This window comes from Xenorhabdus lircayensis (genome assembly GCF_016306625.1).
Taxonomy (GTDB): domain Bacteria; phylum Pseudomonadota; class Gammaproteobacteria; order Enterobacterales; family Enterobacteriaceae; genus Xenorhabdus; species Xenorhabdus lircayensis.
Map to the genome: position 1 here is coordinate 115344 of NZ_JACOII010000006.1, position 40896 is coordinate 156239.

Consider the following 40896-nt stretch of genomic DNA (forward strand, 5'->3'; position numbering starts at 1 on the left):
AGTCTGGATGCCTCTTTTACACAAAAGATAAACCAATATAGACAACTATAACAGGGTAAAAGAACGCCAGATCAGCAAAATATAGTGATCTGGCTTAAAATTTAGATAACGTTAGGACACATTAGCGGGAGTTTTACCTGCCAATTGAGTCAACTTATCCATATCTTCGACTGCGATATACTTACCTTTGACCGCCAAAATGCCATTTTTCTGGAAACGGCCAAGTAGACGACTAATTGTCTCAACAGTCAAACCGAGGTAATTGCCGATATCGCCGCGGGTCATGGTCAGGCGGAATTCACGGGGTGAAAAGCCTCGTTGTGCAAAACGGCGTGACAAATTATAGATAAACGCAGCCAGCCTTTCTTCTGCGTTCTTTTTGGATAGCAACAGGATCATTTCCTGATCACCTTTAATTTCCCCACTCATCAAACGCATCATTTGCTGACGGAGATTAGGCATTTTCCCAGAAAGGTCATCCAGTGTTTCAAATGGAATTTCACATACCATTGACGTTTCCAAAGCCTGGGCAAAACTTGGATGCTCAGTGTTAATGATGGCATCAAATCCAACTAAATCACCAGCAAGGTGAAAACCGGTAATTTGTTCGTCGCCTTCCTCAGTAATAGTATAGCTTTTGATCGTCCCAGAACGGATAGCATAGAGTGATTTCAATACATCACCAGCCTTAAACAACGTTTGACCTTTCTGGATGGGTTTCTTACGCTCGATGATATTATCAAGCTGATCAAGCTCATGTTCATTTAAGGTGAAAGGAATGCAGAGCTGGCTAATGCTACAATCCTGACAATGGATTGCGCAACCACCAGATTGAATCCGACGAATAATACGTTTTTCCGGGATCATAGGGAATGCTCATTAGAAGTGATTGATATGCGTAAATTTAACATATTTAGGTAGCTCTGATAAGAGCTAGATACACCCATTAATCACGGTATTTATCATCATCACTAGCGAAAAAAAATGAAATTTTTTTGGGATTAACGACGAACTTGCGTAAAATTTTAGCCACTCAATATAACATCTCAATCAAACTGAAATTGAATTAATAATATATGGATTTAATACGCGTCGATGATGTAGTTTGGTTACAGATAAATGGAATAGGGTTGACATGAGTGAATGGTTGTTGATTGCATTTACAATGATAGTACAAAGCTCAGTGGGACTTGTACTGATGAGCGTACTTTATATTTACTGGTTTAAGCACGAATTAAACACATGGCAACATTCAGTGACTATTCTTGTGCAAAAAATCTTACTAAGAGCATTATTAGTAAGTAGCATGCTGGCCGGGATAGGGCTAGTCGCCTCTCTGAACATTTTGGAATATCCATTTAGTGTTTATCACTCATTGCGTAATGTTATGCAGGAATGGGTAAACATAGAAACGGCCTTTGCTGCTATCTACTTTGGGTTGCTTATCTTATATACACTTTTGTTTGTGATTACAAAGCGAGCGAATGTTTATATTATGATGGTGATTGGCGTCATTGGTTTAATCAACCTCCACTATATGGCAATTATTTACGTTAATAGTGCCATGATCACATGGACAAACATTAATACCTATTTTTTGTTCTATGGTGCGGTATTTACGTTAGGGCCTGCATTGGCGTTATTGTTTATCGGCTGTCCGTTAAGAAAATACATTCGAGGAAAATTACCTACCAAATTGGTGATGGCAGCTCTACTTGTGGTTTTTATTAGTGTAACAGTGCGGTTGATTGAACATCCTGCCTATATGGAGTGGTTAGCGGAAGCCACAATAGTTAATGACAATATTATTTTCCCACATCAAGCTGAACTGAATATCAAAAGTGCTTTTGGATTGAGAATGATCTCATGGTGTTTATATATTATTGCAATGGCAATCTGGACTTATGCCTTATGGAAAGCAAGGGATATCCTGTTGATTTATAATAATTATTCTATTCTTGTTGGTGTAATCCTCATGTTCATAGCAGAATTGATTAATCAATATACATTTTTTATTGTGTGCAACGTCTGATAGATAACTCATACTACCTCAGTTGATTATCCTGTTCTTTTCGTTTCACATATCCACATAACAGAAAACGTGACGTGGTCACGTTTTCTGTTATGTGCGAGCATGTTGTACGTGAATATCATTATTTTTATAGTTTCATATAGAAATATTCCCAATTCAGTATTATGAGATATTCTTCTCATTTCTTTGTGGTAGCGCACAAATTTAAAGTTAATTATTAATTTATTATTAATATTCTAGTAACTATGTTTTATATCTATAAAAATAGATTGTTCTAACATATGTTGCAGAATGTTTTTTATGCGCAGATCGAAAAATAAACAATTTATTTTCAATCGGTTATTGTGTGCTTTTTATCATCATCACAATGATTCTGTCGTTACATAGAAAATAAAAAAATATTATTAATAAGTTTATAAATTTCACTTTACTACAAAACACAAAAGATCCTTTAAAAGGTTGCGTGATATGACTAAGCCACTTCATCCGAATTTAAATGTAGATGCGTTGTTTTTAGGTCCAAAATCAGAGAATGCTGTTTTTTTTAGAGAAATGATGGACTATGCAGTTAGCGAACATATGCACTGGCGCTCAGGTTTTCATCCCGGAGATTCAGCCTTGATCACATCAGTTGATCGTTATGAACATAACTACAGAGAAACCCTTTATCGGACAGAAGGGATCTTAAATCAGCTATCAGCAAAACTGAAAAATACTTCAATTCCTTTTTTCTCCCCCCGTTATCTTGGCCACATTAACAGTGATACCTTGATGGTTTCTAATCTTGCCTACGTCATGGCCATGATGTACAACCCGAATAACTGTAGTTATGAAGCGTCTCCCACAACTACAGAGCTAGAACTTGAATCGGGATTGGATCTCTGCCGCATGTTTGGTTATGACCCTCAGCAATCTTGGGGACACATTACTTCTGGCGGAACAGTGGCTAACTATGAAGGATTATGGGTTGCCAGGAATTTAAAAACATTATCTTTTGCAATATCTCAGCACCCTAGAGCGAAAGATTTGGTCAGTCATAAAACGCCTAAGCAATTGATGAATATGCCAACGGCTGAAGTTCTGGATTTAATCAGTGAGCTACAACAACGCGGAATATTTGAAGAAATACGCGATATGACGTGCCGAGGCACTGGAGTTAAACCGGAAACATTAGGCAAACTACTGGTTCCACAATCCAAACATTACTCCTGGATGAAAGCGGCAGATATTTTCGGTATTGGTCAGGAAAACATCATTCCATTGCCTGTTAATGAAAACTATCAAACTGACGTTACCCAAATGCGCAAAATCACCTTTGACTTAATTGAACAAGGCGAATCAATTTTAGCGATGATTGCCGTGGTGGGAACGACTGAAGTTGGAGCGATTGATCGGATTGATGAAGTTATTGCATTGAGGCAGGAGTGTGAGGAGCGTTATGGCGAGTCATTCTATATCCATGTTGATGCTGCTTATGCGGGATACGCTTGTGCCATGCTCCTTAATGAGCAAGGAGAATTTGTAGAATATGATGAGCTGGCTAGTCATCATCGTTCGATGGGAATTATGTCGGAAAACATCAGCTGGCCAAAACCCGAAGTTTATAAAAGTTTCAAGGCATTGAAAGAAGTTGATTCGATTACCGTTGACCCACATAAAGTTGGCTTTATTCAATATACTGCTGGTGCCATCTGCATGAAAGACAAACGCATTCTCGATTTGATCTCTTCCCGTGCAGCTTATGTCTTTGAAGAACACAATGATCAAACGAATTCTGCTGCCAGAAATCGGGGAATGCTTGGTTCATCTATCATGGAAGGTTCAAAAGCGGGAGCAACGGCGGCAGCGCTTTGGGCGGCTCATCGCTTATTACCTCTAAATATCAGTGGCTATGGAAAAGTGATTGCTGCTGGTATCGTCACAGCACAACGATTGTTGAATAAGCTGGCAAACTTGCCGCCAATAGAAGTAGGTAAGCACCGATTTGAAGCGCATATCATGCCATCCCCTGATTTCCATATGATCAATTTTACATTCAAAGAAATCGGTAACGAAAATCTAAACAACCATAATGCCCTCAACAAGCGGCTCTATGAACTTTGCTCATATTCAACAGGACGTGCTTATACCAACGATTTTCTCACATCATCAACGACCCTGGATTACAAAGAGTATGGTGATACACCATGGCACTATGCGGAGAAATGTGGTTTTAGTCGTAGCGAATGGGAAAAAGTTCGTCGTATCTATGTATTACGAGCGGCGGTAATGACTTACTGTTTACGTAATGAAGAACACTTTGAAGAGTTCTGGCAGCAGCTTCAAACTATTTTTGTTAAGAAATTGAATCAGCTGGTTGATGAGGAAGAGAAAAAAGCATGGCTGATATCGGGTATTGATGTACCATTTATTGGTTAATAAATGGAAGTTTGCATATTAAGCGCTTGGATGTTAATTGATTAAAATATAGATACCAATTACTAAAAGGCTTGGGGTAATTCCCAAGCCTTTTTTGTTATCTTGTTGGGCTTCACGACCAGAATAGATATATCTGTTTTCTTTAGCATTAAAGTTGATTGGCATATGGATAACTTTATAGCTGTTTTTTCAATTAGCGATAGGGATCACACCCAAAGAAACGCCCAATCCCATCAAAATAACGCCAATGACTCGATTGAGCATGGTTTGTTTTTCTAACATTGCAGCTCTGAGTTTATGGTGAGAAAAAAAGATAGCAACACCAATAAACCAGAGCAGATGCATAAGGGACATAAAAATTCCATAACCAACTTGTAAACCGATGCTGGTTGATGATGAAATAATCTGAGTAAATGTACTGACAACAAAAAGCGTTGCTTTGGGATTTAAGACATTTGTCAGAAAACCTGTTCTAAACACGGTAATTGAGGCATTTTTTGTTGAGTTAATATCAACATCAATTTCCGTTTTTGATGTAATTGTCTTGTAGCCAATGTAGATAAGATAAATCGCTCCCGCAATTTTTATGGTGAGCAATATATTGGGGGAATGTGCAATCAGAATACCAATGCCAAGAATAGTATAAGCAACATGCACCAATATACCTGATGCGATCCCAAAGGCTGCCAGTATGCCTGCCCGTCGGCCATAAAGATAACTATTACGGGTGATCATCGCAAAGTCAGCCCCTGGGCTGATGACGGCAAGAATGGTAATAATGGCTACTGCGATTAATTCTGTCATTATGTCCTCTGATCATCGTTCGTCATATTTTGATAACTTATTCTCTTGATTTTTTTGACGAAAGAATAACGATTAATTTACGCTAGAATGATTGAGAAAAAATCAACGATAAAGGATTGTAATGAAAAATCTCCCTTCACTGAATTCATTGCGAGTGTTTGAAGCCGCAGCTCGTTACCAAAGTTTAGTCAAAGCAGCTGAAGAGTTATTTGTGACACAAGGAGCCGTGAGTCGTCAGATCCGACAGTTAGAAACTGCTTTGGACGTTGTATTGTTCGAACGCAGAAACCGAGGAATTTTTTTGACCCCGGCAGGCGAAAAACTCAAACAAGCCTGCCAACAAGCATTTGGGCTTCTAACATTAACAATTGATGAACTCCAGCAGACCTCGCAAATAACGCCGTTAATTGTTTCTTGTGAACCTACAATTATGATGAAATGGCTCATTCCCAAATTGATGATATTTAAAACAAATCATCCTGATATCGAAATCCATTTAGTCTCCGGTGGTGGTCATATCGATTTTTCACGAAATTCGGTGAACTTAGCCATTCGTCGCAATGATTTTATCTGGAATAATCGTTATGTTGCTGAACGATTGGGAAGAGAGTGGATAGGGCCGATTTGTTTACCGGATGCAGAAAATCGAGTCATCACGCATCAACCACTGGCTTTATTGCATACACATACTCGCCCTGATGCGTGGAATGATTGGATGTCAGGCAACAAGCAGATTATTCAAAAGCAGCATGAACACTGGTTTGAACACTTTTATATTTTATTGGAAGCGGTGATGGCCGGGCACGGTGTCGGGATAAGTTCCATATACATGATTGAGCAAGAGCTGCGTAATAAGCGAGTAAGTGCACCTTACGGTTTCATTCCAGATGGTTCAGCGTATTACCTGATATCACCTGATGTTTTTGCAGCCAATACACCGCAGACTATCTTTCTTGAATGGCTAAAAAAAGCATTCCATGAAACTCATTCACAACTCGCTGATCTTTGTCACCATCATTTTACCGGCCTTGGCTAAGTGACGGTGTCACCAAAAGGTCTTTTAGTGTCAGTCCGATTCCCATGATTAAACAGTTCCCCAGTATTATCATTGTTACTGCAACGCTATGTTGTGTCAGCAGCATGGTAGCGATAGGGAGTAAAAATAAGATTGTCAGATTGTTCAAACTTTCTGAAACTGCCAATATTTGTCCTTTATCCTGTTTCGCTCGATTTGCCAGAATAGAAGTGCTTATCGGGGCCGCAATGCCAAGTGCACATCCAAATAACATCAGGCAACTAAGGCTAAAGAGTAAGAACAGCGGCATTAACATAAATGCGGAACTAGTCGCTAAAAGTAATACTATCGCCAGCAAAATAATCCATTCATCTCTGATATACAGACGTTTCACGATACTCACGGAGAGATTACCCAGACCAAGGCCGATGCCAAATGCCGAAACGGAGATACCAACCGCGCCCGTTCCCAAGTCATAATGTTGTCTCAGAACTTCTCCGGCCAACATAACAGTAGATACTGCCGTGCCATTCCAAAATCCCTTCGCAATAAGGGGACGCATTAAGTTTCCCTGACGTATCCATTGAAAAGTTATTGTTTGATGTTCTACTTTTCGAACACTAACCTGGGCTAAAATACGTTTTTTGCTTAAGAAAAAAAGTAAAAGACATCCTATTGCACTCACCAGAAATGGTATTTGCCAGTGAAATAACTCCGTCAAAACACCAGCCAAGACGGGGCCACCTGCAATACCCGCCGTCATACCGAGCATAACGATCCCCATTGCTGATGCTTGTTTGTGAAGTGGAAAAACTTCCGCAATTAACGAAAAAACTGTAGGAATCAAGGCTGCGGAAGCAATGCCACCAAAAATACGCAATCCGAATGCAATCTCCAAATTGGGCGCAACTGTCAGTGCCAATCCATCAAGTGAAAGAATCAGCAAGGATGCCAGCAACAATTTGCGTCGATTTATCCGATCAGACAACCAGCCGAATATAGGTGCGGCCAATGCGTAGGCGAGGGCATAACTGGATATTAGCCAAGCTGTTTTGTCTGTTGTTGTTTTAAACGCTTCAGCCAATGGCTGAAGCATAGGCGATAACATAAATTCCATCGCCCCAACGAAAAATACAGCGAGTGACAAGATAGGCAAAATAATACGTGACGACATATTCAGCTTCCTTTAATAGAAATAGGATTAATGGGTATAAGTAGTTTTAACTGGTGGAATTTTCGGCAGTAATGTTTAATATTGATGAAATGATGGTATAGAGAAAAACAAGATATTCGGGAGAGATCTAAAATGATACTAAGGTTTATCAGACATGACAATTGATCGACTCTATCAGGATAGCAAATTAGCCCAATTTTATGATTTCGATAACGAATGGACGCCAGATTATGATTACTATATTGAGCTCGCAAAAAATGCACATGCCATTTTAGATCTTGGCTGTGGTACGGGAATGCTTACCAATAAAATTGCCCTAACTTATCCCGATAAAGTGATATTTGGCAGTGATCTTGCGGGCCCTATGCTTAATATTGCCCAATCCAAACCAGCGGGGTCACGAATTACGTGGATACAATCTGATGCTAAACAGTTGGCATTACCTCAGAAGTTTGACTTAATCATTCTATCCGGCCATGCCTTTCAAGTGTTTTTAACTCATCAAGATCGGGTCGCCGTACTGAAACGTATTCATGACCACTTGGCAGAAGGGGGAAAATGTATCTTTGATAGCCGTAACCCTTTAGTAAAGGAGTGGCTGACTTGGACAGCAACAGATTCTCAACGCGAGTTTTTCCACCCGACATTAGGCCCTATATTGGCATGGAATGATTTTCGAATCGACGATGATATCGTTACTTACGGCACTTATTACCAGATTTTAAATGATAAACAGGAGCATCAGGCATGTTCAGCAATTACATTTGCCAGCGTTGATGACATTCAGCAAGCACTCATTGAAGCAAACCTAATCGCGACAGATGTATTAGGCAACTGGCAAGGGGACGCCTATCATGATCAGGCAGAAGAAATGATTTTTATTGCCAGAAAAAATGAGTGAAAAGATAAGGAAAAACGGGATAGTGGTTTTCCACTATCCCACGTCTCAATTCATTGTTTATTTTGTAAGTATTTACTTAGTAGCAGCTGCTTCAATATCAAGTACATTAATCGGGCCGGCATTCCGTACCATATCTTCGCCATATGCACAAACACGCCATGGAGCTTCAGATTTAGCCAGAATTACGGGTCTCCAGTAAAAGTTGTAATTTGTTTTATCGTCGCAATTAGTTGTCGCTTTAGGACCATATTTGATATGCACACTCGACACTTCATATGGACTGGATTCCGTAGTTATATACCACTTATCACTTCCATGATCATTCTTGTTTAAAGTGGGTTTTATTGATGGTGGAGTATTATCAATTTCCCGCAATATGACTGAAGCGTCTTTTGTATTTTGCCATTGGCCATTGTTATTCTGATTAATAACACAGAGCTTATAGATTCCATCCTTCTCAGGAACTAGCAGGTTTTCCAGCGGGTTTTGGCTGGCAGGAACTGGAACACCATATCCAGCGTCATCTGCACAATCGACCTCACTGATTAACCCTGTTTTATATCGAATATTCTTGACGTTGGCCCCTTTTTTGATAATGACATCCCATTTTGCTTTCTCACCGTCAAAAGGATTAACACTTTGAGACACCCAAGATGCCCAAGGTGTACTTTTTTCCAAAATGTTACCACTATTATTCTCAAGTTTAGACAGATCTAGCTTATTATCCTTGGTTAGTGCATTAGCGATAGTATCTACAGGAATGAAATAACTAGCACCTTCTTCTGGAACACCTTTATTGTTCTCAACAGTACAAGGCCTGTTGCCACCACAGCCAGTCATTTCTGGTGTTGTTGTTGTATTGAGTACCCCAATAACGTTTGTTTTACCTTTCTCAAAAACAGGGGAACCAGACGTTCCGCCGACGACACCAGCACAGTTAACTGAGAAAACCGGAGACCAAATCCACGGAGCGCCACCTTCATACAATAATGGTGATTTTCCGGTGATATTACACTCAGACTTTCTGAGATAAGCGTAATTGTAATCAACGCCTATTACAGGAATATGAGTCAGCACAATGGGTTGATGTTTCATATCAAGATTTTTCTTCAGCTTCAAAGGATGATAGCCTTTTTTAGCTAAATCACCATAAGTCGCATCCAATTGTAAGACCGCGATATCTTCGTTTTTCATCGTTGAATATAAAATACGGTTGATTTTTATTGGTGAAAAACTGTCTTTTTTATCAATGAAATAATCCGGGGTGTATTCCCAATTTTCAGCCGCTGGCTGATCAATGATCACGTCATTTGTGCTCACACCACTATTTACACAATGTCCTGCGGTTAGTATCAATGCTGGCGTATCTTTACTCGATATATTTTCACCAGAAATCAAGGTCGCGGTACAGTGTGATCCTCCCATGAATTTACCTACGGTTCTGAATTTTTCAGCGCCGGGATCGGTTGATTTCATTAACGGAGCACCATTATCCTTTGCTGTCGCGAAAGGTAAAGCGTTTGAACCCGCTGAAATAGATAACAAACTGATTAATATAATTTTATTATAAGCCACGATTTTCCTCCTTTGGATATATTAATGACTTAAATTCATTATTATATTTAATTATTATTCAGTGCTACCGAAGTGATTTGTATTAAAGTAGATACAAACGCCCTAAAAAGAAAAACTCACCGCCAGCCATTGCCAGTAGTGAGTTTTTGTTATTGATAAAACCCTTTCATCTTTCAAATCTTTACTGTTCAGAATCGCCAATTGGCATTCAGGAACACACCGTTATCCTTATGGCTGCTTGACAGAACACCGTTATATCCCAGTGACAGTTTAGTGTTTTCATTGATACCTAATTCCGTACCTACTTTGATTACGGCGGCATCACGCGCTGCTGAAACACTGTTGACAGTAAATGTGGCATTACTATTGCTAAAACTCAATTTGGTGCCGCGATCTACATTGCCAAACTGATGTTGCCAACCCAATTCGCCATATACGCCCACAGTAAGTTCATTTTCAGTCTGCCATTTTTGGTCGACACGTAAACCTAATGTGGAGAAGGTCGCATTTTTCGATTGCTTGTTACCGTTCAGTGCAGCGGCACCACCGCGTTCATTGATACTATCGTTGCGGAAGTTAACATAAGACAAGTTGGCGAATGGTTCCAAATTCAGCCGAGAAGTATTAATGCCGTAAGCCGCTTCAGTAAACAATTGTCCAGTTTGTGCACCATATTTGGCTTTCAAGTTGTCGGATTGACTGCCAAAGGCAACTGAACGTTTTGTATCGAAACGATGCCAACTGTAGGCGGCACCAGCACGTAACGCCAGAGCATCAATCTGCTTGCTACCGTATAGAGCCAGATGAAAATTGTCACTACGTGCTGAAGTACTATAACCCCCGTTCAGAGAAGAGCGAGTATAGCCGGTGGCTACACCGAGCCGCCAATCATTACCCAGTTCTCCATCGGCACCCAGTAGCACGCCATAATTGGACACACGATAACCATTGACTTCATTGTTACCATTAGCACGTTGCCAGTTGCCCATGACCTGCACCCAAGCACCGTTCCCATCCGCTTTGATATCCTGCCCGGTGATTCCACCATCTGCCTGACGTAAGCGGGTATTCAATGTATCGCGCAGATAGCGGCTACTATTGATTTGTGCCGCAGCGATGTCAGCATGAATTTGCCCGGAAGAAAGTTGTTGGAATGCTTGACGGGCCTGTACAGCCGTATCAGACATTAAGATACTTTCATAAACGGGGTGGCCTAGACTCAGTTTATCAACCGCATTAGCGACAGCGCGTTCGTTAACCGTCGCACCCAAACTGGCAAATGTGGTGGAATTGCGTTTTATATCCAACATCACTCGGTCAGACTGGTAACTAAGCGTCGTGCCAACGAATAAATAGTTTGGTGCTACGGCAGAAAACTGACCGTTGATACCAAGATTTGCTTGCAGGATATTGTATTGCTGACCAAGCAGGCTACGAACTTCTTGCTTCGATAGCAGGTTACTGCTGTTTTCCAACGTGACCTGTACATCACCACCTTTCAGCGTTGCTAATCCATTGCTGCGAATGCGATCACTATGACCTTGGCTATTTGGTGCAACTTCTACCAGATAACGTGAACCGGCTTGGAAGATAACATCACGATCAACGTTCAGCGTACCGCTTGAGTTTAAGTTGCCCGGTGCAATATTAGCTCCAGTGTTGGCCATGATTGAACCGACAGAACCCGCACCTCCGAGAGTGGCGCCGTTTTGCACAGTAACATCCGAGGTTATGGAACCGCTAACCTGTAACAAACCTTGTTCTACCAACGTTGGCCCTTCATAGATGCTCTTCTTACCGGCAAGTTCAAGGATACCGCTACCGGTTTTCGTCAACCCACCGTGACCACGAATGTCATTGATCCAACTGTCATAGGCACACTCAATACTATTACATACTCGTTCTACAGTGGTGCCTCGTTCAACCAAGCCGCCGATACCCGGAATATTGGCGATAAACTGGGTTTCAGTATAGGAGCCGGGAATGTAATATTTATTGGGAATATCTTTCTCAGTGATGAACATTTTTGGGCCATCAATGGCGTCTTTCAGGTTCAACATTCCCCAACCATACATGTCATCCAAGCCGAGAGGACCCAAGTCGGTTGCCGTAGTTTTGAGAACATCGGAGATTTGGCCAGCGGTCATGTACGGGAAACGTTGCATCAAGACAGCGGCGGCGCCAACCACATGGGGTGATGCCATTGATGTGCCCGTGTAGGTGTCATAGGTCGGATCGATCGTCAGTTCACCATTCTCTAAAGCATTTTCGTCAATTTCGCCATTATTTTTTTTAGAAATGAAATCACCCGTGCTACTGTAAATTTTTGTACCTGGTGCGGACAAACAATAGCTGGCAGTATATCCGCAGCTAGTTGATGAGGCATTAATCTTATTTTCTCTGGTCAGGTTGGCCACGCTAAGGTAGTTTTTCAATGCATCAGGGAAGAAATACGGCATACCCGCATGTAACCAAGTGACGTTATAGTTATTTGCATTTCCCGCAGCAAAAACAACTAATTTCCCATGACGTGCCGCACGTAATAGGCCGGCAGTTCTGATGGTATAGTCATCGAGTTCTGGAATTGGGGAACGGCTTAATCGGTCCAAATCATCTTTAATCGGTGTGGCATAATTAATGACATCTTGCAGTGTGATCTCAACGTAATCGATCGTGCCATCTTCTCTCCGTTTAGGGTTACCGTATTTATCCCTATTAAACTTAGGGCGAACACCCCAACTGTTATTGATAACGCGGGCATTACTTTGGATCATGGCTTCTGTGCGGTTATGTGTATTTTGCAAATATTTCCCAGTAATTAAACCTGCATCAAATGCCACGCCGTGCATTTCTTTGCCATCTCGGTTTGCCGCAATAGTTCCTGCAACATGGTTACCATGGGCGCCGAAACTGATAACTCCAGTGTAGGGATTTTCATCGTAATTCCAAATGTCGTCTGGGCTCAGGATTTTCAGTTTGTTTGCAAACTCAGGATGGTTGGTAACAGCTTCGTCCAGAACACCAACATTAATGCCTTTCCCCGTGTAACCGCGGGCATAAGCATAGTGAGCACCAATAGCGGCCAATCCCCATTGATGATTAAATTCCTCTGATAGCCAACTATCAGGTGAATTTTTTTTACCCTGTTCCTGATATTCTGTAGCAGCCATTGACGCATTAACAGGTAATAGTCCAAAAAATAATGTCATCCACAAAAAGATCGGTCGTGCCGAATTGTTTTTTTTCATAAGAATATATCCATTTTTCATAAAGTGGCGGCTTTCAATTCGCTATCTGGTACATCGCTCCTTGAAAGGTCCTTATTAATAAAACCGATGATATAAATTGTAATAAGCAGGCAGTGGCGATCTCATCCCATATTCTTCGACTTCGTATAGGACAATTTCAACCATAATATTTTCTGCCAGCAAGGTGCTATAGCATAATAATTAAACCCAAAATGCAATAATGGATGTTAACTTTTTTATAACTCTTTTGTAACAAAAATAAAAAGGATCCGCATAGCAGGTTGATTTGTTATAGCCCAATAAATTTAGGGGGGTAGGAGATTAAGATGAATAATATTGTTATTATAATGTTATTTTTTGATGGGGTGTTTTTGGCAGCGCTCACTAAGGAGATTATTTATTCCACGGCCGTTTCTATCAAGATACTTAATAATTCTATCCACCTATTCATTATTTTTTACATTTAAATATATTTGAAAAAAATATTATTTGTAGGAATGTCCTGGGAATTACTGAAAAGGGAGGGGGAGACAAAATAACTTGATGCTTGATTAAATAGTGATTGCAATATTGAGAGGAACATTAGTTTTAATCGAACTGAATCGTTCAACTTATGGCATAAACAATCAATCGCAAATGCCTTTCCAAATCAATAATCATCGATGTGTAATCGAAAGAAATTACTTGTCCATTCATATTCAGCTCCCGTACACCGTTACAGGGTTCATAGATTTCATGTCTATGCCACATATCATAAAAATCAGGTGATGTTTGAAGCAGCTTATTAACGAGATCCTGAATATAACTGTCTTTAACTGCAAGGGCATAATCGCGCCTAAAGCTGGCCAGTAAACGATAAGCATCTTGTTCCCAGTGATACAATAGCTCACGATAATGCTCATTGGTGAACAATAACCACAAGAAATTGCGTTGTTCCCTTTCAACTTGGCTGAAATGAAAATACTCATCTGCTGGCTGATTAAAGGCCAGGACATCCCAATGCAAATTCAGCACATAAGTTACATGGGGAGATAAATCATTCATAAGCCGCTTGATAAGCGGAGAAACAACACACCATGTGTGTCCAGTTTCTACAGGCTCCCGCATATGCGCCAGCAGGTATAAATGCCTTCGTTCAGCAGTATTCAGTTTTAAGACTTTAGCAAGATTATCCAAAAAAGTGGCTGATACTCCGATTTCCCGACCTTGTTCCAGCCATGTATACCAAGTTACACCAACGCCTGCTAAAACTGCAATTTCCTCACGCCTTAGCCCTGGAGTGCGACGCCGACCAATATTGGGTAATCCAACAGATTCAGGGTTAAGGCTTTCTCTTTTAGCGCGTAAAAAATTAGCTAATTCGGTACGGGAACGCTTTAACTTTGTCATTTATTTCAACCCATTACTCTTAGTAATAGTATAATTTGTTAAATTGTAACAGGCTAATAGGGCTATTAGAATCCGTCTATCTCAAATATTGTGAGGATTCACATCATGACCAGGAAGGATTACTTAACCCTATCAGTTCTTTTAGCCGCGGATTTGTGACTATTTTTGATCTTTTTGTTGTCAACATTGCCATTGCCAATATTCAATCACACTTACAGGCGAGTTTATTCCAAATTACGCTGGTTATTGTGATCTATGAAATTGGATTTGGTTTGTTATTGATTACGGGAGGGCGCTTAGGTGATTTATTTGGTCGGCGACGATTGTTCAGGTTAGGGATATTGGCTTTCACTTTGACATCATTGCTTTGTGGCCTTGCCCCCACAGCGAATTTTTTGATTTTAGCCCGGTTTTTACAAGGATTATCCTCAGCGCTGTTATTTCCACAGGTTTATGCCAGTATTCGTGTCAGCTTTGACGGAGATAACAGCCGCAAAGCATTCGGGTTATTGGGAATGACTTTAGGTTTTGCCGCCATTGCTGGACAAACCTTAGGTGGTTGGATGATTTCTGCCAATTTATGGAACTTACAATGGCGTTCTATTTTTTTGATTAATGTCCCAATCGGCTTATTGGTCTTGCTCTTCTCAAGTTATATCAACGAAAGTATTGCACAAGAAAAATCGGGGTTAGATTTGGTTGGGGTGGCACTTTCCAGTATGGGTATTTTTGCCTTATTGCTGCCACTGTTGATTGGGCCAACATTAGGCTGGCCGATATGGTGCTGGGCGTTACTCTTTTTGGCTTGTTTAACGCTGCTACAATTCGCACGTTATGAAAAACGTTATGTTACCCGAGGAAAAACACCACTATTCAATTTTTATTTATTGAAAAACAAACAATTTAGCGTAGGTTGTTTATTGGTTTTATTTGTTTATTCCACATCCAGCTCATTTTTTCTTGTTTTCGCGTTATTTTTACAAAATGGCTTAGGATTCAATCCATTTGATGCCGGATTAATTTTTGCTCCCGCCAGCATAGGATTTGTTCTATCTTCACTCAATGCCCCTTATTGGGTTAAACATTTTGGCAGTAAAACCATTGTCATCGGCGCATTACTCTATGTGATGTCTTTCATTACTCTATGTGATGTCTTTCATTACTCTATGTGATGTCTTTCATTACCCTGATTGTTGCCATTACGATGCTATCCTCTGCAACTCCATCAATGACAATTCCGTTATTTTTTATCGTGCCAATATTAATACTCCTTGGATATGGGCAAGGCTTTGTCATGACACCATTGCTAAATATTGTTTTGGCTTTTGTTAACGTGCGATTTGCTGGTATGGCATCAGGTGTGATTGCAACCTTACAACAAGTTGGCGCGGCTTTTGGTGTTGCCGTGGTCAGCGTGTTAGTTCAGCGGCATTTTAACAATGTGGATACACTCTCTTTTATTACATATCAAAATGCCTTTGTTCACAGTATGCTCTACAATGTTTTTGCCGCTTTTGTTGTATTTTACTTGTTAAAAATATTACATCGAAATAGAACGCATCATGGGGTATCAAAAAGTGATTAGGTTATTTACAGAAGCAGATATGGATGCAGTTTTGTCTATTTGGTTAGAGGCTTCCATTAAAGCACATAATTTTGTGGCGGCAGAATTTTGGCAATCGCAAGTGGAAAATATGAGAAGTCTCTATATTCCTGCTTCAGAAGTACATGTCTATGTACAAGAAGCTAACGTTGTCGGTTTTTATGCACTTCACGGAGATAACCTGGCTGCTGTTTTTGTGTCACCGGATAAACAGGGGCAGGGAGTTGGCAAAGCGTTAGTTAATGATGCCAAAAGCCGAAGAACTGAACTCACGTTATCGGTCTATCAGAAAAATCAAGATAGTTATAAATTCTATCTATCTCAAGGGTTTTATGTTGTCAGTGAGGAGGTTGATGAAAACACGGGATGCCAAGAATATTTTATGAGTCTAAATAAATACCGTTTACAAAGGGGATGACTATGATAAATAAGATTGTTACTGATGTTACCACACTAGAACAAATATACGGAAAACCAGCGGGTGCATCTGTTTTTAAAGAGGTGAATTATATTCACCCTATATATCGTCCTTTTATCGAATTCTCACCTTTTGCCACATTATCAACTGTTGGGCCAGAGGGCATGGATGTTTCTCCCCGGGGCGATCAGGCCGGTTTCATTCATATTGAAGATGAGAAAACATTACTGTTACCCGACAGAAGAGGCAATAACCGTATAGACAGCCTACGTAATATTCTGCACGATAATCATGTCGCATTATTATTTCTTATTCCGGGGATTGGTGAAACATTACGTGTGAATGGCCGTGCGGAAATTGTTATTGATCCCGAAGTGTTGGAACGTTTCTCCCATCGCAATATGCTGCCTCGTTCTGTATTACGAATCACTGTGGATGCGGTCTTTTTCCAGTGTTCCAGAGCGTTTTTGCGCTCCGGTTTATGGGATGTTTCTACTCACCTTGAGCGCAGTGCTTTACCTAGTGCCGGTAATATTCTGAAAGAAATCAGCAAAGGCGATTTTGATGAAGATGACTTTGATGCGAAATTACCCCAGAGGTTAAAGGATGAGCTATATTAGCGCGTGACATACATTGCGGCTGGCATACCCGAACAGATTAAAAGCAAATTATGCTTTGTTATTAAACAAAAATGCCAAAAATACGGTATACTGTATTTTTATACAGTTCACAGCCATGGGGACTTAACACGATATTCTTCTGTATATTCTCGGCTCAAAAATTTGAGCCGAAGTTTGATCATCAATAGATAGATGTCGTTTATTTACATACCATACGGATAACTTTGGCTTTCTTCTCCAACATCCTCGCGAACTTGCTTCAATGCCTTAGTATAAGATTTGAGTAGTTTCAGCGTATAGTTCGCGCGCCCTTCGAATGCTGCATCGTTACAAATCAGATCTTTCGAAATCAAATTTTCACCCTGACGGAAAATTAAGTGGTCAGGCAAGAAACAAACATGGTTATTTTTAAAACCTGTCATGCGTAATTCGCAGAGGGGATAAACGCCATTAATGCCACCAGATACACTCGCCAATAACGCGGGTTTATGCCCCAGCTCTGTCACAGCACAATGTAATAGAAGGTTTTTCAATGCTGGCGTTACCATTCCATGCCATTCCGGGGTAACAAAGATGAATGCTTCACTCTCTCTTAAATGCCGTGCAATCGCCTGCCAAGGATGCGATTCCGCTGATATATCCGTCGTGAAACCATCGTGTAATGGTAATTCTACATTGGAGAGATCAAGGATCTCCATATCAGTAAAGCCATGTTCGCGACTTAATTTTTGCAAATAACAAGCCACACGTTGACTGCGAGAATCTGGGCGTTGACTGCCAGAGATTAGAGTAAGTTTCATAGATTTCCTGTTATTTTTTACTGGTTGATTAATTTATAGGGTTACCGGAATTTTCTATCTGATTTCGAGGAATAGAAAACCAAACAGAAATAATGATGGTGCAAGCTCCGAGCATTTGTAGCAAGGAAAATGTTTGTTTTAGAAAGCAATAACCCAAAATGCAAGCAGATAGTGCACTGAGAAATCCTAAAAAAGAGATTGTTACCACGGGTAGTTTTTCAATACCTCGAAACCAGATGATATAAGAGAAAACAGCGCCAATCATGCACAAATAACCGTAGCCGAGAATATTATTTACGGTGAGATGTTGCGGTAGACCTTCTGTCAAAATAGCGATGGGCAATAGAAGCCAATAGAGGCATATTGGGTGGCAATACTTCCGTCGTAATGATGTAGGTACTTCCCCAGACAATTTAAGTTATTCATTGCTTCATCCTGCGTACAGTCGTTCGGTACTTTTTAAGTTAAGATGAATATACCATCATTAAAAGTATCTTTATTTAAAGATAAATTAAAATAATAGCCTAACCGATTTTTATCAAGTATCTTTTTGTCGAAATAAAATAAATAGGATAAAAAAGCATGAAGTACGATCACGTTGACCGATTACTGATACAGTGGGAACAGCAGCGTCCAGACCTTGATCCATCGTCAATGGGCGTCATTGGACGACTATGTCGCATCAATAAAATTATTGAACAACGCTTGCAACATGCTTTCAGAGAACACGGCCTGAGTGCCATTGAGTTTGATATCCTTGCGACACTACGTCGCAATAATACGCCAATTACACCAACAGAAATGTATCAATCCGTTATGCTAACTTCTGGTGCAATGAGTACCCGTATTGAGCATATGGTACAGCGAGGATTGATTGAGCGTATCGCCAATGAAGAAGATCGACGTAGCTGTAAGGTTTTTCTGACGCAGGAAGGAAAAGCGCTGATAGACAAAGTGGTAGAAAGTCATTTTGAAAATCAAAAAGCCATTCTCGAACCACTGACAGAAGCTCAACAAGAGCAGCTTGCAACACTGTTGCGGCATTGGCTGCTGACCAATGAATCAGTTATTTGAGATTTTTTGATAGATTGTGAAAGTATCTTTTTTAGAAGGTATAATTCAATTCACAAAGATAAATATCTTTTTTAAAAGTTATTTTTGAGAGAAGTTCGCCCTGACATGAGTCAGGGCGAGATCTCTTTAAGAAGAGAAAATATTAGAATTTAACATTAACTCTAGCCCAGTAAGTACGACCCGGTTCGTTTATTGGTGTTGGCGTATTGGCAGAATAACCAAAAGCATTATTTCCTGCTAAGTTAAGATGTTCGCTGTAGGTTTTATCAAAAATGTTATCAATACCGGCACTAACCTGAACATTTTTAGTCACCTTATAGGCTGCATTTGCAGACAGAATGGCGAAGCCTTTACTACGATCAAAATCTTTGCCTACAACGTTACCTTCATTGTTCGCCACTCGGTGCTGACTATTAACCAGACGCAGCAAACCGCTGCTGGTCCAATCGCCATGTTCCCAAGTTAAACCAAAGCGTGCTTCCAAAGGTGGAGTTTGCGGCAGTGGACGGTGGTTGGTAGTATTTTTCGCCCAGGAATACGCTAAACTTGCATCGGTTTTCCAGTTATCGTTCAGCTGATAAGCAACACCCATTTCCCCGCCCATAATAGTGGCATCCACGTTATTCGCTTGGTTATTTTTGTCGCTATATTGGAATAAGATAAAGTCATTCACCTTACCAACATAAGCTGATACCCAACCTTTCAGATATCGATCGTTATATTGTGTACCGATATCCAACTGGGTGGTTTTTTCGGTCTTTATGTCAGTGAAAGAATTTTGACCTGCTTTAGATGAAAACAATTCCCAGTAATCAGGAAAGCGCTCGGTATAACCAACGCCGGCATAGAACATCACAGGGACGTCTTTCAGATTATGTTCAAACCGAATAAAACCAGCGGGGAGGGTGTCTTTGCGTTCTTGTTGGGTAGCATATTTATCTACCATCACGCGATCCAGACGCGCACCACCGATAACTTTACTCTGTTCAGTCGCATCCCAAGTTAATTCACCAAAAATGCCATAATCACGGTAGCGGGCATCTTTCAGCCAACCTGTTTTGGGATGTTTACGATGAGTATTGACCTGCATATCGGCACCGCTCTGCAATTTGAAATCTTCCCAAATCCAAGTCCCCATCATACGACCACCCACGGTACGGCGGTCTAATTCCATCTTATGCCTCATATTCATGCCCATGCTATGACCACCGTGTCCCATTCCCATTGGGAAAGGTGTACGCTGGGAGTAATTATCCATAATATGGTTGGTGTTGTTGTAATAAAAATTGGTTTCAAACTTGTCAAATACCTCACTGAGGTTGGATTTTTCAAAACGCACTCCAAAACTTTCGCGCTTGAATTTAGAACCATCCATACCACGTCCAGCGTAACGCGCCTCACCATCACCTTGTCCAGCGGTTAACTCCAGTAAAGTATCTTCATCAGGTGTCCAGCCCAATGCGACATCGGTATTCCATTTATCCCAACGAGAAGGAACGCGATTACCGTCACCATCTTTATAGTCATTGGAGCGGGATTTATTACCGATCAAACGGATATAGCCCAGTTCATTGCCAAGGCTAAGGTCAACGTTACCATCCCAGCGGCCATTAGAACCGACAACCGTGCTGGCATTACCTTGAGCGCCAATTTTTTCAAACTGAGGACGAGTGCGTTCGAAACGGATAGTCCCCGCTGAGTTACCGGGCCCCCAAAGTACAGTTTGTGGTCCTTTAACCAAACTCAGAACATCATAGCTTTCTGGTGAAATATAAGAACTTGGTGCATCCATACGTGACGGACAAGAACCTAATACTTCGCCATCATCAATCAGCATACGCAGACGAGAGCCAAACATGCCGCGGAATACGGGATCACCGTTAGCCCCACCATTACGGATTTGAGAAAAACCGGGGATGGTTTTCAAGTAATCAGAACCATCGCTGGCAGGCACAGGCTGACGAGGAATTTTTAGTGAAGAGACCACATTAAGTGGAGAAATTGCTGGAGCTGTTACGGTTATCACAGACTCATTATCATTAATAATGTGTGTTTCTTTAGTGTGATCCACGTTGGCAGCCAAGCCACTGGCTGGTATAGCGAGTGCGATAGCCAAAGCGGCTGTTAGGGGTGATACGTGGAATAATTGTGTAGTAGACATAAAAGAATATCCCTTAATTAGTAACAAATCCTGTTTTTTGGATTCGTTTGAAGCAATACCGACTTGTCTTACAAACAGCGTAATACATGGAAAATAAAATGATTTATTTCAAGTAAGCGGATTAATTAAGGGGTGGGGCACGTGGTTGTGATTCGCCGTAGAACAGTCGAATTATTGGGCCAAAGAAACGTGGTGCTGGTGGCGCACGGGATATTATTAGTGTCAGCAAGATGAAAGGAGCAAAACCTCCTGCCAATAGTGGCAGGTTAATCAAAAGCTGACAGTAACCACAGGCAATATCATCCATCAATCCCATATGGATATGATCAGCGCCATGATGATTCATGGAATGTGATGACGATGATGTTTGGTGGTGACTATTGTTATGGCCATTTTGCATGTCAGACATAGACATGCTGTGGTTTATCTCGCTTTTTATGTCGTCACGATAGTGCTCCAGCGTTTTTGATACCACTGGCGCAATGAACAACATCAAAATCGCCAGCAAGGCGATAATGGCAGGTGTTCGGCATTGTGATAGACGAAAAAGCGATAACAAACTAATGATCCAGCTCAGTTTCCACGATTGAGCGCCAATCTTACTGCATTTCTGATGGAGATTGTTAAAAAATTTTGGAGTTGTTAGGTGAATGCGGGCTGAATGTATAAACAAGATCCTTGAAATAAATATATTAAAAATTAGTTAATTAAACATTAACTCCACATTCACCCCCTGTCTGCATACTTATATTAATTTTTATTTCGGTGCAGGCGTTCCAGTGCATCTGAATTATCATCAGATGATTGTGTCACAAGATTATTGATAATACTAATTTCATCTGTCCTCATCTATCTAGGTTGCCAACATACACTTTTGCATATATATGCTTCTTTGTCTTTACTTTTTGCATAAGATGATTGAATACTGAGCATCAAAAAAATACGAGAGAGATTTTTATTAAGACAGAAATAAAATTACTGCAATGACGTTTTTCACCCAAGCTCATCATGTTGTTTTACTCTATTAAATTATTTGAAATTCAATCATGGTTTAATATTTTACTCAAGAAAATAATTAATCATAACTTAATTCCATTAAATAATACTTTAGCATTTTTGTATAATGAAAAACAGTTATCAGTTGATAACTAATAATCTTATTTAGGTAATTAATAATCCAATTCATTCAAAAACAATCCAAAAATTACATTAGCTAGTTTTCCTTTACGGGTCACTACAGAAATGTTACTTGTCTAAAGTTTGTTAGTTTCATTTACGTAAGCAAACTCATAACTAATGATTCGATAAATGAGACTTAACTTAAATGTCGTTTCATTGCAAACTCTCTGTTACAACCTTGTGCGAGGAGTTAAAAAATGTCAGATAACCATCCTTTTCAAACCAGTTCTTTTCAAACACTGAATCTTAAAGCACATTGGATGCCGTTCAGTGCTAATCGTCATTTTCAACAAGATCCACGTTTAATTGTCTCAGCCGAGGGAAACTGGCTGGTTGATGATCAAGGTCGTCGAATTTATGACAGTCTGTCCGCTTTATGGACATGTGGAGCCGGGCATTCGCGCACTGAAATTCGTCAGGCTGTTTCTGAACAACTGGAAACGTTGGATTATTCCCCCGGTTTCCAATATGGCCATCCTTTGTCATTCAAGCTAGCAGATAAAATTGCCAGTCTAATGCCCGGTGATTTAAATCACGTGTTTTTTACCAGTTCGGGTTCGGAAGCTGCCGATACCGCAGTAAAAATGGCCCGTGCTTACTGGCGCATTCAAGGGCAACCAGCAAAAACTAAATTTATCGGACGGGCTAGTGGCTATCATGGTGTCAATATCGCAGGAACCAGCCTTGGCGGTATTGGCGGTAATCGTAAAATGTTCGGTCAGTTTATGGATGTCGATCATTTGCCGCATACATTACAGCCCAATATGGCCTTTACTAAAGGGATACCGTCGGCTGGGGGTCCTGAACTGGCGGATGAACTACTGAAGCTGATTGAATTGCATGATGCCAGTAATATTGCCGCCGTTATCGTTGAACCGATTTCTGGATCTGTCGGCGCTATTGTCCCGCCAAAAGGGTATTTACAACGCTTGCGGGAAATATGTACTCAACACGATATCCTGCTGATTTTTGATGAAGTGATCACCGGTTTCGGGCGTTTGGGGCATTGGAGCGGATCAGAATATTTCGGTGTAACACCCGATATCCTCAATTTTGCCAAGCAAATTACCAATGGAGCCATTCCTTTGGGGGGTGTCGTTGCGTCCAGTAAGATCTACGATGCCTTTATGTCCCAGCCTCTGCCCGAGCATATGGTCGAGTTCAGCCACGGTTATACCTATTCAGCCCATCCAGTTGCCTGTGCCGCAGGGTTAGCAACATTGGAACTACTGGAGAAAGAGAATTTACTGCAACAATCCGCTGATTTGGCTCCACATTTCGAACAAGTATTACATGAATTAAAGCACTGTCCAAATGTAGTGGATATTCGTAACTGCGGGCTGGTGGGCGCGATTCAAATTGCTCCGCGGAATGGAGATTCCGTTGTTCGGCCTTTTGATGCTGGCATTGCATTATGGAAAGCAGGATTTTATGTACGTTTTGGTGGAGATTCTCTGCAATTTGGCCCAATGTTCAACGCCAAAATGGATGATCTTAATCGTCTGTTTAATGCTGTGGGGGATGTTTTGCACCAGATTAAATAAAGGAAATTAAGAAGGATGGAAATAATTACGCATTTAATTAATGGTGAAATGACCATCGCTGGTGGCAAAACGGCAGCAGTATTTAATCCTTCTACAGGGGATATGATACATCAAACGCCCTTTAATTTCCCTGCGATGGTTACTCGCATTTCCAAACAATAATTAACCACTATTAACTTCTTAAAAAGAGCGGTGATTTTACCGCTCATACCGACGAACCTTACATTAACCAAAATTATAATAGGGATCCATGTCATATAGTTGACAGAAAGTTGTAGTGAAAAATGGTGTCATTGTGTTAGTAAATAGGGTCGCTTATTAAATATCTAAAAGATAATATGAAAACAGATGAAATCATGGAACTGATTGAAAATAAATATCCAAAAGCTGGGCGTTGGGTATTTGGTGACTCTCCTGCGATGTATGATGAATTGGCTGAATTAATTGCCAAAGGGATAAAAACAGCGACGACGTGCTCGTTTCATTCTTATCGTTCTGATGAACCAGATAATGGCAAAATCACAGTTGGTAATCACTATATTGTTTTCGACAGTAAGGAGCGCCCAGTCTGTGTTGCTAGAGTAACGGCCATGCATTTAATGAAGTTTTCAGAAATGACAGCAGAACTGGCCTGGAAAGAAGGTGAGGGCGATAGGAGTTTGCTTAAATGGCAATTAGAGCATCAACGCTTTTTTAAAAACGAAGGCGTATTTTCACCTGATATGGAAATTGTTGTTTTAGAATTTAAGACACAGAAGGTGAGGTGATTTATGTAGCAATAGACAATGATAAGGTTCTCGGATTTGGGGGCCTGATTATTTCATTCACCATCTCTATATTTCCATGGAATACCAGCGATTTGGCATTAGCACTAAATTGCTGGATTTCATAAAAGCTAAATCCCCCCATAAACTCAGTCTTAATTAATTTTCTTAAATACCCGCCAGAAATTCATTGCTTACTTGTTGCGATTTTAATTCTTTTGAGAAAAATTTATTGAAGAAGTTATGTCTACAGACAATGGAAGAAAGTATCCTTCTGTTTTTATAGATTATTTCCTATCATTTTACTTACCTTTTAAAAGCCAAGAATAAATAGATTTTCATTATGAAAAATAAAAGCGCTATGCTGTTGCTGACTTTATCAATTGCAGTTTTTGGTGTTATTACTACCGAAATTGCAGTTTTTGGTGTTATTACTACCGAAATAGCAGTTATTGGATTGCTACCACAACTGGAAGCACAGCTGCTTGTGACACCGATTCAAGTTGGTTTTCTTGTGAGTATTTATGCCATTGTTGTGGCTCTGACAGGTCCATTTGTTACTTTAATGCTCTCTAGATATAACAAAAAGCACGTTCTTCTCACCATTATCTTAATATTCATCATTTCTAACCTTATCTATGCCACGACAGACACTTTTAATCTGATGTTTACTTTCAGGGTTCTTCCGGGACTGGTACACGCAGTTTTCTTTGCGGTTGCTCTTGTGGTTGCCGCTAATTCAGTCCCTAAAGAAAAAAGTGCGGGTGCGACCGCAAAAGTTTTCGCAGGAGTGGCTGTGGGAATGGTGTTAGGAATGCCCATGAGTTCGTTTATAGCCGAGCATTTATCACTCAGTGCTGCGTTTTATTTTGGCGCAGTGACTTGTGTACTGGCTTTTATTGGTATTTTGTTTTTTGTTCCTTCTATCCCCGCCACAAAAAACAGTGTTTTTTTCCGAACAATTAAACGTGTTGCGTAAAGGAAAGTTATGGCTGACGATTTTTACTGTGACATTGATTTTTTCCTCGATGTTCTCAAGTTTCAGCTATATAGCAGATTACCTTGCGAAAATTACTCATCTTAATAATGATTTAATCAGCGTAATTCTAATACTATTTGGCGTCTGTGGATTTATAGGCAACTTTGTCTTTAGCAGATTCCTGCAAAAAAATGTTGTAAATACAACTTATGCCTATCCTATTTTACTTATCTTTCTCTATATTCAAGTCTGGTATTTAGGTTTTTCATCGGTAGCTATGTGTGTATTGGCGATTTTCTGGGGTGGACTACATTCTGCGGGGCTGGTGGTCAGCCAAACATGGCTTATGCGAGAAGCCAATGAAGCCCCGGAATTTGCAACAGCCTTTACATTTCTTTTTCTAATTTGGGTATCACAATCGGTTCTGTGGCAGGAGGGTGGTTTATTTCACAGTTCGGAGTACACACGGTTGTACTGAGCAGTATCCTCTTTGCATTAATGGCATTTGTAAGCATTCACATTAAAAACAACTTAAAAGGTTAATCCAGCAAACCGTTTTCCGCCATTTCCACCAGAGTATCTACAACATGGCGTATTTTGGGTAGCAGTTGACGATTTTTAGGCCATAACGCGCTAATCGGGACTTCTATCCCAGAATACCCTTGCAATACTTCCTTGAGTTTTCCGTTCTCAAGATATTTACCCACCATCCATAAAGGCAGCTGGGCAAATCCGCATCCATCCAATACAGCCGCCAACATTGCATCTCCATCAGCAAACTCATAAGTTGCTGGTGGAGCGTAACGTTTTACTTCACCGTTATTTTCTTTCAATAACCAAGCATGTTTAAGGGTATCTATATCAGCCATTAATAAAGATGAATCGTATACTATCCATAGTCGGGGTCAAGCATTGCAGTTGGCGCAGATATGATAGAGAGCCCGATAGATAAGTTATATATTGGTGACTATGTGTGCATCGCTGCTGAAGTCGTCATTTTAATGGGCGGCAATCATACAACAGCGTTGTTACAAAAGATGTTGAACCTTACAGTATAGTGGCGGGTAATCAAAAAATCACTCCAATAGTTACAGCTACCATCAATAGGCTCACGGATAATTCGCTAGAATGCGGTGTATCAGACATTCATCATCTTATTTTGTATGGCTATCGTTAGGAGAGGAAGTTAGGGCTGATCAAGTTGCAATGGCATTATATCTCTGTATCAACCGCTGAACCATTTTCAACATCTATGCATGTACCCCATGCAATCCGTCTAGCTATAGGATCGGTAGAGTTGGCGTTTCTGCGAGCGGTATTGAGGAAAGTGAAATATGCCATTGAATTACATTCATATTTATAGCTAAGATAAACAGATATCTATGTTATTAAAAATCTTCTTATAGATGTCCTTATTATTGTTTTCCTGAAGACAAGTTTCTGGTAGTAAAACTAGGAGCAGAAGTCTGTGACCTTTCCGAAGGGATGAGAACAGTGCTCCGTCAAGGTACTATCGCCATCATCGGCTATCTGACTCGCTGTATTGAGTTAGGGCAGGCCGATAATTCGATCATCTTATTAGTTTCGTAGTCGCATTTCTTTATTTTTTATAGACGACGGGTCAATTATTAAAAAAGGAAATCTTATGGCCGACAATAGTATTCACACCGATCTTTTCTCACCGACCAAATTGGGGGAAATTGAACTTGCCAACCGTATTGTTATGGCACCTCTAACACGCAGCCGCGTGAATAAGGAGGGTGTTCCGAATGAGCTTAATGTAACCTATTATGTTCAGCGCGCGAGTGCTGGGTTAATCATTTCAGAAGCAACCAATATCTCAGCACAGGGGCGTGGTTATGCTATGACGCCTGGCATCTGGACGGAAGATCAGGTCGAAGGGTGGAAAAAAGTCACAGATGCTATTCACCTTGCCGGCGGTAAGCTTGTGATTCAATTGTGGCATGTCGGTCGTTGTTCACACGTCGATCTTCAACCTAATAGGGAAGCGCCTGTAGCGCCATCTGCTATTAAAGCGGACGGTAACGTTTATACCGAAAGTGGCATCCAGGAAGTCTCCATGCCTCGTGCACTAAGAATCGACGAGATCCCTGGTATTGTCGAGCAGTATAGACATGCTGCTGAATGTGCTAAACGTGCAGGGTTCGATGGTGTAGAAATCCATTCAGCTAACAATTATCTGTTGGAACAATTCCTACGTGATTCAACTAACCATCGTACCGATCAATACGGTGGTTCCATTGAAAACCGGGTTCGACTGGCTCTAGAAGTTGTTGAAGCTGTCACCAGCGTTTGGAGCAGTGGCCGAGTTGGTATTAGGCTGTCTCCAGTAACAACTGAAGTAGGGAACACTCCACTTGATAGCAATGTGATGGCGACTTATAGCTATCTGATTCAGCAGTTAAACAAGTTTAAATTGGCGTATCTCCACTTTGTTGAAGGAACGACAGGAAAAAATCGCACTGTTCCTGAAAATGTTGATCTGGGTACATTAAGATCGTTGTTCGACGGGGCTTATATCGGCAATAACAACTATGACTTTGAAATGGCAATTTCCCGTCGTGCAGAAGGTCAGGTTGATGCAGTCGCATTCGGGCGTCCGTTTATTTCCAATCCTGATTTGGTGGAGCGTCTACGTTACGGTATTAAACTTGCTGATGTAACTAATGATGCCTATTACGGTAATGGGGCAAAAGGGTATACCGACTGGCCGAAGGCAAATTCCTTTTGAATCTTTATGTTTTAAATCCTAAATCTTCAAATTAATTTAGTATAACAAGGAGTATTTATGGGAAATATGAAGATACTAAATATTATGCTCTTATCTATATCAACAATGATAACTTCTAATGCTTTAGCCCATGAGATTAGAGCAAGAGATTTAGGCATTCCTTTATCTGGGGTAACAGGGAAGTATAATGCGATTACAGATGTTAACGGTGTACAAGTTGGCTATTCGACCATAATAGAAGGCGATGGAACGATAGAGGTTGGAAAAGGTCCAATAAGAACAGGCGTGACAGCTATATTGCCAAGAGGAAAACGATTTAGCCCTGTATTTTCCAGTATATTTTCTTTAAATGGCAATGGAGATATGACGGGGAGTCAATGGGTTGAAGAAAGTGGTTTCTTGGAAACTCCAATATTAATAACCAACACTCATAGTGTTGGTGTTGTTAGGGACTCAACAATTAGCTGGATGATTGATAACAACCTAACATCACCACTAAAAGATGATTTATTTTGGTTATTACCTGTGGTTACAGAAACGTGGGATGGAATATTAAATGATATAAATGGTATGCATGTAAAAAAAGAACATGTATATGACGCCTTAAATAGCGCCAAATCAGGCGCTATAGAAGAAGGTAATGTTGGTGGTGGAACAGGAATGAACCTTTTTAATTTTAAGGGAGGTACAGGTACTTCATCGCGAATTTTAGATAAAAAAGATGGAGGGTATACCGTTGGAGTTCTTGTTCAAGGCAACTTTGGTGATAGGGATGACTTGATTATTGCAGGAGTTCCAGTTGGTAAAGAAATAAAGGAGCTTAAACAGGTATACCATGGAGACAAGAAAAAACTAAAGGATGCTGGTTCCATAATAGTAGTCGTTGCCACTGATGCACCATTGGCTCCTCACCAATTAGATAAAATAGCTAAAAGAGTATCTCTTGGGCTTGCAAGAGTAGGTGGTGTTGCCAGGAATACTAGCGGTGAGATATTTATTGCATTTTCAACTGCAAATAATGATGCATTTTCTAGGGAAGATGTTAGAACAATAAAAATACTGCCAAATGACAAACTAGATCCTTTGTATGAGGCAACAATAAATGCAACAGAAGAGGCAATAATTAATGCTATGATCGCAGCCAAAAAAATGGTGGGGAGAAATGATAATACTTCGTATTCTATCCCTAAAGAGAGGGTTATGGAAATATTAAAAAAACATAATATACTTGTGGAAGGTTAGCTAAAATCTGCACCTTGATTTGAAAAAACGACTTTGATTGAAGGTTATGAATCTGAAATCAAAGTCGGTAACTCCCACGCTTCTGTACAATAAAATAACTTTATAAATTCATTTCTTATGCGTAAAAAAAATAATATTATCAAATCACTAAATGAACTTTTAACACCGTTCGCTGAAAATGCTCCCGGTGTTGTATACATGGCTAAATATGACAGCGGTTTAACCTATCAAGGTTCTATAGGTTTAGATTGTTTAGAATCACAGAAACCGCTTTCAATAGACAGCGTATTTAATATTGCTTCAGTTTCAAAACAATTCACTGCATTTGCAATTCTGTTGTTAGAAAGTGACGGTAGTTTATCGTTAGATGATTCAATCATAAAATACCTACCTGATTTGGGTGATTATGCAAAACCCGTCACCTTGCTTCACTTAATTTATCATACTGGCGGATTGGTTGATTATATGGAGTTGGCTGAATCAGTTGGCATTAGTGAACAAGATCCGTTGACGATTAAACAATCGTTACATCACTTATATGCTCAATCCAAAGCGGTATTTGCATCAGGAACCGCTTTTGAATATAGCAATACCGGATATTTCTTACTGGCACAAGTGGTTGAAAAAATCAGCGGGATGAAATTGAGCGAATTAAGCCAAGAGCGTATGTTTAGGCCACTCGGAATGAAGAATACATTCATTGTTAATGAATACCCAATAGCTGTCGAATTTGCACATGCATATGGTCAAGAAGATCAGCTACTTGAATCCTTATGGACACACACGGGGGATGGGGCGGTACACTCAACAGTTGGAGATCTCATGTTATGGGGCGAAAATTTAACTTGCGGCAGAGTAGGTGGAGAAGCATTAATTCAGCGTATGATTCAAGCATTACCAGAAAAAACACCTATCGGAGATACAGTTAAAAATCACGAACTTTATGCATTTGGTTTAGAACATCACAACCACTTAGCAGAGCCGAGTTTAGAGCATTCCGGTGGATGGGCAGGTTACAGAGCTTATTTTATACGTTTTCCAAAATCACGCATTAAGTTATAAGATTGCCGATATATTGATAAATTAATTATAAACCAATTGGATAGTTTTAATTTGAAAAATCAGTCATATTTATGTTACAACCGTGCTATCTTCATTTAAATTAAAATTATCACATGATTAAATATATTTTTCTTTTTTCCCTGCTGAGTTTGTCTTTTTCTGCCAAAAGCATAGGGGATTTTTCTACTCATACTCTAACTTCTGACGATAAAAAAGATATTACTTATTACCTATTTCAAAGAAATAATGGGAAATCTAAAAATCTATTGGTTCTCATTCAGGGATCTGATTGTAAGAGTGCCATACGAAATGAAAACATGATAAAAAAGTTTGGGCAGGTTATCCCTGAAAGCGATCTTTTACTGGTTGAAAAATATGAACTTAATGAAAAATCATCAAATCAAGATGATGTAATAATAGACGAGAATCACTGTCCTAAGGCATATATTTTAAATGATTCACCTAAAAAAAGGGTGTCGGACTATATTGCTGTCATTGAGCTCTTAAAAAACAATTATAAAAAAGTCATTTTATTAGGTGGAAGTGAAGGTGCCATTATTGCCAATTTAGTGACAGCAAATTCTGATGTTAGCGATGTGACAATATCGATTAACGGCGGCGGTCGCTATTTTAGTGATGATGTCATTTACAGTATGAAAAAAAATCATAACGGAGAAGAAGTCGAAGTAGATGACACACTCAAAAAACTGAATGAGTTTTTTTCTTTGATTAAAGAAAATAAGCTACCTGAAGACTTTGTCACTAGCGACCACGGTACTCGTTGGTGGAAAGACACATTATCCATTGACAATCAATCAGTAATATCATCAATACAGTCACCTATGCTTATTATACAAAATATGAGTGATATCAATGTTGATGTTAATTCATTCAACAAAATGCGACATCAAATTAACAAAAAAAACATTACTTTTATGACATATGAAAACCTTGACCATTTTTTTAAAAACAGAGAAAAAGAAGATGAATCATCGATTGTGATTGAAGATATTAAAAAATGGTTTAAACAGCTACATTAAATAAACGCGCTAACATAGTTGGTATAAACCTGAACATATACACTTCCCATTTAGCCATTTGGTAATCAAATATAAAAAGTAGCCAATTGTATCCAATACCAGCCGCCCTACAAATACGTTTACTATCCCGATAAAGCGTCTGCATACGGTAAGGCATTACATCAGCTCAAGAAGGAGCAGAAATATCCTGTCAATGGCCAGCAACGGCAAGTGAATTACACCTAAATAATCGGATTGAATGCGATCATATGAAATCCTCGATCTTGCTCACAGATTTGCATATTTTTTCAGCTGGAAACGCTGTAAGTTACATGTATGTATCTAAATTCCCTATTTTTTTACATTTTAGCTACAAATTTGACTAAAATACAACCATTAAATATATTAAATCATAGGTTATATTTTATGTATTCAATCCATCAGGAGGTAACCATGCTGGTACCAACGCTCAGGCATTTCATTAATGGTCGGTATATTGAATCTAAAGGTTCCGAATATTTTGATCTGGTTAGTCCGATCACTGGTGAATCTTATGCACGTTCTCCTAACGCGGGCGCAGCCGATGTTGATGATGCTTATGCATCAGCTAAAGAGGCGTTTAAAATATGGAGACGCAGCACACCCTCGGCACGTCAGCAGGCGTTGTTAGCGCTGGCTGACGCGGTGGAAAAAAACGCTGAACGTCTGATTGAGTCGCAGAGCCGCAATACAGGGCAGCTCAAGCACCTGATTGCTTCCGAGGAGGTTGCGACATCGGTGGATCATATCCGCTTCTTCGCTGGGGCAGCTCGTTTTCTGGAAGGCAAGGCTACAGCTGAATATCTTCCTGATATGACCACCAGTATCCGACGTGAACCGCTGGGCGTGGTGGGGCAGGTTACCCCATGGAACTATCCGTTGATGATGGCGATATGGAAGATAGCACCTGCGCTGGCAGCAGGTAACACCGTGGTGCTTAAACCGAGCGATACCACGCCGGAGAGTACTCTGTTGCTGGCTGAACTGGCCGCTCCGTTCTTCCCCGCCGGCGCCTTCAACGTGGTGCTGGGTAATGCCAGCGCAGGCGCACTGGTAGTTTCACACAAAACGCCGGCGATGGTTTCCATCACCGGTTCCGTACGTGCAGGTTTGCAGGTTGCCTCTTCGGCGGCGGCTAATCTCACCAGAGCACATCTGGAACTGGGTGGCAAAGCGCCGGTGGTTGTTTTTGCCGATGCGGATATGGACAAAGCGGTGGAGACCATTACTACCGCAGGGTACTTCAACGCGGGTCAGGACTGCACGGCAGCTTCACGTGTGCTGGTGCATGAATCTGTTCACGATATCTTCGTTACTAAACTGGCGGCGGCGGCTAAAGCCACCCGTTTTGGCGATCCAGAAGATAAAGAGGCGCTGTATGGGCCGCTTAATAATGTTAGCCAGATGGAGCAGGTCAAAGGGTTCATTGCGCGTCTGCCCGCTCATGCCCGTATCGAAACAGGAGGCCGTCAGGCCGATCGTTCGGGATATTACTTTGAACCTACGGTGATTACCGGTCTGGAGCAGTACGATGAAGTAATTCAGACCGAAATTTTTGGCCCTGTTATTACAGTGCAGAAGTTCCTAACAGAACAGGATGCTATCGAGAAAGCTAATGATGTGAAATACGGGTTGGCCTCCAGTGTCTGGACCCGCGACCATGGTCGCGCATTGCGCCTGTCTCGTGAGCTTGATTTTGGAACTGTCTGGATTAACACCCATATTCCTCTTACGGCAGAGGCACCGCATGGCGGCTTCAAGAACTCTGGATACGGTAAAGATCTGTCGGCTTATGGTTTCGATGAATATACGCGTATCAAACACGTAATGAGTTCCAACGACTAATACAGGACACCCATAATGAATCAAAATAGATCTTCACGTGACCTGGTGGTGCGCGCACATCACGAGCTGTTTACTGACCGTGATGTGGGGGCGCTTGAGCGTTATTTTGCGCCGAATTTCATCGAACATTCCCCGTTGGTCAAAGATGGTCTTGCCGGACTACGTGAACGGGTTCAGGCACATCCTGAACTGCACCATGAAACGTATCGCGTACTACAGGACGGTGACCTCGTTGCTATCCACGGCCGTTTTACGGGGTTAGATGATCAGCTGTTGGTCGGTTTCGATCTGTACCGGGTTGCCGATGGCCTAATCGTGGAGCACTGGGACGGCTTAGTGCCGCAGTCCTCGCCCAACGCCAGTGGCCGAACTCAGTTAGATGGCCCGACTGAAACGGGCCATAGCCATGACAGAGAGAAGAACCGCGAACTGGTGGTTAACTTTTTCACCCGTACCCTGATCGAAGGACACTATGATGAATTTGGAAACTACACCAATGGTGAAGAGTTTCGCCAACACAGCCCTGATATTCCCGATGGTACGGCTGCGGTCATTGCGTTTCTTCAGCAACTCAAGAATGAAGGGCGGGGCCTGCAATATGCAAAAACCCATCGTACAGTAGCCGACGGGCAGTTTGTTCTGAGCCATTCGGAGGGGAGTATTGCCGGAGCACGTCACAGCTACTTTGAGCTATGGCGCATCGAGAACGGCAAAGTGGTTGAGCTTTGGGATGCCATCACCCCGGTACCGGGGGATGCGCAAGCGCTGCATCGCCACGGTATTTTTTAGCGTTGTTTGCAGACAGTCTGAAATCTCATGTCATTTCAACCAGGAATTAGAGAATGACGGCATATTCCATCATTTATGCACCGCTCGATCAGGCTACCCGAACCGAACAGGTTGTGGAACGTTTAAGTAACGCGATCATCTCCGGGATATTACAGACTGATGAGCAGCTGCCTAACGAAAACGAGCTGGCGCGGCTGTTGGGTGTGTCACCGGTAACTGTTCGTGACGCCTTGAATACGCTGCGGGCCAGACAGTTGATCGATACTCGGCGCGGACGTCATGGCGGTAGTTTTGTGTGCCAGGTCTCTGTTGAGACAATGCGGAAATATCACCCTCTGCGGCTGATGGCTTCAGGCGAACTGGCGGATTTCAGCGAGTTTCACTGTGCAGTGATCGGCCACAGCGCTAGGCTTGCGGCTCAACGTTCAACACCGGGTGAACTGAGAAAGCTTGGACAACTGATCGACAGCTTTGCGGCCGCGACTCAACCGGATGCCCGTATACAGACAGATATGCGCTGTCTATTAACTCTGGCATCCCAGTCACAGTCGGCCAGGCTTGCCAATCAGGAGCTGGAGATTCAGGCTGCATGGACGCCTTTGGTGGTGCTTCTGTACCGAGAGGCTGCCGTTCACAGTGAGGTGGCCGCCGCCTGGCGTACACTCTTGGCTGCTCTGTATAAGGGTGATGGCCTAACCTGCTACCAGCTGGCGCAGAAGATGATTACCCAAATTACCGACCACTTGCTTGAATACAAATTGCGTGTGGATACTGACGCGCCATTCTTGCAGAGATCTGATCGCGAGTAACGCGGCTGCATACATCCCAAGAGAGGGAGGAAGCATATGTACAACGACATATACATAGAACGGGCCAGGAGCATCCTGAACGATATTCTGGTCACAGCGCAGCAGGCCACAGCAGCTCTAGCGGATGAGACAGCGCGTATTTTATTGGGGCTACCATTGTATCATACGGAAGGTGTCCGCTTGGCGCAGGAGCAACGCGGCGCATTGCAAAAACATATCCACGATATACTGCGTAACAACGCCTGGTGTAACGGGGCGGGATTTGCCAGCTATGCGGTACCGAAGGCGGTTGGGGAGGAGGACGGTTACTGGACGCTGGAGTGGTGGCGTCAGGAAGGGAATACCATTCAGTATGCGCAGCTGGAACACAATCAGGAGCAACGCAGGCGTCTGGATTTCCGGTTGTTTGAGTGGTTCCGGCAGCCATCCAGCCGTCATCTTCCCGTTATTGACGGCCCCTATGTGGATTATGTCTGCAACGGTGCCTACACGATTACGATAGCCTATCCAGTGCTTATCGGTGAGGAGTTTGCCGGTGTTGCGGCGGTGGATATGCTGGTTTCGACGTTGGATCGGTTACTTCTGCCGGCTCTGGGCGCTATCGGTAAGCCAGCATTGATTATTAATGACGATGCGCGTGTCGTGACTTCGACAGTGCCGGGAGTGCGTTCAGGTTCGCTATTGAAGAGCCAAGACGTTAACCGGTCGGCCGATGGTGAAATACCTTCACTGCGTCTGGTGATCCTGCCGTCATCACACACTGAATCACACAGGGCGTTTGTCTGCTGAAGCCCACTTATTCAGATTGCTCAGGAGTTTTTACTTATGACTGAATCTATGTTAGCTAAAAGGCGCAGCGCGGCTATCGCAAAAGGCGTTGGCGTGACCACACAAGTCTATGTTGAGCGTGCGGAAAATGCTGAAATCTGGGATGCTCAGGGGCAACGCTATATTGATTTTGCCGCTGGTATCGCCGTGGTGAATACCGGCCACCGCCACCCGCGCGTCATTGCCGCCGCCAGAGAGCAGCTGGAACAGTTTATCCATACCTGTCATCAGGTAGTGCCTTATGAAAATTATGTAGCGCTAGCCGAACGACTGAACCGTCTGGTGCCGGGTAATTTTGTGAAGAAGACCGTCTTTGTTACCACCGGGGCTGAGGCAGTAGAAAATGCCGTGAAGATCGCACGTGCCGCTACCGGGCGCAGCGGCGTGGTGGCTTTCAGCGGCGCTTTTCATGGCCGTACTTTCCTCGGTATGTCATTAACCGGCAAAGTAGCCCCATACAAAATGGGGTTCGGCCCGCTGGTTAGCGACGTTTATCGTGTTCCGTTTCCGGTAGGGCTGCACGGTATCAGCGTGGAACAGACGCTGAACGCACTGGAGAATCTCTTCAAAACCGATATTGAGCCCACGCGCGTCGCAGCCATCATCATCGAACCGGTACAGGGAGAAGGTGGTTTCTATCCTGCACCTCCCGAACTGCTCAAATCCCTACGCGAAATTGCCGATCGCTACGATATTGTACTCATTGCCGATGAGATTCAAACCGGTTTCGCGCGTACAGGCAAACTGTTTGCCATGGAACATCATAAGGTTGCGGCCGATCTGACCACAATGGCAAAAGGTCTGGCGGGGGGATTCCCGCTGGCGGCTGTAACGGGACGAGCAGAGCTGATGGATGCAGTGGTACCGGGTGGCTTGGGGGGAACCTATGGAGGTAACCCGGTGGCGATTGCGGCTGGCCATGCAGTGCTGGATGTGATCGAAGAAGAGAAGCTGGCTGCGCGTGCAACGCAGCTAGGAGAGCGGCTAAAACAATGTCTGCATGAACTGCGACCGCGTGTCCCGCAGATCACTGACGTGCGTGGGCTTGGGCTGATGATTGCAGTGGAGTTTAACCATGCGGACAGTCAGGAACCCGATGCCGGCTTTACCAACGCGGTGCGTCAGAAAGCACTAGAACGTGGCCTGATTCTGTTGACGTGTGGTGTACACGGTAACGTGATCCGTTTCCTTCCACCGCTGACTATACCAAATGATGTTTTTGACGAGGCACTAAACGTTCTGGAATCTGTGCTGCTCGATCTGAACGGTAAAGAGGGAAAGTAATGGCCGGGAGCTCTAGTGTAAGAGTGATGCCTGAGTGAGCCAGTGTTTGGTTTGCTCAGCATTTTCCCTCCGATGGCTATTCTGCCGCTTAACCGATGGGCAGCTAAGGAGAGAGATTAACCCAAAATGAGCATGGCGGCAGGGAAAAACCCGCTGGTTCACAAGAGAGGACAACAATGCACTGGTATTTAATTGTATTAAAGAATTATACCTGTTTCAGGGGGCGAGCCCAGCGTAAGGAGTTCTGGTATTTCGTTCTGTTTCAGATTCTGGCTGTTCTCATCATTTCTTTCCTAGAAAGGCTGTTTGCTGTTGCCAATCCCGAAATTTATATGGGGTGGTTCAGCGCTATCTATCTGCTGCTCACATTTTTGCCAGCGCTGGCGGTAAATGCCCGCCGCCTGCACGATATCAACTGTAGCGCTTGGTGGCTACTATTACATCTTATCCCGTTTGTCGGCACTGTTATCTTACTGATTCTCGCCGCTCTGAAAGGGCAGGCGGGCAGCAATAAATACAGTTCAGAGAACGGGATTTACTCACAGGGAAATACCCCGGGCCAGGCTAACGGGTAATTTCCGGTCATAAAGGAGTGCTGAAATGGCAATGAACAGAAGAGATTTTATCTCTACTGCCGCGACCCTCGCAGGGGTGGGAGTACTTTCATCAATACTTCCCACCACATCTCTGCTCGCCCGAACCTTAACTGCGGTCGATGTTTCGGCTGTCAATATTGACCAACTCCGGCCGACGCTGTTGCAGGATGCACAGTACAGAACCAGCCGGTTGGGGTTGGATCCGCGCATCTGGAACTGGCATAGAAACGTGGCTACCAACGCCATGCCAGCCAACTACTATGAGGCCTCCCTGGCTGATTGGCCGGCTTTTGGACGCTTTCCTAGAGACCAACATTGTGAGGTTGTGGTCATTGGCGGCGGGTTGCTGGGTGCTTCCACTGCGCTGCATCTTGCAGAAGCGGGCGTGGATGTGATTCTGGTTGAAAAGGATAACATTGGTTCGGGAGCCTCTGGCCGTAATGGAGGGCAGATGACCCCCGGAATTGCTCGCTGGTCAGCGGAAACTATACTGGAAAAATTTTCGCCCGATGAGGCCAAACGTTTATGGCGTTTTACATCAGTTGAAGCGATGGATCTTGTGGATGAACTCCGAGAGCGTTACGGTTTTGAATGTGACCGCAAATATGGTCATATTACCACCGCGATACACCCAGGTCATATGGGACCATTGGTGGCTAATGCTGATGCCCGGCAACTCTTGGGAGATACGGCGGTGAAGGTTATTGGGCCACATGAATTGCAGGAAGAATATGTCCGTTCGAGTATTTATCATGGTGCCAATATCGACAGTATCGGTGGACAGGTTCAGCCTCTGGCGCTGCTGCGAGGCCTAGTTTATGGCTTTGCCAAACTGGGTGGACGAGTCTATGACAGCACGAAAGTGAAGGGCATCAGGCAGGATGCCAGCGGCACGGTCATAGAAACTGAACGGGGAGTTATCAGGGCGAGCAAAGCCGTGGTACTGGGGGTGCATGGCTCCACCGAGGAGTTTATCTCCGGCCCTTCCACTACAGTACCTTTTTTCACCTATGTGGCGGTAACTCCGCCGTTGTCGGTGGATATCAAAGAACTGATCCCGTCAGATCTGCCAGTCTACGATACACAGTTACAGATAGACTATTATCGCGCGGTGCGCGACAACCGCCTACTGTTTGGTGGACAGGGCACCGGCAACTCCTGGTCACCGCGTGATGTAAACAACTATTTGCTTGATCGCATCAGAACCGTGTTCCCGCACTTGGAAAAACCCGAATTGGAATACTCTTGGGGCGGGATCAGCGATCTGACCCTGAACGGTGCCACCGATGCTCGCAAAAGCGGTGACAGCGTCCCTGTGTATATGGTGCATGGCTGGAGCGGTCATGGAGTGGCGCAGACGGTTCGCATTGGCAAAGCCATCAGCGACGATCTCACCGGACGCAATCACGACTTTACCATGCTTACCCGCATCGAACACTCGAGTATACCGCTGGGTTCCTATCTCTCTCCGGTGGCTATCCCATTGATTAAAAGCGCTCTGGGAGTGATAAACACACTTAATCCGGCAGATATGGTTTCGTTCTGAGTGGCTGGCTAGTTTCTCCATTAGCCGTAATGGCCGCTATTATGTGCACTTCACTACCGTTAAAGCAATTTTCCACAGGAGACCGGAGAAAAACGCCGGGGCTTGCCGTATCGGGGATTATTAGCATCGAGCAAGGTCAGGAACGAACTTCATCATGCGGTATTTCGCGCTGATAGCAGCGCGGCCGCTATGTATTATGAAAATGTGTTGTTGATATAGTTTAAAAACCTGTCGGTATTATTAAAAGTGGTTTTGTCATTAGGTATGACCATAACAAACGGCTTGATAGAAAAGAAAGGGAAATTATCTACTATCGTATCAGAATTGTAATTTAATGTATTAATCGGGATGGAGCATTGCTAGACTGAAAAATATATTTTTATCGTAGACTTTAATATTTTTAAAGACTTTTTGTAATGCCATGGACATTTTCACATCCAGCTGCCGTTTTTCCTTCAAAGCATTTTCTAGGAGGCAAATGGCTAAATTTACCTGCGTTAATTACAGGGAGTTTATCTCCTGATTTATTTTACTCCGTTGGTTTATATAATATAGTAACAACTGCGCATCACTTGATCGGATGGTTTTATACTGTATAAAACCATCTTTCCTTTGTGTTTATTAAAATTCTTAACTATACACCTATTATCATATCCTTTTTCTAAAATTTCCCCGATATCTTTTACTTACTATGAAAGTAAGGTTATAAGAATAGTGTTGTTTTTGTGTCGTCGTTATTCATAGGTGCGGTAACTCATATTGGCTGGGATGCATTTACACACGAGAAAGGTTTTTTTGTCGAGATAATTCCTTTATTACAGTTTCGTATTCTTCATTCTATGACTAACGGGCAGGGGATAAGTATATATAAAAATTCTGCAGCACCTCAGTTCATTGATGGGATTACTGTATCTCTGTATTAAGTATTCTCAATATCAGAAAAAATTAGATCCCTACACTTAGAAAATAAAACTTTATCGTCTTATTAGTATTGGGTTTATCTCTGGGATTTTGACATGCCCTGTAGCATTGTATTTATCTCAAGAGGTGTCAGGATTAAATATAAGTAGATTTGTTTTTAGGGAACTTACTTTCACTGTACCCGTTTTTTTCATTATTTTAGTTCTTATAGCTTTATGGATAAGGATAAGAGTATGAGGGAAGAAAAGTATCAGTGACGCCATATTTCTTCATGAAATAACTTGATAATGGGTATTAAGCATAATGCACTGTGAACATAACGCAGGAAAAGAGAAGGCTGCCAAAAAAACAGTAACTTGTTGATTTATGACAAGAAATTCAAGTTCATGAAGTTATTATCCATTCCTGTTTATTTAACATAATATAGATTGTGCGAACCAAGGTTGTCTATCCAAAGTTAAAATGT

General features: G+C 42.1%; 35 protein-coding genes and 3 pseudogenes. 27 read left to right on the top strand and 11 right to left on the bottom strand.

Annotation, left to right across the window (positions count from 1 at the left end):
* Window positions 1-111: 111 nt before the first annotated feature.
* The gene (locus tag H8A87_RS00855) at window positions 112-867 is read right to left on the bottom strand and encodes an FNR family transcription factor (RefSeq protein ID WP_198688146.1); all 756 of its coding nucleotides are present in this window, start codon (window positions 865-867) and stop codon (window positions 112-114) included.
* 268 nt (window positions 868-1135) lie between these two features.
* Between H8A87_RS00855 and H8A87_RS00860 the strand changes: the two genes are divergently transcribed.
* Together H8A87_RS00860 and H8A87_RS00865 are read left to right on the top strand one after the other, a co-directional pair.
* Window positions 1136-2032 carry a dimethyl sulfoxide reductase anchor subunit family protein gene (locus H8A87_RS00860; protein WP_198688147.1) on the top strand — a complete coding sequence of 299 codons (897 nt, stop codon included), beginning with the start codon at window positions 1136-1138 and terminating at the stop codon, window positions 2030-2032.
* A 468-nt stretch (window positions 2033-2500) separates the two neighbouring features.
* Complete coding sequence (locus H8A87_RS00865; RefSeq protein WP_198688148.1) at window positions 2501-4450, top strand: pyridoxal phosphate-dependent decarboxylase family protein; 1950 nt, start codon at window positions 2501-2503, stop codon at window positions 4448-4450.
* A gap of 189 nt (window positions 4451-4639) precedes the next feature.
* On the opposite strand, the gene H8A87_RS00870 is transcribed toward H8A87_RS00865, so the two are convergent.
* Window positions 4640-5254, bottom strand: coding sequence for a LysE family translocator (locus H8A87_RS00870; RefSeq protein ID WP_198688149.1), 615 nt, complete (start codon window positions 5252-5254; stop codon window positions 4640-4642).
* Between the two features lie 121 nt (window positions 5255-5375).
* Here H8A87_RS00870 and H8A87_RS00875 point away from each other — a divergent pair, with 121 nt between their 5' ends.
* Window positions 5376-6290, top strand: a complete 915-nt coding sequence (locus H8A87_RS00875) for a LysR family transcriptional regulator (protein ID WP_198688150.1) — start codon at window positions 5376-5378, stop codon at window positions 6288-6290.
* On the opposite strand, the gene H8A87_RS00880 is transcribed toward H8A87_RS00875, so the two are convergent.
* Entirely contained in the window at window positions 6274-7443 is a 1170-nt protein-coding gene (locus H8A87_RS00880) for an MFS transporter (protein ID WP_198688151.1), read from the bottom strand. The genes H8A87_RS00875 and H8A87_RS00880 overlap by 17 nt on opposite strands.
* Window positions 7444-7597: 154 nt before the next feature.
* Here H8A87_RS00880 and H8A87_RS00885 point away from each other — a divergent pair, with 154 nt between their 5' ends.
* Window positions 7598-8344, top strand: coding sequence for a class I SAM-dependent methyltransferase (locus H8A87_RS00885; protein WP_198688152.1), 747 nt, complete (start codon window positions 7598-7600; stop codon window positions 8342-8344).
* A 72-nt stretch (window positions 8345-8416) separates the two neighbouring features.
* Here H8A87_RS00885 and H8A87_RS00890 read toward each other — a convergent pair whose 3' ends face one another.
* The 3 genes from H8A87_RS00890 to H8A87_RS00900 form a co-directional block, all read right to left on the bottom strand.
* A complete protein-coding gene (locus tag H8A87_RS00890) occupies window positions 8417-9919 on the bottom strand; it encodes a trypsin-like serine peptidase (RefSeq protein ID WP_198688153.1) in 1503 nt (500 codons plus the stop codon).
* A gap of 188 nt (window positions 9920-10107) precedes the next feature.
* A complete protein-coding gene (locus tag H8A87_RS00895) occupies window positions 10108-13167 on the bottom strand; it encodes an autotransporter serine protease (RefSeq protein ID WP_198688154.1) in 3060 nt (1019 codons plus the stop codon).
* Between the two features lie 606 nt (window positions 13168-13773).
* A complete protein-coding gene (locus H8A87_RS00900) occupies window positions 13774-14556 on the bottom strand; it encodes a helix-turn-helix transcriptional regulator (protein WP_198688155.1) in 783 nt (260 codons plus the stop codon).
* Between the two features lie 155 nt (window positions 14557-14711).
* Here H8A87_RS00900 and H8A87_RS00905 point away from each other — a divergent pair, with 155 nt between their 5' ends.
* The 4 genes from H8A87_RS00905 to H8A87_RS00920 are packed head-to-tail and all read left to right on the top strand — an operon-like array spanning window position 14712 to window position 17197.
* A complete protein-coding gene (locus H8A87_RS00905) occupies window positions 14712-15728 on the top strand; it encodes an MFS transporter (protein ID WP_332460309.1) in 1017 nt (338 codons plus the stop codon).
* A gap of 56 nt (window positions 15729-15784) precedes the next feature.
* The gene (locus tag H8A87_RS00910; protein WP_198688156.1) at window positions 15785-16141 is read left to right on the top strand and encodes an MFS transporter; all 357 of its coding nucleotides are present in this window, start codon (window positions 15785-15787) and stop codon (window positions 16139-16141) included.
* Entirely contained in the window at window positions 16119-16577 is a 459-nt protein-coding gene (locus tag H8A87_RS00915; RefSeq protein WP_198688157.1) for a GNAT family N-acetyltransferase, read from the top strand. The genes H8A87_RS00910 and H8A87_RS00915 overlap by 23 nt, the downstream gene beginning before the upstream one ends.
* Complete coding sequence (locus H8A87_RS00920) at window positions 16574-17197, top strand: pyridoxamine 5'-phosphate oxidase family protein (RefSeq protein WP_408646851.1); 624 nt, start codon at window positions 16574-16576, stop codon at window positions 17195-17197. The genes H8A87_RS00915 and H8A87_RS00920 overlap by 4 nt, the downstream gene beginning before the upstream one ends.
* A 203-nt stretch (window positions 17198-17400) precedes the next feature.
* Here H8A87_RS00920 and H8A87_RS00925 read toward each other — a convergent pair whose 3' ends face one another.
* Together H8A87_RS00925 and H8A87_RS00930 are read right to left on the bottom strand one after the other, a co-directional pair.
* Window positions 17401-17997, bottom strand: a complete 597-nt coding sequence (locus H8A87_RS00925) for an NADPH-dependent FMN reductase (protein ID WP_198688159.1) — start codon at window positions 17995-17997, stop codon at window positions 17401-17403.
* A gap of 28 nt (window positions 17998-18025) precedes the next feature.
* Window positions 18026-18409, bottom strand: coding sequence for a DMT family transporter (locus H8A87_RS00930; protein WP_332460310.1), 384 nt, complete (start codon window positions 18407-18409; stop codon window positions 18026-18028).
* Window positions 18410-18579: 170 nt separating this feature from the next.
* On the opposite strand from H8A87_RS00930, the gene H8A87_RS00935 reads away from it, so the two are divergent.
* Complete coding sequence (locus H8A87_RS00935) at window positions 18580-19071, top strand: MarR family winged helix-turn-helix transcriptional regulator (protein ID WP_198688160.1); 492 nt, start codon at window positions 18580-18582, stop codon at window positions 19069-19071.
* Window positions 19072-19213: 142 nt separating this feature from the next.
* Here H8A87_RS00935 and H8A87_RS00940 read toward each other — a convergent pair whose 3' ends face one another.
* Together H8A87_RS00940 and H8A87_RS00945 are read right to left on the bottom strand one after the other, a co-directional pair.
* Window positions 19214-21232 carry a TonB-dependent copper receptor gene (locus H8A87_RS00940; protein WP_198688161.1) on the bottom strand — a complete coding sequence of 673 codons (2019 nt, stop codon included), beginning with the start codon at window positions 21230-21232 and terminating at the stop codon, window positions 19214-19216.
* A gap of 121 nt (window positions 21233-21353) precedes the next feature.
* Window positions 21354-21791, bottom strand: coding sequence for a DUF2946 domain-containing protein (locus tag H8A87_RS00945; protein ID WP_232369990.1), 438 nt, complete (start codon window positions 21789-21791; stop codon window positions 21354-21356).
* Between the two features lie 817 nt (window positions 21792-22608).
* Here H8A87_RS00945 and H8A87_RS00950 point away from each other — a divergent pair.
* The 5 genes from H8A87_RS00950 to H8A87_RS19680 all read left to right on the top strand — a co-directional run bounded on the left by H8A87_RS00950 (window position 22609) and on the right by H8A87_RS19680 (window position 26176).
* Window positions 22609-23955 (top strand): aspartate aminotransferase family protein, encoded by a 1347-nt coding sequence (locus H8A87_RS00950; protein ID WP_198688162.1) that lies wholly within the window; start codon window positions 22609-22611, stop codon window positions 23953-23955.
* Between the two features lie 15 nt (window positions 23956-23970).
* Window positions 23971-24117, top strand: a complete 147-nt coding sequence (locus H8A87_RS00955) for a hypothetical protein (protein ID WP_198688184.1) — start codon at window positions 23971-23973, stop codon at window positions 24115-24117.
* A 194-nt stretch (window positions 24118-24311) separates the two neighbouring features.
* Window positions 24312-24722 (top strand): ASCH domain-containing protein, encoded by a 411-nt coding sequence (locus H8A87_RS00960; protein ID WP_232369991.1) that lies wholly within the window; start codon window positions 24312-24314, stop codon window positions 24720-24722.
* Window positions 24723-25062: 340 nt separating this feature from the next.
* Entirely contained in the window at window positions 25063-25698 is a 636-nt protein-coding gene (locus H8A87_RS19675; RefSeq protein ID WP_232369992.1) for an MFS transporter, read from the top strand.
* Window positions 25688-26176 carry an MFS transporter gene (locus tag H8A87_RS19680; protein WP_232369993.1) on the top strand — a complete coding sequence of 163 codons (489 nt, stop codon included), beginning with the start codon at window positions 25688-25690 and terminating at the stop codon, window positions 26174-26176. Before H8A87_RS19675 ends, H8A87_RS19680 begins: the two co-directional genes overlap by 11 nt.
* A gap of 61 nt (window positions 26177-26237) precedes the next feature.
* Here H8A87_RS19680 and H8A87_RS00970 read toward each other — a convergent pair.
* Window positions 26238-26540 (bottom strand): annotated as a pseudogene (locus H8A87_RS00970) (LysR substrate-binding domain-containing protein); the annotation flags it as partial.
* A gap of 102 nt (window positions 26541-26642) precedes the next feature.
* Here H8A87_RS00970 and H8A87_RS19685 point away from each other — a divergent pair.
* The 13 genes and pseudogenes from H8A87_RS19685 to H8A87_RS19695 all read left to right on the top strand — a co-directional run.
* Window positions 26643-26717 (top strand): annotated as a pseudogene (locus H8A87_RS19685) (CatB-related O-acetyltransferase); the annotation flags it as partial.
* Between the two features lie 626 nt (window positions 26718-27343).
* Window positions 27344-28450 carry an alkene reductase gene (locus H8A87_RS00975; protein ID WP_198688164.1) on the top strand — a complete coding sequence of 369 codons (1107 nt, stop codon included), beginning with the start codon at window positions 27344-27346 and terminating at the stop codon, window positions 28448-28450.
* A gap of 57 nt (window positions 28451-28507) precedes the next feature.
* Entirely contained in the window at window positions 28508-29692 is a 1185-nt protein-coding gene (locus H8A87_RS00980; protein WP_198688165.1) for a DmpA family aminopeptidase, read from the top strand.
* Window positions 29693-29809: 117 nt separating this feature from the next.
* On the top strand, window positions 29810-30754 hold the full coding sequence (locus tag H8A87_RS00985; protein WP_198688166.1) for a serine hydrolase domain-containing protein: 945 nt from the start codon (window positions 29810-29812) through the stop codon (window positions 30752-30754).
* 113 nt (window positions 30755-30867) lie between these two features.
* On the top strand, window positions 30868-31794 hold the full coding sequence (locus H8A87_RS00990; RefSeq protein WP_198688167.1) for an alpha/beta hydrolase family protein: 927 nt from the start codon (window positions 30868-30870) through the stop codon (window positions 31792-31794).
* A gap of 432 nt (window positions 31795-32226) precedes the next feature.
* The gene (locus tag H8A87_RS00995; protein WP_198688168.1) at window positions 32227-33657 is read left to right on the top strand and encodes a gamma-aminobutyraldehyde dehydrogenase; all 1431 of its coding nucleotides are present in this window, start codon (window positions 32227-32229) and stop codon (window positions 33655-33657) included.
* Window positions 33658-33705: 48 nt separating this feature from the next.
* Window positions 33706-34446, top strand: coding sequence for a nuclear transport factor 2 family protein (locus H8A87_RS01000; RefSeq protein WP_332460311.1), 741 nt, complete (start codon window positions 33706-33708; stop codon window positions 34444-34446).
* 53 nt (window positions 34447-34499) lie between these two features.
* Window positions 34500-35255 (top strand): FadR/GntR family transcriptional regulator, encoded by a 756-nt coding sequence (locus tag H8A87_RS01005; protein WP_198688170.1) that lies wholly within the window; start codon window positions 34500-34502, stop codon window positions 35253-35255.
* 36 nt (window positions 35256-35291) lie between these two features.
* Window positions 35292-36044 (top strand): cache domain-containing protein, encoded by a 753-nt coding sequence (locus tag H8A87_RS01010; RefSeq protein WP_198688171.1) that lies wholly within the window; start codon window positions 35292-35294, stop codon window positions 36042-36044.
* A gap of 36 nt (window positions 36045-36080) precedes the next feature.
* Entirely contained in the window at window positions 36081-37367 is a 1287-nt protein-coding gene (locus H8A87_RS01015) for a 4-aminobutyrate--2-oxoglutarate transaminase (protein WP_198688172.1), read from the top strand.
* A 176-nt stretch (window positions 37368-37543) separates the two neighbouring features.
* Window positions 37544-37942 carry a DUF805 domain-containing protein gene (locus H8A87_RS01020; protein WP_198688173.1) on the top strand — a complete coding sequence of 133 codons (399 nt, stop codon included), beginning with the start codon at window positions 37544-37546 and terminating at the stop codon, window positions 37940-37942.
* 25 nt (window positions 37943-37967) lie between these two features.
* On the top strand, window positions 37968-39509 hold the full coding sequence (locus H8A87_RS01025; RefSeq protein ID WP_198688174.1) for an NAD(P)/FAD-dependent oxidoreductase: 1542 nt from the start codon (window positions 37968-37970) through the stop codon (window positions 39507-39509).
* A gap of 416 nt (window positions 39510-39925) precedes the next feature.
* Window positions 39926-40432: pseudogene (locus tag H8A87_RS19695) on the top strand (DUF4184 family protein).
* Window positions 40433-40896: the final 464 nt, after the last annotated feature.

What these genes read in the sequence shown, in the direction of transcription:
- H8A87_RS00855 (WP_198688146.1), bottom strand. Translation starts at nt 867, where the DNA reads ATGATCCCGGAAAAACGTATTATTCGTCGGATTCAATCTGGTGGTTGC.
- H8A87_RS00860 (WP_198688147.1), top strand. Translation starts at nt 1,136, where the DNA reads ATGAGTGAATGGTTGTTGATTGCATTTACAATGATAGTACAAAGCTCA.
- H8A87_RS00865 (WP_198688148.1), top strand. Translation starts at nt 2,501, where the DNA reads ATGACTAAGCCACTTCATCCGAATTTAAATGTAGATGCGTTGTTTTTA.
- H8A87_RS00870 (WP_198688149.1), bottom strand. Translation starts at nt 5,254, where the DNA reads ATGACAGAATTAATCGCAGTAGCCATTATTACCATTCTTGCCGTCATC.
- H8A87_RS00875 (WP_198688150.1), top strand. Translation starts at nt 5,376, where the DNA reads ATGAAAAATCTCCCTTCACTGAATTCATTGCGAGTGTTTGAAGCCGCA.
- H8A87_RS00880 (WP_198688151.1), bottom strand. Translation starts at nt 7,443, where the DNA reads ATGTCGTCACGTATTATTTTGCCTATCTTGTCACTCGCTGTATTTTTC.
- H8A87_RS00885 (WP_198688152.1), top strand. Translation starts at nt 7,598, where the DNA reads ATGACAATTGATCGACTCTATCAGGATAGCAAATTAGCCCAATTTTAT.
- H8A87_RS00895 (WP_198688154.1), bottom strand. Translation starts at nt 13,167, where the DNA reads ATGAAAAAAAACAATTCGGCACGACCGATCTTTTTGTGGATGACATTA.
- H8A87_RS00900 (WP_198688155.1), bottom strand. Translation starts at nt 14,556, where the DNA reads ATGACAAAGTTAAAGCGTTCCCGTACCGAATTAGCTAATTTTTTACGC.
- H8A87_RS00910 (WP_198688156.1), top strand. Translation starts at nt 15,785, where the DNA reads ATGACAATTCCGTTATTTTTTATCGTGCCAATATTAATACTCCTTGGA.
- H8A87_RS00915 (WP_198688157.1), top strand. Translation starts at nt 16,119, where the DNA reads ATGGGGTATCAAAAAGTGATTAGGTTATTTACAGAAGCAGATATGGAT.
- H8A87_RS00920 (WP_408646851.1), top strand. Translation starts at nt 16,574, where the DNA reads ATGACTATGATAAATAAGATTGTTACTGATGTTACCACACTAGAACAA.
- H8A87_RS00925 (WP_198688159.1), bottom strand. Translation starts at nt 17,997, where the DNA reads ATGAAACTTACTCTAATCTCTGGCAGTCAACGCCCAGATTCTCGCAGT.
- H8A87_RS00935 (WP_198688160.1), top strand. Translation starts at nt 18,580, where the DNA reads ATGAAGTACGATCACGTTGACCGATTACTGATACAGTGGGAACAGCAG.
- H8A87_RS00940 (WP_198688161.1), bottom strand. Translation starts at nt 21,232, where the DNA reads ATGTCTACTACACAATTATTCCACGTATCACCCCTAACAGCCGCTTTG.
- H8A87_RS00950 (WP_198688162.1), top strand. Translation starts at nt 22,609, where the DNA reads ATGTCAGATAACCATCCTTTTCAAACCAGTTCTTTTCAAACACTGAAT.
- H8A87_RS00955 (WP_198688184.1), top strand. Translation starts at nt 23,971, where the DNA reads ATGGAAATAATTACGCATTTAATTAATGGTGAAATGACCATCGCTGGT.
- H8A87_RS00960 (WP_232369991.1), top strand. Translation starts at nt 24,312, where the DNA reads ATGGAACTGATTGAAAATAAATATCCAAAAGCTGGGCGTTGGGTATTT.
- H8A87_RS19675 (WP_232369992.1), top strand. Translation starts at nt 25,063, where the DNA reads ATGAAAAATAAAAGCGCTATGCTGTTGCTGACTTTATCAATTGCAGTT.
- H8A87_RS00975 (WP_198688164.1), top strand. Translation starts at nt 27,344, where the DNA reads ATGGCCGACAATAGTATTCACACCGATCTTTTCTCACCGACCAAATTG.
- H8A87_RS00980 (WP_198688165.1), top strand. Translation starts at nt 28,508, where the DNA reads ATGGGAAATATGAAGATACTAAATATTATGCTCTTATCTATATCAACA.
- H8A87_RS00985 (WP_198688166.1), top strand. Translation starts at nt 29,810, where the DNA reads ATGCGTAAAAAAAATAATATTATCAAATCACTAAATGAACTTTTAACA.
- H8A87_RS00990 (WP_198688167.1), top strand. Translation starts at nt 30,868, where the DNA reads ATGATTAAATATATTTTTCTTTTTTCCCTGCTGAGTTTGTCTTTTTCT.
- H8A87_RS00995 (WP_198688168.1), top strand. Translation starts at nt 32,227, where the DNA reads ATGCTGGTACCAACGCTCAGGCATTTCATTAATGGTCGGTATATTGAA.
- H8A87_RS01005 (WP_198688170.1), top strand. Translation starts at nt 34,500, where the DNA reads ATGACGGCATATTCCATCATTTATGCACCGCTCGATCAGGCTACCCGA.
- H8A87_RS01010 (WP_198688171.1), top strand. Translation starts at nt 35,292, where the DNA reads ATGTACAACGACATATACATAGAACGGGCCAGGAGCATCCTGAACGAT.
- H8A87_RS01015 (WP_198688172.1), top strand. Translation starts at nt 36,081, where the DNA reads ATGACTGAATCTATGTTAGCTAAAAGGCGCAGCGCGGCTATCGCAAAA.
- H8A87_RS01020 (WP_198688173.1), top strand. Translation starts at nt 37,544, where the DNA reads ATGCACTGGTATTTAATTGTATTAAAGAATTATACCTGTTTCAGGGGG.
- H8A87_RS01025 (WP_198688174.1), top strand. Translation starts at nt 37,968, where the DNA reads ATGGCAATGAACAGAAGAGATTTTATCTCTACTGCCGCGACCCTCGCA.